This is a genomic window from Providencia sp. UF-183 (assembly GCF_058246155.1).
Window position 1 is genome coordinate 1 of sequence record NZ_JBSICD010000028.1, and the last position, 57,671, is coordinate 57,671.

The window sequence follows — 57,671 nt, forward strand, 5'->3', positions numbered from 1 at the left end:
AATGCATTCACCAAACGGCCCTCAGTAATGAAATAGTTAATTTAGCATACCGGCTACTTAAACTTTGCAACAGTCCCATTTCGAGTGCAGGTTATGAATCGATTATTCAATGTAGAGACCGTTTTAGCTTGAAATACCCGATTAAAACCGAGCAAAAAAACGCACAAATTTATTATTTGCAACAGTCCCATATGGAAAAGCTCTCAGCAGAAGAAGCGATTGTGATCCGACAAAATAAATACCTCAATATCCTCATCGAGCAAGACCATCGCAATATCAAACGGCGAATACGCGGGCTTGTTGCAAATAATAAAGTAGTGCATTTTTTGCAACAAGCCCGTATTAATTAAGGGAGATTGTCAGTTTTTTAACATGTATTTTATTCATGCTATGACCTCATTGGTTCAATAGCCACCTCCTTATGGGGTGGCATAAGACTGATAACCAAATGTATTTTATTAAATCAAGGATGTAACTATAACTACCACACCAGTATACAATCCCCCTGTAACTTTCTGATTGGTTCCTGTTATTTCCGCTGAAAATTTAACATTAGTAGTTCCATTTGAATTTATAGGCAAGGATGGATTTATTTTATCATCAAATGTTGTTTGAACTTTAAATGGCCCAACGTTAACAATACCGTTATCGGCAACTTGAAATTGAATATTAGTAGTACTTGAACATGTCGCTGGAATATTTATTGATGCTACTTTATTTAAATAATCAGTCGCTGATACATTATCAATTGTAATTTCTGTCGGAAAATTAAATAGGCAAGTTACATTTGGTTTTGGTGGTGTAATTGCATTGCTACCAGTTGCAGATTTCGAAGTAGTGCAAGTCGAAGTACTAGTTGCCACTGTACCACACGCCAAAATCATAACTGAAGATATGATAGTAGCTTTGTTACTTCCAATATTCGCAGCATATGTATACGGTTGATATACAGTCAAGCCTCTCAACACTCTAAGCTCTGGAATATCACTAAAAGAAGATCCTTCTAACATATTCCCTGTAAATGGAGGAGCCGAAATTTGCAGCCCAGCTACTTCAGGTGACTTCGGTGTTAATAATGAGCAAGATTTATTAATTTTTATGTAACTATCGCTAATCTCCCCCCCAGTTCTCACCTCTGTTCCTTTAAATAATCCGTCCTCAGCTATAAAGCCCCCAGTTTTCGACGCTAGGTAAAAACTAGAATATCCTCTAATATAGCAAGAACCTGTATTACTTGTTCCAATCGGATTATCAGGTGAAGATTTAAATTTCATTACTGCTCCTGAAAAACTTACCGGCTGAAAAAATGCGGTCCCCTTAGTTTCTCCCCAAGTGGGGTCATGAAATATTACTTCACCAGGAAACCTACCTCCACTTCCACTTTTGTATAATGAGCCACTCACAAGAATTTCGATATTATTATTTGAGTGTGGAGCTCCCGTTTTAAAAGCACCAGCAACAAATTGAGCATAACTGCTAAAAGCTGGCAATAGTAAAACAGAAATTAAAAATAGTTTATGCATCATAAATTCACTCCATAGTTGAGTGTCCGTGCTTTATAGGTATTCCACTTTCAAAACACCGGTTGCTGTAAATAACCCCAATTCTATTTCTTCTTCCGTGTTCAACACAGGATAAACAGTGAGGGAAGGTTTATTAGAAAGTACAAAGTTTTCATATTGATTTGGAGGTAGTAAAGTGCCATTTGAAGTAATTTTTAATCCTACATTTGAATTAGTCGTTTTAATTAAATTACTATCAAAACCAGCGACAGTACTTTCAAATTTTAATTTTAAATTAGAATTAGCTGCACTGCCATCCCCACAGTCAATAGTATAGTTAATTTCACGAGCGTACCGTTCACTATCAAATTTATTCACGTTGATTTCATAAAAATTTATTTCTATCGGGCTATTTTTGCCGCCAGGCCCATAAACGTCGCACGCATTTTCAACTACTTCAATTTTAATAGACACCGAAAAAACTTCAGAAACACTCGCTTTACTATAACAAAAAAGCATTAACAGAATAAAATAATGCAATAAACACCTTTTCCGATTGTAAACATTCATAATATTTTACATTCCCAGTTAATCATAAAGCATTTCAAATGCTATCAATGCAGAAAAAGCCCCTGACGTCATAGGTCCACTGGTTCGTATTGGCATAATATTATATTTTAGTATATTTTGGCCTGGATTAATGAGTATAGGAGGAGAGTCATTTCCCATAGACACAACCAGTCCATCATCACTGATTAATTTTAAACCAATTCCTTCTACACCATTAACTTTGATTACATCAGTAAAAAAAGGCTCTGTCACAGCATAAAATCTTGCCTTAATAGCGGGTTGTGAGCTGCTCCATACCATATTCCCGGTTTGAAAGTTTTCCAATTCACTTTGTGTCTCAAGGCAGTCAAGTAATTCTATATTAAATGAAACATACTTAACGTCATTTTTATTATTAAAAAATGAAAACGGTATATTCCCAATTGATATGGATTGATTATTTGAATCCATTGACAATCGGCAAGGACTTTCAGTCAAACTACCAGAAACGTGAATAACGCCGTGCTGCCCATCAATATCGCTACCATCAACAAGACTCATTTGATTCAATAAATTTTGATTTGCTATACTTGCACCAGCAAAGCACAGCAAAAAACAACTAATCAAGTAGTTTTTTTTAAATGCCATTACAACCTCCAGTTTAATCAGCAAGATTATTTATTACTTTGTTGGTTTATCTACAGTATTGCATGTTGAATTTTGGCAATTAAAAAATAAGTTTGGTCGACCGCCGTAATCATTAACGTATGTAAGGATAGGCTTTGAACCCAGCTGCGCACTCGTTATACCTAAATCTTCTTGACTAAATGGAGCAACCATAATCGGCTTAAAACTTTGAATATTTGTCTTATCGTCAGAATTCACATTGGTGATAACGATAAAGTATGCGGTTGGATTTTTAGCAAAAACCTGCCCATTTCTCAGCTCTAATACCATTTTTTCTTGCCAAGGTTCGCTTTGACCCGATGGCGTAATAGATTCAGGCCTATAAAATAATTTTATTTTCGTTTGCAGCGCTATTTGTAGCGTATTAGGTTTGTCGCTTTTAGGCGGTATTTCACGCAAATTAAAATAGAATAGCGATTCTCTATCTTGAGGTAAATTTTTAATAGCAGGAAGTGCTTCCACTTTTATTTGGCTCGACTTACCAGGCTCCAATCTTTGTACTGGCGGTAAAACAATTAGTGGGGATGTGATTTTTTTACCGCTCGAATCTTCAATCCAGCCCTGAGCTAGATACGGTAAAGTATCGTTATTGTTTTTGACTGTCATTGATATGGACTTATTGGCTCCATCAAAAACAGCCCTTGTTCTGTCTAAAGCCACAGCTGCATTAGCAATAGAATATATGTTACTCAAAACCAAGCAGCAACTCAAAAGTGTCAATTTAATTTTCATTTTGACTTTACCTAAATATGTTATTTATCTAATTTTAAAGTGAAAAATTCGGTCATGTATTTAATACATACATTCCGGCGTAGACCCAAAACAATCCAAAACTAGTGCCCCATAAATGAAGTAAAAAATTAAGTTTTTATAACATTCAATATATTGTATACACGACCCGAAATTCTCATTAATTGATTTTTTTACATGGCAATAATAAAACACTCAGCTCCGCGTTACTTAAGTTTTCAGGGAAGAAAATTTGACATTCTTCATCTTTTCCCCAAGTTACTTTCATATTTACAGAGGGTGATATACCACTAATATAAGTGCTGCCAGACTCTCCAACAACACCAACATTTTGGTTTCTGTTGTTGGTTATTTGCGCGCCTAGCGGAGGGTGAGCACCATCTTGTAATTTTATCACAGTCATTAATTTCAAACCGGAAACAACAGAAAATTCACGGTAACCAACCGCACCTTCTGTTAACGTGGCTTGGATAACAGATTGTTGCACATCAACATTATCTGGCAATTTATTTAAATCAATACTCAACTGATTGCGATAATAGTTGCTTAAATCAGATTGAACAGCTTTACCAAATTTATTTGATTCAATGGGAAATCCAGCTCCTGAAATTGGAACATTAGGAACACCATCGGTGTCAATCAGCAGCCGAGATGCACCAGGCGTATCCGCTCTATGAAGTGCAGCCCCCTTCGAAGTAATAGTTAGGCCTCCGCTTGAAGATACCCCCAACCCACGGTATTTACTACCCACATAACTTGCATTAGCAGATACTCTTGATATATCACCGCTATAATCTATAAAACCGCTTACACCAGTACCATATCTTTCATGCATTCCACTTATTTGATAGTTTGTACGGTCATTTAACTTGTCATAATAAGACACTCGATTCGATATATTCTCACGGTCTACCGCTAGAGAATACCCAAAGCTCGCTCCGCTATTTAAAGGTATAGAAGCGGATAAAAATATAGAGTCATCTTTAATTTCATTATAAAAACTTCTATTTGCGCTCAAGTTCAAACTAATATTTTTTAGTGAACCTATATTAAAATATTTTGAAATCATCAAACTATATTGTTCGTTGGTTTCCTTACTCCAAAAGCTTTGGTGGCTATAATTTAAATATAGTGACATATCTAGATTACTAAAATTTTTATTTAATGATAAAGTGTAAAGCTCTTTGCTACCGCCGCGATACCCATTATTGTAATTTTTAGCATAAATAAAATCATTCATACTCATATAGTCACGCTCAGAAAAACGATAACCTGCAAACTGAATCTGGCTATCAATTTCTTCAAATCGTTTAGAGTAATTTATTCGGTACGAACCACCACGCAAAGTATCACTTCTACCTGGCACCTTCGCAATAGATTGTGTAACATCAAATGACAAAGCCCCAAACGCAAATAAATCTCGCCCAACACCAAATGTAAAAGCATTATAATTTTTACTATTTAATGTTCCTGCAATTAAAGACCAACCATTATTTATCCCCAAAGATAATTCACCACTTAAAAAGGTGCTTCCCTCGGTTTTATGAGACAAAGAGTTGGGTCTACCCAGTGATAATTTGTATTGAAGCTGACCAGGTCTCGTTAGATATGGTAAATTAGAAGTTTCAACATTAAATTCTTGTTGAGAACCATCTTGCTCTTTGACCACGACATTTAAAGTACCGCTCACTGAATCATTTAAATTTTGAATCCTAAAAGGCCCTGGCGCAACTAGTTCTTCATATAATATTCGCCCTTGCTGAGAAACCGTTACGGTGGCATTTGTACGAGCAACACCCGTTATTTCTGGGGCATAGCCTCTCAGATTTGGTGGAACCATGCTAAGATCAGACAACAAGCTAACCCCGATAAATCTGAAACTATCAAAAAGAGAAGACTGGAAATAGCTCTCCCCTAACACCAATTTAGATTTTAAGCTTGGGAGCGCCCGGTAAGCATATAAACGAGTCCATGAAAAATTCTTTTCGTTGGATTTGCTACTTATGTTTGATGATGTTTCTTGGTAATCACCTTGCCAGTCAGCTCTTAATCGCCATGGACCTAAGTTTGCGCCAGCAACACCAGTACCTGATAGCGTAGTAAAATCGTTATCTGAAGAACGAAAAGTATTTGCATTTAAATTATAATCAAACAGCAATGCAGGAATACCATCATCCCAACGCGAAGGAGGATCCCAGTTAGGTGAATTATATTCCATATATGCCTGAGGTATATTGACATATAGCGTTGACGTCGCTAAATCACCATTTATTGTTAATCCTGGCAGGCTATCGTTAATAAGACATTCGCCGTCTCGCCACCACTTTAATTTTTTAAATGAACTTTCTAGCAAGCCTAGCGACTTGACTATATCTGGAGAAAGACAGGCTTCCGTTTGATTTTTATCTTTTTCAGAGGAATAATACGGCACACTAATTTCAGATAATTGATCGTTATTTACTTTTAGCGTAAAATGGTATACTCCAGGCATAACATAATTTGAATTTGAAAAATAATTCAAATCAATATTGTCTTTATCATCCAAATCCAAAACTTGAGTATTAAACTCAATATTTTTCGCAGCATAGCTATTAGAGAACGCCCCTAACAAAAACAAACTACTAGTAATGCCAAATATTTTTATTCGTCTAGAGAAAAACACAGCAACCGACATAATATCATTCCTAATTAATCAAAGCATATTGGCAAATCAATTATTAATAGTAGTTAATTTGAAATTTAATTGATGATTGATATGTTCCTGCTCGTAAAGGCTTACCATCAGAAACTAAACGTAATTTATAATGAAGCGATTGATTTCCAGATAAAAATTTTTGGTTTATTAATTTTTCCCCAGGATAAATTAATAAACCATCAGAATCCAATAAGGAAATTGCAACTCCTTCAGCTGAACCAAAAACCGAGAACCAATTATTTTGCACTGCACCATCAAAAGATATTTCAAATGCTTTCCATGGTTTGCCATCAAAAGAAAGAAGCCTACATCCAATTAAATTGATATTAAAGGGTTTATCGTTTCCATACCCTTGATTTTTTAATGATGAAAGAGGTAGAACCCCCATGTCGATCGATTGCTCATAAGAGCCAACATCTATTGCACAAGCCGTATCAACTATACTGCCAAGCATAGATAGACGATAAACTTGCTGTGCTTGACTGCAAGAAGCACCTAAAAGCAGCATTGAAATAAAGATAACAGATAAGCCCATCCATCTTTTGGGATTTTTTTTCATACAATAGACCATGTAAAATTGTGCATGCAACCAACTTCCATTTGATAGCATGCACGGTAACTAATTAATTAATAGTATGCTAATGAGAAATTAGTCACTGCTTGGAATTGACCTGGAGTGACTGGGATGAGGTCACCACTAGTATCTTTTAATTGAAGACCAATTAGCGAAGCTTGGAATTTTAATGTATTATTCCCTTCAACGTAATTTTGTTTTACAGCCTCATTAATATTAACTTTAGTACCAGATGCGTTCATCAGCTTGATTGCCGCACCAGATGCAGTGCCGGTGATTTGCAGAAAACCTGTGTTAGCACCCGCTTCTGTACCTTTAAAGGTAATTTCAACTTCATTGTTATTTGCTAAATTACAGCCTTCTAATTTAATTAGAACTGGTTGAGCTGATGATTCATTTCCATTATCAAGAGTTACATTAGAAACTTGTCCCATAGGAATTTCACGATTTTCTTCACCCGGCGCTATTGAGCAAGGCGCATCAATGATAGAGCCAGTAAATGTTACTGTACCAGAACCGGAATTAGCCAATGCAGAAGCACTCATAACTCCAGAGATTAAAGTTGCTAAAATAATTTTTTTCATATTTTCCTCAAACGATTAATATAATTAAATATACAAAATTGCATATTTATAGTTAACAAAACATTAGTAATTTGGAACGAATTAATAAAAAAGCATAATATCAGAATTTGATCTCTCATTTTTAATAAAATTAAACTTATTAGGCCATGACTCTTTCGCTTCAGATATAATACTTTTAATTACATTTTCAAATGGAATATTTAAAATCATAGCTATTTTAAATAGCATATCAATACTAATTTTATTTATCCCACGCTCATAGCGTGACATTTGCTGCTGTGAAATATTCATTTTTCTTGCTAATTCAGAGCCAGTCATACCATTTTCTTTTCTTGTTTTCTTTATTACTTTCCCGCAAGAAATAGAAAGAAAATTATCTTGAATATCACAGTTATTAATTTTCTCTTTGCTTAATTTCATAATTATTTCCAATGATGGAATATTTAAATATATTTTTAACAGGCCTTATTTAAAAGTAAATATTGCACACGTTTAATGTGTACAAGTATATGGTGTATTTATTTAATATTACACCTCCTCAATTGTAACAATTAGTTAATAATTTCAAATTTACATTTTTTATCATTTTTGTATTTTTTTATTTGTCATATTAAACAATGAATTATAGTTTTTTAGTTGAAAATCTTTTAAGAAAATGAAATTGCAATGTAATTACGCAGTGATTTCAACCAAAAAAAACTGCATAAACGCATTTTAAATCCAAAAATAATTTATTTTAATATTTAGTCTTACTTCGTAACAAAAAAACAATTGATACCTGAAATGGTAAGCCAATCACCGTAAGTAATTAAATTAATTAATTAATTAATTAATTAAAATCAATTAAGTGAAGAACTCTAATTTTAAAACCAATATAAATGTTACAGAATGACTTTAAATTAATACATTTTGATACAATTAGATTCTGCCGCATTAAGCTATTAAGGCACTGTTGCAAATACAGTAGTAAGGTGTGCTTGTTGCAAATAATAAATTTGTGCGTTTTTTGCTCAATATTAATAGAGTATTTCAGGCTAAAACGGTCTCTACATTGAATAATCGATTCATAAAGGCAGATCGCTCCCGTATCCGAAATGAACATAAGCACGCCTGTGGCGTGAGCATCGCGGCAGTGCCGCTCTATTCCTAGGTAACTCCCTTCTCGTCTTTTATACTCTGCTCTATGTATATTCCCAGACCCGCTAAATTATTATTTCAATACGATGACGGATGGAACCGTTTCATTGATAATAACCCTGTCGATGAATGGCAGCTCCTCTGTGTTGAAAAGATGCTCGCCTGTAGCACTTGCGCGATGGGCGTTCGTCGTTATTGCTGTTCTTCTCCCGAATGCACGCATTCCCGTTTCTTTTGTCAAACCTGTAAATCCAAAGCCTGCAGTGCATGCGGCCTCAAAGGCACCGAGCAATGGATTGCCCAACAGCGTCATATTTTACCGGACTGCGAATGGCAACACATCACCCTCACTATGCCCCACCTCCTTTGGCCTTTCTTCAACAATAACTGGCACTTACTTAACCAACTCTTTCGCTGCGCCACCCGTGCCATGCTTAAACACGCCACGCGTCTTGGGCTAGAAATTGGCATTTTTTGTGCGCTACATACTTATGGCCGCCAACTCAATCAACATCCGCACATTCATTTATCGGTCACACGAGGCGGTCTCACCCAATATGACACCTGGAAACCGATTTTTTTCAAAAAGAAAGACGTCGAAAAGGTCTGGCGCAGTGCCGTTATTCGTCTCCTTCGAGACGGCTATTTTCAGTTACAACCGAATAAATTGCCTGGGTTCGGGCACATTCGCGATTACCCAACGTGGTGTCGTTATCTCAATGCCCAGTTTCAACGTTATTGGAAAGTGCATTTTGCCAAAAAGACCCGAGGCGCTTGGCACAACGTGAAATATCTAGGTCGATACCTTAAACGTCCCCCTATCTCGGCGTCTCAGTTGAAACACTACAGCGGAGGCACCGTGGTCCATCATTACTATGATCACCACAGCCAGCAATATCGGCGACAGACCTTATCCCAAGAAGAGATGATACGACGTTATGTCAGCCATATCCCAGCCCGGCATTTTAAAATGATCCGCTATTACGGTTTTTTAGCCAATCGCAAACGTGGGCGCTTATTACCTAAAGTCTATGACGCGTTAGATATGATACATCCTAACGTGCCTGAAAAACCGGGGTTTGCGGCATTGATTAAAGGATTTTTAAACACGGATCCGTACCAATGCATTTTATGTGGAAATCGACTGCGGTTTATGAGTGCGGAAAAAGGCATACATGCCGTCACTTTGCTGTCAGAAAGGCGAGATAAAATGGCTAAAAAACGATGGTTACAAACCGCGGACTAGGATCAGTGTGCCTATTATTTCAGTTTTTGGCTAAAAATAGTGCGATTACACGTTACCATACTTAGGTTTAAATGCGACATAGACCCTTTAGCAGACTCTGATACCGAAACATATCGTTATAGATCCGTTAAACCATTCATCCATTTTCCTAACCATGAACCATCCATATATGCACATATCGAGTTATTTAGATCTGAGATAAAAAAGATCGGAAAAAATATAGAAAGCAAAGATAACTTAACCTATGAAGCAACATGGTCTTACTATCAAATTTTAACTAAGTTTCATGAAGCTATAAAAAACGAACATGATATGAGCACGCGTAAGGTATAAAGGGGATAATAATGAATAATGATTTTGACGAAGTAACATTCATAAACCAGCTTTTCAGAGAGACTATAGAAAATAAAATAATCTGGTCCCTATCCTATGAGATACCAAGCATTCTTCACTCAAGAAGTGAATTTACTATTACCTCGTGCTATCAATCATCTACATTGCCAAATGGAGCTAATTTCTACTTATTCTCATATAGAGTTCCTCAATACTATGGAGATCACGATACATTTTATAATGTTGAGAGAATTAGATTGTCTCTACTTAGGTACAACCAAATTGCATGGCAAAGTCAAAGCGATTCATCTCCTATGAATAACTTATATGATTACGTCAGTACTCAATATTCAGGGATAAGCAATATTTTTGGTTGATTACTGTAATTAATCTAGGAGTTAGTTTGGATATCGGAACTTGTTGTACTATGAGAGATTCCCCAGTATGCCAACCCCCCGTCTTGTCTGCTCTTCAATAAAAATAAAGGGTGGGTGACTACGGTGCTATAAACTGCCATTAAGAATCGCCATCGATTAGGGCTCTCATAAAAGACGCGCGTGAGGTTCATGGTTAAGAAGCTGAATAAACTGGGCGTGAGTGCGCGAAGTTAAAAATGTTATGAAAAAGCGCTAAAATGACAAAAAAACAGGGGCGGGCTACTGTAGAGAAATGAGCGCTTCGCAACTTAAATTGGTACTCTCAACTATAAGGTCATAGCTAACTTTGGCTATTTAAAATGACCACCTAACGGCGTTTACTGTTCTATTACTCCCCAACCCCCCGAACTTCAATTAAACTTAAAAAACTTGATTTGTGGCCACGTTGGGTTCACAATAAAGGAAGATAACATATGAGGATAATAATATGATTTCTGATACGACTGTTAAAGCTAGAATTTCTCAAGATGTCAAAGAACGAGCTGTATCTGCACTTGCAAAGATGGGCTTAAATACATCTGATCTTATCCGTATGGTTATGATCCGTGTTGCCGATGAAGGAAAACTACCATTTGATGTTAAAACGCCAAATATTGTGACTAAAAAAGCAATTGAAGAATTAGAAAAAGGGAACGGAAAAACATTTTCTTCAACCAAGGCACTTTTCGATGATTTGGGGATCTGATGCTAACACCTATTCGTTCAAGTGCTTTTAAGTCTGATGTAAAGCGCCAAAAAAAAAGAGGGAAGGATTTAAACAAACTAAAAGTATTAATTGAGTTGCTAATAAAGGAAGAAAAGATCCCTGTGGACTATGTTGACCACCCTTTAACAGGTAACTGGCGGGGATATAGAGACGCTCATATTGAAGGCGATTGGCTACTAATTTATAAAATTACTGGTCAAGAATTAAAGTTAGCAAGAACGGGTTCTCACCAAGATATTTTCAGCCAATATTAATGTGTTTAACTAAAACTTATCTTTTAATATAATTAAGAGCTACTAAACATGAAGTTCACTCCATCTGATGTCAAATTATTCAATCTTGTTTTTGAGTCAAGTCCTGGTTACATCTTAGACTTTAGTGATAGAACTATGAGAGAATTTTTCGAAGATGAGTTAGCTATTGATATCGATGATGTTATTTATCAGGATGATGGGACATCAAAAGCAAAAAGATTACGTTGCTTTATTCGAAAGTCAGATAAACAATCAGTATTAAATGTCTTAGATAAATTATGGTTATATAAAAAGTCAATAAATCCTTTAGATATTTCCCCTGAAGTGGAATTATCCTATTTAACTTTAATAGAAAAATTGAGCAACACTGATCAAGTATCATCACTAGGAATAAAACCACAACAATTAGAGTTAATTAATTTTAATTATTCTTATTTTTTATCCGAGTTAACATCTATGCAAACACTATCACCTCAGCAAAGAGGCTACAGTTTTGAAAAGTGGTTAAATCAGTTATTCTTTGCATTTCATTTAGCCCCAAAAGAAGCTTTTAGTTTAAAAGGAGAACAGATCGATGGAAGTTTTCTACTCAATAATGACATATATTTAGTCGAAGCCAAATGGTATAATAAAAAAACAAGTAATGCTGACCTTCATGTTTTTCAGGGAAAGTTAGATCAAAAAGCAGCCTGGACAAGAGGTGTTTTTATTAGCTGGGCAGGTTTTACCAAAAATGGTTTAGAGGCATGGGGTAAAGGCAAGAGTTTGATTTGTGTCAGTGGTTATGACCTTTACTATATGCTAAAAAATAATATCAGTTTTAAAGTATTGATAGAAGAAAAAATACGAATAGCAGCAGAAACGGGGATTTTTTATGTAAAAATTGATGAAATATTTCCTTATATTCGAAAATAATAATCGGCTTTAAGTAGTTATTTTTTGTTTACGTTATTTCCTGCAATACATAAAATCACATTGTTTTCAATAGGTTGCTCTGTACTGTTTTTTTCATTAGATACTTTTTCTGTATATAAATCAATTTTTAATTTTGTACCATTAATTACTCCAACAACCATAGTAAGCCCAATTATTCCCATAAAAAAAATAAACGTTATGAAATAAAATAATTTCACTGTAAAAATTTTTGGTCTCGGTTTTGAATGAAATCCATCTCGGTATAAAATGTAAACTACAAAACAAAAAAATAAAGCCATTATAAATGAACTTATTCTTTTTATATCGATAAATGAGTTAATATTTTCATCATTTAATTGTCCAATGAACGTTATAATAAGAAAAATAACCATTGATGGAGATATTATAGATAGTGAGCGTCTAAAATAATCAATAAAAAATGAAAAATTTTTTTCATATCTAATAGCTGAAATTTTTTTAGCTCTATTTTTTATATTATTCATTCTATAGAAATTAACATGTGAGTCCATAAAAAAACAATTTGATTTAATTTTAGTGGCTTGCTTTCTCTTTCTTTTTAGAATTTTATTAAGGATAAATTTACATCTCATATCAATCTTTCTCCATTGATTCAGTTATTATTTCCCCCAATTGAATGAATAATTAAAATATATATTAATTAACCATTCCCCAATTTAAAAAGTTTAAGCATGAATTTAATAACTGTATTGTGTGTTTTTATTCTTGTTTCTCCATTAAATACCTGATCCCATTGCGTTATAAATGGTTCTTTAAGAAAAGCTCCCCAATGTTTTTTATAACCTAGTTCTTTTGATTTTTCTGCAAAGTCATCTATATCAATAAATGGTACTAAAGCAACATTGGAAATATCATCACTAATTTTAATACCGTGCGCCTTTAGCGAATATTGCTGATAATAAAATAAAAAATATTTGCTAATTTCATCCATCGCATAAATCAATAAAAATGCATACATAATACTTGGTGACAATTTAGTGTCATAACCTTTATCCCACATATTCAATACAATAAGAGAGGATATTTCTCTATAATCAGGAATATCTTCATGTAGCAATCCCAGTTTTATACCTTCATCTTTAGAGTCAACACATGCAGCTACACATTCAAAGAACAATTGGTAAGCTTGTGTTGCTGTTAATATATTATCTTCCATAGCTTTATTATCCCTTCTTAGATTGTTGTACTGCTAATCTTTGAATGCGTTTTAACGTATCAGCGACATCCGATTCTGTGACAGTCCCGTTAGGCTGGCCGTCTTTATCATAGCGCACCGCACCAGGCATAATCGTGGTGCGATATTTCACACTGTGGCTAATGGCCGCCAAACTGCGTTTCAATTTTTTATAAGAAATAGGCAATTCACGCACCTTTTTATCCGCCAATAAGGCTTCACGCGTGCCAACCGCCATCGGTCGAAGTTGTCCATTGGGAAAGAGTTGTGGCCAATATTCATAGATATTCGCGATAGCTTCCTCTAAGGGGAGATGTTTTTTGGGTGGCGTTGGCGGAATAACTTTTTTTTCTAACGGGATAACAACCGCTTTCTGTTTTTTCGCCGGCGGAGAAGTCACTTTTTTAGGCGGTTGGATTGGCGCTGTTTTGGCGGGTTTATGGGGTTTACGCGATGTATTGACCACCACCTGTTTACGGCGACGTTGAATAACCGGTTCGGTACTTTCCGACTCTTTTTCTATCACCGGACGTTTTAACGTCAGCGTTTTGCGTTCCATTCCAACCTCACACCAAAATCGTGTTTATCATCAATGCATTAATCGCAGATTATCATGAAATTTAACCGAAATCACCCGCCCGTAGGGCGGTAGACGGCAAAAATAGTCACAAAGAACGAATAGTGGTTAGGGCCGTCGAGACCCGCGTGAGCGGTTACGTGCGGTTTAATACCCCAATCTACCCCCTGTCCTGGTTGAGCCGATTGAATCTAACACCGTCATTTTGCTTATTTGACCCTTTGAAAAACGCAGTGAGACGGGCAAGAGGCGACGCCTCGATGAACGGCTGTAGCTGCGCGTTAAGGTGGCCAGAGGCCAGCTTTACGGGGGCAACGGCACGATATTGACACCGTAATCTGAGCGACAGCCATTTATGGCTTGTAAGCGAAGGCTTTATTGGGTTTATCTCTTTAGAGTGTGCGGCTTGAAAAAGAAGAGCCGCAACTCCTTTTATTAAAAAGGACGTTTAGTTCAGAACCTAAAAACGAATTTAATCATAAAACACGAATATTATTCGAAGTTAATTGCAGAGAATAAAGCCATTCGAAGTTAATGGGGTAAATATTCAGCTAAAATGTTTCCACAATCATCATCGAGATGAATGGAGAGATTGAGATAACGATTTTACTGTTCAAAAAACACGCTATACAGATTTAGGGCGAACGAAACCACCGCCAGTCAAGGCGGTAAATTTAGGGTGGATGAATCAGGAGTCGGGTAAGTGTTCCAGGTAATGCAGGTAAATAGCCTGCCCTTGAACACTCGGATACAAGGCTTTCATTTTGCGCTCAAAAGCCATGACCGCCGCAATGGGCTGTGTCACCTTCCACGATTCAAAACGACGCCAGGCGGCATGTTCTGCGCTTTCTGGTGATTCCAAACTTTTGGCTAACGCTTTCTTTTCCTTCAAGGCCTTCGCTAAATGTTTCTTCTCTTGTTTGAGCGCTTCATCTTTCCCAACCACGAGGGTTTTGAGCTTGTTGAGCAGGTTGCGAAGTTTGTGCTTAGTATCCAGTGACGCCACATTCGCGCGCGCAAGTCGCAAGACATGTTGGGCGTAGCGTTTTTGGTAGCTCTCTTTTAATCCTTGTTTTTCCATCCAACGGCTAAAGCTGGACACCACCTCCCGCAGCTCTAACGCGGAAAACCCGAGTCCATGGAAAAATTCAGGCCGTATCCAAATCCGCATGGCTTTGTATTGTTTGGCCTCGATGTCAAAATCGCGATCAATGATAATCAGGTTGGCTTGTTCCCAATCGCGCAAGGCATGCAGTATCGGGTCGTAACTTTTACGACCACTGTCATAGCGATACAGCTGACCACACAACTCCGCCAACTTCTCCACGGAGCACATTACTTCGAACAACGCATCACTTTCGGGGTTGTAATCCGCATAGGCGATCATGGCCATCGCTAACGCATCAAACGTTTCTCGACGCTCTGAACGCACGGATATCCGCTGCTTTCGGCTGTAGCGCAGTTGATATATATGGGGGTTTCGGTTCCAATCATGACGCTTTAACGCGGCCGCAAAGCGACGCACTGGCACTAATTTCGGTAATTGCCCTAAAAATTTTGGCGCATAATGCCGATGAATTTTGCCGACGGAACAAGGGATTGCAGGATTTGATATCGCATTATTCATGCTTCTCCGCACTTATGTTGTACGGAAGGAGTTGAATTTTTTTGCGCATAATTCTATACTCCCCGCTAGGAAGTCAACAATGTCCTAACGGATTTGCTGGTTGAGCCCCCGATAATCTTTCCAAGCCGCCAAGTTTGAAGAAGATTTCGGGGGTTTTCCATTTCTGGGTTCGAGTGAAAAGCCTCTACTCCCAGTTCTTTTACCACCTTTCGGCGTGGCGACCACAAAATTCACATCAATTGTCGGCTAATTTAGCACTCTATGCGCATTCAAGCAACGTCTTCACGATAAAGACGCGATTTATTCACAAAATTTGTGATAAAACTTGAGGTTCGACGCGAGAGAAAACTAAATAGAACTGGCGGAAATCGCCAACAATCAATGCGGCTAAGCGCGGTTATTTACGGTGTTTAGCAAGCCCAGCAAGATACCAAGCCAGTGCTTCACCATTATAAGAAATCACCTTCAGTGTCACCAAGTTAGCAATATGCGCCTCGACAGAGTGAGCTCGGGCAGCGCCTACGATATTGATTAAACAACGACGCAACCCAGTAAGTTGCTTCGGAAAACCGTTATTACGTTGAAAAAAAGGTGTTTTGAGTACTTTTTTAGTCTCATCAAGCGAAAGTGTGCGTTTTTGCTTGGTTTGGATGACCCCTTGCAGCGTACAAGATCGCCCGCGTTGTTTTATCGTATTCATTAAGGGCATCAGCCCTTTATCGTTGGTAAATACAGTAAATTGACACGTTTTATCCGCTTGCTCATGTGCCTGCCCTAAGTACCAGGCAAGGTGAAAGTCCACATTATTCTGACTGACTTGACTCACCTTAATGATGTTGAGGATATAGCGCGTGGATGTTTGTACGGGTAATTTGAGGCTAACTTGCTTGGGTCCGACAAAAACAAAAACCTGTTGGTACTGCTCAAACGCTATCGGATCTAAATGCGGGACATTTTCTAAATCAACAAACGCCCATTGGGTTTTGGCTGATGTAACTGGCTTTTCCATCGATAATTCACATCCTTAATCACCAAATTCACGGTCACGGGATTTTTCCATCACCATTTCACGCTCTTGTTGACGCAAAACGTCTCGTTGTTGTTGCTGATGTTCACGCTCAAGCTGAACGGCCTTTTCAATGACTCGCTCTTTCGCCTCCAATAAGTCATGTTCCCCTTTCAGCAAGCTATCACGCTCTTGCGCCATCACCTGCCGCAGTTCGTCCTCGCTCAGTTCAGGCACTTTAGGCTCGCTGTTCGCTTGCTGACGTAGAGCAGCTTCAGCCTCTTTTAAGGCTTTATCAATCGCCTGCTCCTCGGGGGTTTGCAGCGATTTCGGGTCACTGTCTGCTTTATCGGTTTGCGCGGTATTTGGGTTCGCATAGGCGTTATCCACTTCCCCTTGCGTGATTTTCTCAATCATGGCCGTATGTAAACGTTCATCAGGATTGAGTTGCACCACCACACCCTGTTCGGGTTGCTGTGCCATTACCTCAAAGGCTGACTCTAGAGTGTTCACAATCACGGTTTGCCCGTTTTGACTGGGTTTGACGACAATAAATTGCGCCTGCTCGCTCCCCAGTAAACGCCCTTCAGCACGAAGCCCCTGCAATTTATCCCCGTCGAGTTCAATGGCTTGTAATACCGTACCTTGGGCTTTGCCGTGTTCATTAAAAGCAGGCCACGCGACATGCGGTTCGGGGTGCTTGGTGGACGGGTAAACAAATTTTCCTTCGTGTGACTCGCCCAACCCCATTTGGCGGCTTAATGCGCGACCAATCGCCGTATCATTAAGGGGTTTCGCATGGTCAAACAGTTGATTACCCACTTTAGCGGCGCGGTCTTGTTCAGCCAACAACACATCGTGCGCCGTCTGCCTGTTCCCTGGGTTCTCAATGGCTTTTGTCCATTTATCCAAGTCATCACTGTAGGTTTGCACATGCGCCTTAGTACGCGAAAGACTGACATACGCATCACGCAAGGTGGCGAGCATACGCCGCCCTGATTCGACACCGCCGAGGACAATCACATACAAACTACTTGCCCCTTGAGCTTTGTATGCCGTGCCTGCATAGCCGTAATCCAGATGTTGGTCAGTCAATGCCCCTTTCGGGTCAAGCACACGAGATTCGTCGCCCTTAGTAAGGGTGATTTGCCCGTTGCCACTGACCTCACTGACCGTCCAATCGCTGTTCATCACGCGCCCCCGCTCTTTGTCTGTTCGGGTAAAGTTAATTTTTTCCCCTGCGGCGATATGACGGGTTTCTTGGCGGTAAATACCAATATCCAGCAAGCTACTTTCAAAGGCCGAGAGTAAATGCCCTTTGCCTTGTTCATCAACCAGAGTCACAATCCCGTCACTGACGCCCTCTTGAGTCACCTCAATCCGATAGTACTGCTCTTGGATGAGGGCAATTTTACCGGCATGTTTTGCCAGTCCTGCTGTTGATAACAAGGCCTCAGTGCGCGTACTCTCACGCACCAATATCGGGACGTCTTTTCCCCCTTGTAATTGCCCTTGCTCGACTAAGATTTGATGAATACCGCGATTAAGTTCATCTTTATCGCGGTTGGTTTGTGCCACAATCAGCGTCTCTTTTTGGGCTTCAGGTGTTCGCCCACGATAATCATCGAGAATATGCGTGATAACCTTATCGCCCGCGTCGACCACCGACTGTTCTGGGAGTTCCGCCCCCGCTCGACGGGGAACCACATTAGGTGTCACACGATTCATCGTATCCATCGCAGTTTGAATATTGCCGGCTATGATGGCTTCAATGGCAGGACGAAGCTCGGGTCTTTGCCGTACAATTTCGTTCACAACCGCAGTCGTCAGTGTTGAACGGTCTTGCGCGAGGGAAAATGGGTCACCACTGTCCACCGACAATAACTGCGCCCTATCCCCTGAAATGGGCGCTCGCCCGCCACCGCGCTCAATCACGTCTAACACCTCAGTCATAATTTTGTTACCGACCATCGACCCTTCATCCACTAAAAAAAGGGTATTTTTAAAATCCAGCACTTCCCCTTGCTGTTGGCGTTGGTTGGCATCCATCAAGAAAGCATGCAAGGTTTGTGATTTCACCCCCACTGCCGCCATTTCCCCGACGGCTCGGTGCGTGGGGGCAAGACCAATCACTTCCGGTCGCTGCGCAGCAGGGAGTGCATCCAGTGCCTTGATAACGGCCTTCAGCTGGGTCGTTTTCCCCACTCCTGCATAGCCTTGTATGCCGACAAACTGGTCGCGAGTGGTTAAAATCAATGTGGTGGCGGCCTTTTGCCCCTCCGTTAACCCTTCCAGTACGGCATCAGGGACAGACTCCATCAGCGGGGTTTGTGTTCCTTTGCCGGCTAAAATGGTGGTCAAAATTTGTTTTTCCATCTCCCACGTACTGGCTGTCACGTAGTGTTGCTGGGCGGCACTTTTACCACTGGTTACAGGGATAATGGCTTTTTGGGCGACTAAGCGGTCAAACGCTTTACCCAGCGATTGACTATCCAGCGCGGTGTGTAACGGCAACGCTTTGGCAATCGCATCGATACGCGAGAAAAAAACCTGACTCTCTTGCGCTAATTCCATGCCTTGTTGCAGGGCTTTTTCGGGCTTAGACAATAACGCTTCCGTGGCTTTATCGGCCGCTTGTTCAATGGCTTTGCTGTCTACCCCTTCAACCCCCGCTAACTGCCGCGCTTGCTGATAGACTGGCGAACGCGATAAGCGACGCTCGGTTTCCATCTTATCCAGTGGCGTATACACCGTAATATGTTCACCACTGCGTGCCGCCGTATTGAGTAAGGTGGGCTGTGTATCACGCGCAGACGCGGCCAATAACACTGTGCCTGTATCGTTAGCCTGTTGCCCTGGCGCGGTAACATAACCATAATCGGCTTTGACGCCGTCCCGTACATCAATGCGATGCGTTTTCCCGTTAAAGTTAACCATTATCGCATTAGACATAAAGCCCGATACCGTGACCCTGTCACGTGCAGAGAGCTTATTTTGCTTCGCCAATATCGTTAACTGCTCGCCTTGCTTGATGTCCATCGTTTGGCGCTGATACGCACTCCACTGGCCATCAAATTGATGCGGTTTCATCACCTGCTTTTGCCCTTGACTGTCAAGCAACGTGACCGAACGGGTTTCAGGGGTGACGCGGTCAATAGTAAAACGCTCAACCTCCTTTTTATCTGCATTCCAGCGCTCCATCACCATGCCTTCACGGTAGCTGTCGATTTGCTTGCGCGAATGGCTGTCGAGCCACACGGGTTTGAGCTGTGTCACCGTCACCGTTTTTTCACTGAGCATGCCCCGCTCAGTGAGCGTTTGGCGAATGGTGTCAGTGACAATTTTTTGTTCCCGAACGCCACTGACCTGCGCAACCACGGGTTTCATGTCACTGTGCAGCTGTGCATAATCCGCCGCCAATGCCGCATAACGATGATTTTTATCGGGAATGTGTGCCGTTTTCACCGTCAAGACAGCGGAAGACTCACCTTTAAAACGTGGCACCCCCGCATCTTGCAGCGTCGCCAACACGTTTCCCGTACCTTTACGGCCGCCACTGTCCATCATGAGCACCTGCACATTGGCAGATTGAGCATTTTCCAGTAGAGATAAGGCCGATTTCAATGACAGTTTTTCCGCATTAGCCACCACTAAGGTACTGTTGGGCTTGAGTGGTTGACCATCACCCAGCGTCATTTTTGGCACAGTGGCAAAGCGATTATCATTGGCAAACGCTTTACCGCTGGTCGCATCAAGGGTCATTACCGCCACGTCACGCCCTTGTGATTGGGCCATCGTGACACCGTCTAATACCCCGTCTCGCTGCGCTTTACCAAGCCCTTGACTGGCCACAATCGCAATATTGGGTAAGGTGTCCGCCACTTTTTCCATCACGGGGCTGAGGGTTTCTGTCCGCGCCTGAAAACTGACGGTACGGTTATGTTGCTTCATATCGGTGGCGATTTGCTGTAGCTTCAGCTCGTCCATCAAATGAATGGACGAGGTAAACAACCCTTTTTTCTCATCCAGTGGAATAAGTTGACGCTGTTCAATCGCCACATCGATGGCTTCACGCACCTGCGCTATCATGCCCGCACGGGCTTCCAATCCCCCAAGCGTTTTAGCCAACACTTGGCTGTAAGTCATGCTGAGTTGCTTGTCGCTGAGTAACGCAATCGCATCAGTGACAGCGCGGGTAATATCGGGCTGTATATCCCGAGAGGTATCACCCATCTGGCCTTTGGCAAGACGCTGCTCGGCTTCAGCGTAAAACGCTTTGCGTTCTTCAGGGCCAAAGCCATTTTTATCCAAGCGGTCAAACCAGTCAGTTAGCAATTCACTTTTTTCAGGGGTTGTTTTCGCCTGACGGGTATCGAGGGCGGCCACATCACGAGATTTGAGTGAGGCTTCATGCCCCACCGCATCCATGATTTGGTAATGCCGCTGAGAAAACGGCACAACGGGCACGCCCACAATTTCCCATAATCCATTCTTGCCTGTTTCATGGGTTTGCATGCCAAAGCTTTCCACACGCTCACGTAAAGCATGGCGGTAGATTTGCCCTAATGACACTTGTAAGGCATAAACCGCCTCACTAAAGCCGCTTTTTTGCTGTGTATCACTGGATAACGTGCGCCACTCGCCATTGTGTTCGGTCATGTTCATCACAAGAGCATGCGTATGGACTAAAGGGTCGTGCTCGCGGGACGTATCATGGTTAAATGCCGCGATAACTAAGTTTTTGGTCATTTCCAGCAAGGTTTTGCCTTCAACCATCACCCGCGTTGACGCGAGACTCTCCACCTCTTTCAGGGCAACCTCGACCGCATGATTATGTGCGTCAATCATGCGTTTATCGCCCAGAACAAGCCCTAATACAGAGACACTTTTAGGTGCCGAAAAGGTTAAATCTTGCCCTTCGCGGTGGACGTTTTTACCATTTTCCATGCGCTCAAGACTTTGGGCATTGGGTAAACGCCCCTCCAGGATTTCACCCAGTTGGTCTTTCGTGACTTCGCCTTCCAACCCAAGTGATTTAGCGCCTTCACCCATCCAACGGGCTTCTAGGTTGCCGAGAAAATAATAATTATCTTCATGGGTATAATAATTTGCCGCATTATTGGCAATCGGTGCAACAGTCAGCATTACCATTTCCCCCAACCATTATCATGTTCGCGGTCTAATTCTGGTGTAGAATTGGAATGATTTGCATGGGGATCGCCCAAAATTTCCTTTTCTTCCTGCCGCATGCGCGTATAGCTGTCATACAAGTCTTGGGGGTTTTCTTCGTGCTCCGTGGTTGCCCCCAACACTTCCCCCGTATCGGTGTTGACGCGCAAATTATCAACAACCACTTCTCGCCCCCCTTGGCTTTCCGTTAGGTTTTCGGATGATGCGCTTCCCGTTGCTATCTGACTGTTTTTGGGCGTCGTTGAATTCGGTGTTGGTTGAACGATAGGTTGAGGTTGAGCAACGTCTGTAACGGTATTATTAGGTGTGGTCTCAACAGGCAATTCAATCGGCTGACCGCTTATCAAGCTATCAATGACCTGGTTGACACCGTCAGGGATAGCGCCCATTTTTAATCGCTCGTTAATTTCAGCTTCAATCTCTTGGTCTAAGCTGTCATTAATCGCACGAGCCGTGAATTCGGCCGCAACGGGTTTGATTTTTTCATAGCGCATTGCATGTTTAACAACAGGATATTGGCCGGGTAATGTGATATAACACGTCAAATCCGGTAACGATTGCACATCGGAGTAGTTAACTAAGTCACTGTCTTCTTGCTGCTTATTAAACGAAACCCCATCGCGTACCGTCTCTTTACCGTAACTGTATTGCTCACTGAAGCGTTTGATCCGTTCTTGCCCGAGCTGGTCACGTACCCACTTAGCGACACTTTCATCGGGTGACCGAAAGAATAAGCGCGTATTAAGCAAATCCATCAAGCCGTCAGCTTTATCACGACCATAAATGACATCTAATTGAGGTTTATTTTGAAAACCAAGCGCAAAGCAACCACCAAATTTTCGGCCTTCTGATACCACTAACGGTAACTCGGGCAGTTGATGTAACTGAGCCATTTCATCGTAAACAAACCAAATACGCCGCTCAGGATTTTCCCCCATCTCTAATAAACAGTTAGCGGCTTGGGCTAACCACATGGAAATTAACGGTTTTAAGGATTCATGCTGGCGAGCATTACTTGTTACCCAGAGCCAACCATGTCGCTGTTTAGGCTCATTAACGGTTTTCATCCACTCACGTATGGAAAAAGGTTCCTTACCATTACGTTCTATACCTTGAAGATATCGCAAAGATTTAACATAGTTAGTCAGAACCCCTCGGATTGAAATGGCCGTTTTTTCCACTTTCTCTTCCATCAAGTTACTGGCTTCAGTACCTGCGACATAAGTTCGCAATGTTTTTAAATCAATCGCTAAAAGCGTCCGCAACAACTTGTTATAACTGCGTTTCGGGTCAGAACTGAGTTTATTGGCTACAGCCGTAAAGATGGTGCGCGCCGATCCTGTCCAAAAGGGATCTTCCGACGTACTTTGTGGAATAAGCGTATTCGCCATGCTGTCAAAATCGGGTGTCGTGAGACATTCCCGCCACAAATCCCAATTTTCACAACGTTCGTCTAATGGATTGAGCAATTTATCGATGTTTTCGTTGTAGTGCTTTTTGACCAGAGAACACCCCTTATCGAACACAATCACCATATCGCCCCGCTGACGTAATTGAATAAGCAGCTTATTGATTGCATTCGATTTCCCTGACCCTGGCGTACCATGAAACAACATATTTTGAACTTCACTGTTGAGTTTCAACGGAAGTCCATCAAAGGTAATCGGAGAGGCCTCACGGCGAGCATGGAGCATATTACGGACGAGCTTAATATCTTCAGTTAACGTCCGCCCTCCAATCACATCGTCTTTGGCTTGACGTTGACCTAAACGGTGCAAAAAACGGTAAATAGCAAAGGCGAGAATGCCGACAAACACGGAGGCCCACACAAAAGAGAGCCAGAGTTCTTGTAGAAAGATGTCGCCTGCATACATCATGTAGGGATCTTTTAAAATATTGGCCGACGTAAATCGAAAGAGTTGTCCATCAAAATGCACATCATAAAGCGGCGGAACTCGATATAAGGCTTTCTCGCCCGCAGACGTGAAATAAAGCCACCAATACAGACCGCCATTTTTAATTTCTTGTAGAGGGACTTTTAAATAAAAAATTAAGGGTAAAAGAATTAAATAAAAATTAACGAGCCAAAATGAAATCCGCTTATTTACCTGCATGAACATGCCGAGCATATAGCTAAAGACTTGTCCACCCTGCGTAATATGCTTGGTTGAACTCATAATAAGATCACTCTGTCAAATAAAGAGAATAGAGAGAGACGTGCTCCCTACATATGAGATAAAAAACGAAAGGGGTTATTTTTTAATGCTGAGTGATTTTTCTAACGCTTTGATTTTATCATGCGTCACAACAGCACAAAATGTAATCACATATTCACGATCTCGACCATTCAGAAAAGCGGGTAAATTCAATTTCGGTAAAAACCGTTTTAATTTCATCAGTTCTTCAGCTATTTGGCGACTAGCTGATTCCGAGACTTGGTGGTAACTTAAATAAATGGGTAGGTTTTGTTCGGTTGTATTATTGGGGTATTTATCACCGACAATATAATCACTGCATTCTAAAATAAAATCGGTGTATTTGGGGATATATGTATCATCATCTTTTAATGTTGATGAGAAAGAAGTATGGGAAAATAAAAATAATAACAATGCTATCCCCACTTTATTCAGTGTTGATTTATTCATGATAACCTCAAATTAGAATTCGATATAAAACGTAGGTAGGATTAATTTAAAAACGTAATTATCTTAGGCGAGAACACTCTTGGCGCTCTATACAACTAACACAATGTTGCACACCGATTAAGGCTATTCTGCGCGCAAGCGGAATACTCTCACCGCACTCGATACAAAATTTTGCACTTTGACCATGATACTGTGCACGTTGACTCAACCTTAAAGACAGCAAAAACTCGCTCTCAGCTTGAGAGACATCAATTTCATCCGCCATTGGAAACCTCTAGAAACGAGAGGGTCTATTCCCCTGAAAAATTTATTATTTAGGGGAGTAGACCGTTAACAAACGAAGTGCGTTAGGGTTTAATTAGATTTTTGATTACTAAAGATTTCATTCAAAAGTTCTTTTACTTTTGGAGATTCTAATTTTTTCTTTGCATTCAATATAATGGCCCATAAAAAGTAAAACCCATCAGATAAGGCAAGCACAAATAATATAGTACTTACTTTCGTGAAAACTCTATCGAAAGAATAATCTATTATCGGAGCAATAAATATAATGAAAGATAATGTTACTTGCATATATGCCTTTGGTGATAGCCCCGTATCTGGAACTACCTTAAATGCAGTAAAAATCCAAAAAAATGCAGCTCCAAACATTATCACATTGAATATATACGCATCTTTATATAAATTAAAACCTTTTGATTCTGTAATGACAAAAAAGAATAAACTCACAATAATTAGTATTATATTTTTACCTATAACTATTCTTTTATATTTATTCATTCACCCTCCATCTAATCACTATTCTTTTTATAATAATCATCTTGAGTCATAAATCCATTAGAATCAGGAGTTTTTTCTACCCGACGAGTATCCGTAATCAACCCTGCATCCATGTGCTTTTCTCTTTCTTTTTCCATTTTAACTTCATGCTCTTGTATTTTTTCTTGATGATTTAGTTTGAGTTCATCGTGACGTTGTTGAATTCCCACCGAACCTTGGTTTATTTTTCCTTTTACTGTACCAATTTTATCTTGATATTCCTTTTCTTTTTCGGTGACTTTATGAGCAGTGTCATGTTTTATTCCAGCATTCTGACTGAGCGTATTAACATCCTGTACATGACCATCATATTCCGCCATTAAACTCCCTCCTGAAGGAATATTTCCATCTGATGCCGTTTTATCCATCGCAACGATACTCGCCCGATTTTGAGCATAATCATTTTTAACATTTGGAAGCAATCGGTCATTAATAAAATCTTTTGCCAATGCTTCACGTTCTCTTGCAATCGACAAATCACTCGTATTACTTAAAATTGTATCAGCGCGGCTTGGTGAAGCTTGACGTACATAGTTTGCAAACTCTTGGTCTAAATTACTGTCAATTTGTGCACTGTTATTCGTCACATAGCTGGCCATATCACTGTACTCTTGGCTCTCGGTTGTACTGCGAGAATACTGCTCATATTGGTTTTTGGCCGTATTGAGTGTTGCACTGAGCTGACTGATTTCCGAGCTGGCTTCATTATCGTGACGATTTGTACCGTCTGATATTTTACTGCTATTGAGTAACTCAAGCCCTTCATTAAATTCCCGTGTCCGTTGAGCGCTCTCCTCACTGCCTGCATCTTGGTTCCGTGCTCCTCGCTCTTGGCTACTATCTTGCCGACCTTCTGTGTTTTTGGTGTTCTTATCGAAATATGCTTGTGTCCCTCCCAATCCGAATATAGATATACCAGCTTCGCCTTTTGCTCCAAATGTGTTCGTTCGATCAATACTATTACTGAATAATTTTGACAGTGCTTCTTCCGTTGTACTGTTATCCGCTTTTCGCTGAGAGTCCACTGCATTCTTGATTTTCCTGTAACCTTCACTCTGATTGCTACTTACCCCAGAATCTGTCATTGAGGACACAGTCGCACTGTTACCAAAGTTTTTACTAAATTGTGCCATTTGATTGGTTGCCACATTGACCGAACTTTGGAAAGCACTCATTGATTGTGCTGCTGTTGCCTGTGCATTTTTCGCACTTTGTTGTAGTGAACTCACCATCGCCTCACTGCCTTTAATCGAAACAGGTAAGCGTGACATTGCACCGCTAGTATCCATGATTTCTTGACCACTACTGGTCATCGTATTCATGGCACCGCTGGCGAGTTGTCGTGTCATTTGGCCATCACGGAAACTCGAGTTAGTATCCCACTTATTACCTGCCACATTGTCGGTCTGCATATTATTAAACGCCCACGTTCCATCTGCGGCTTGTGATGAACTTGCCGAGGCAGAGCTGTTAATGGCCGTACCAAGATAGTTCCCTGCCTGTGCAACAGCTGGCCCTAGCCCTTTCACAATCGCCATGGCAATAAACGGAATGGACAAGGTTAACCACCCCGCAATTAACCCGATATCACTGTGAATTTGCTGAATATGCGCCTGATTTGCTAGGTTGAAATCCAATCCATTGGTTTGCCCTCGCAAATAAAAACTCGTTGCATGATTGAGTATGGCGAACATCGGTGCCCAGGATTGCAGATAAATAATCGACATGATGTAGTTAAATACCATGCGCGTCGTCAGCGCATGGACGGTCATCAGCAAGATGAAAATGGGAAATAACGCCACAATTAACGAAAACAAAATGGTATACAACAACGGGGTAAAAGAGGTTCCCACCGTTGTTGATGTGGCCCAAGAGAGCCGCATTTTATTATACGACGATGTAGAGGCTAAATTCACTAAACTGGCGGTATCGCCACTTTGTGCACTGTACCCGCCTATACCTTGTTTAAGTGCATTCATGACCACTGAGTTTCGCATTAACTGACTGGCAGTTTCACTGCCAGAGTAGTAATAATTATAACTGTCCCCAAGCATGGCGCTAAACAACACATTTGCATCAGGACGACCTCCAAAGATACGCCTGACGGTATAAGCCCAGGTTTCTCCACCCGTTTGAGTGTCGGCACCAATCGCAGGCATTAGTACGCGTTTGGCCAAATCTTCACATGTCCAAAATCCGGCGGGTTGTGCTTTTTTATTTCCTTCAGGCACCATCACTCCCCGTAAAGGGCTCGGTTTTTGAAAAATCAGCGTATAGGGGTCACGACTGTTCATTAATTCTTGAAAGGAATATTTGTGATTAATTAAGATGTCACCAATGACACAATTTTTGGTGTACAAACTCATTAATTCAGCAATATCCCCATCTGTCGACATAACATCACTGACATTTCCGACTAAATTTGCCCCAAATAACATGCCCGTTTTACTGTAATTCAATGAGTCTGGCATATGAAAAATCGACTCATACAGCTCCGTTAAGCTGGTTCCAATCGAACTAATCATATGCGCAGGAGCAGCTAACCCGAGGGGGACATTATCGACAAGATAAACCCCCGTGGGGTCGGTTCGGTCAATGATTTGCACGGAACGCTTAGGCCCAAGGAGCACACTGGAAACTAAAATAATATAAGCGGCAAACTTGATAACCTCCTTCGGGTCATGCCCTCGCAGATACACCACAAAGAAGGAGGCAGCGGAAATCAGTAACGCAATGCGGAACATGGATTCCCACGATGAAGAGCCCACAATCGCGGCCACGCCATTGAAGACCTGCATCATGTATTCACCACCGCCTAAGACATACACCGTATCGATAGACGCCATCTTCATCACCCTCCCTGATTTGATTTTTGTTCTGGAGTAAACATATTGAAATGATAATTACGCTGGTAACGCTCTTGGAGTTGACTGGACGTCTGCTGACGCAAATAACTCATCTGCCGCTCCATTTCCATCAACACATTGGCTTTCACTTCAACTTGACGTTGTAAGTCTTCCAATTGACGGCTGGCCTCGGCAACGTTTTTACGCAAAACATCTAAGGGTTGTTCAGGAAAGTTACGGTTTCCCAAGGCAATTTTAGCTTGGTCAATCAACTCAAGCAGGTACTGAAGTAAAATGTCATACGCAATGTAATCGGACAGTGCGGGCAAGATGGACACATTGATATTGAGCTGCATTGGGTCAACCAAATACTTCAAAATAGGCACCGACGTACTTTGAATAAATCCTTTCTCACCCAGGGTTAAGGCGATGTCATCTTTCAATTTGCTTTGAATTTGCTGAATGATTTTTTTGACTAAAGAATTCAAGCCATTGTCTTTACTGATGGTGATGGTTTTCTTCTTCAGCTGGAGACAGCCATTAACGGAGACACACCCTTCGATACTGATAGTGCCGCCGTACATCAACGCTTTAATTAATTCTTGCCGGTTTACTTTAGGAACGGTCGTGGTCACATCGCCATTGTCTTTGCCAAAAATCAATGTGCCAGTGAGGTTCATAATCAGCTCTTTGAGCTCGTTATCACCATCCAACATTTTGTTGCTGTTAAGCACTTCCCACATGAGATTTTTATTTTGGATGATTTGGTCTTTCATGTTTTCAGGGGCGCGGTTAAACGCATCATTCATTTTTCCCCCGACAGTACAACCCTGGCGTGATGCCGCCCAGTCTGCAAACATATTGGTTTGCCCTGCAATATCTTGGCAGATTTTTTGCGACTGTACGGTGTTGGTTGGCCATAAGCCGCCCACAATACCTTGCGCAGCTTGGCAGGAAGAGATATTCATACTGTTAATACCAGAAATCATGTCTTGTAAGAAATCTTTGGCGGATTTCAATTCAGGCACCGTGGTTTGCAACGCCAAGTCAAAGAAATAACCTGTGGAGTTTTGCATTAACTGTTTCACAAACTGCTGAAGCTGCTCACCATTGATATAAGAGAACGACCCCAAATATGCATCAATCCCCCCACACCCTGCATTGATATTGGGCGGGGTAAATGAAGCGATTTGCAGCTGTTTGACTTGATTACGAATAAACAAGTTGCCGCCCGTGGCATAGCCTGCGGCTTGCCCTTCCCATGCGCGGGCTTCTGTCGCATTCCCTTCAAAACCCAATTTATTGAAGAAGTTATTCATGTCGCCATTCACATTGGCAACTGCCACCGTGTGACTGAATAACGCCGAGCACATCACGGCAATGAGTCCTTTACGCATTGTGACCTCCGCATTGAATATCAACATGCCAACACATCATACAGGCAGGGTTTATCGCCTTATTCCAATATAGAATAGGGGTAATTAAATCATTCATTGTGGGTAAACCTTATTGAGTGCCATTCCCCGCAACGTTGCTGCGTGTCGGCATTGAATTTTAAAGTGGGATAAAACGGGGTAGAACAGAATAAAAAAGGATTATTGCGTCGCTAACATTAAGTTACTGTTAACCCGATTCATCACATCTTGCATATCGGTCAGCCCTTGCAAAAGGGGATAAGTGCGTAGCGTATTCACGTCCACCAAAAAAACCGTGGGCGTGATGACTTGTAACCCTGATCCAAAAAAAGACTGCACGACCTCAGGTGGCGCGGGAATGGCATTCGGAAAAGCCATATCCCCTTTCCCATCGAGCGTATACGGGAATACACTTAATCCCGTTTGCGCAGATAACAACGCAAGTTGTGGGTCAAATTGATGACAATACGGACAACTCGACTGCATAAAAAGGACCAATGTATAATCATTCAAATTCACCACTTTGCCATTGGGTAACGAATACGGTTTCACTGGCGGTTTGGCAGGAACAATCGTTTCTGGCTTGAAAGTTTCAGGGCTCATGTTGGGCTGGGCGTTCACTGCCGTTTTGTGGGACTCTAATTCGGCGATTTCATCCATCACACTTGCCTGAGCGACACTGAAACTGAGCAGTAAAAAGGAAAAGAGTAACGCTCTCATGGGTGTTTCTCCTTATTTCCTCCGCCCTGAAAGGCTTGCCAGGCACGAACAGCCGCATACAAAAATCCAGCAACACCCACTGCGACACCGACGGCAAAGATAAAGACCGTCCCCATATCTTGTACCCATTGAAGGGTTAACAGTAAATCGTCAGTGATACTGGCTTTACGCACCTTCAGTAACACTTCAATCAAGCCCCAAAACACCACGGCCGCTATCATGAGCGCAATGCCGACATACAATAACGCATTCTCAATTAATCGAGCTTTTAAGGTTCTTTCCATCATTTTATTCTCAATAGTTCGGGGTAAAATCGGTCGCAATATCTAAAAAGCGACGTTCTAGCGCATCTTGCGTCATAAAACCGTAGGCCAACGGCTGGTAAGATTCGTTTTTCGGGTCAACCAAGAACAGGGCAGGAAAATGGGTGATTTGCATTTTTGCCACTTGCCCGTTGTCTGGCTTGGTGTTCGGCAATTGCTGACTACGCTGACCATCCACCGATATCGGGATAAGCACAACCCCGTGTTGTTCAGCAAACTGCGCCACCACACTGGCTAACTGGTTATCCAACGGCTCACCGCCCCGATAGAAGAAAAACAATCCGTACTGAGATGCTAACTGCGAAATAGCCTGTTTTTCTTTATTGCGTACTGTGGAAAGCTGTTGAGGCACCGTGCTGTTATAAAAGGAATGCTCCAAGTTGTAATCAAGTGCAGGATGTAGCAGCAGGGCTTTTTGCACAGAGCGTTCAAACTTTCCAGATTGATTGAGCCAATACCGCTGAAGTGCCACGAATTTCGCGGCATTCTCAGGGGTTGGTTGCATAATCGCCGTGTCTAACGCTTCTGCCGTTAGCTTTTGCATGACCTTTTTTTGTAAGGTCGGTGATAATGTCGAAAGCGGGATTTGCTCTGGCTCTGGCGGCTCTTCCTCGTCTTCCGGTTGCGGCTCGTTATACCAGTGCCAACCGACGATAGGTTCATCCACATAGGTTCGCGTTTCTGCTTGTTCGCTATGGTTGGCTAACACGCCTCCTGAAATCATCAAACTGCCGAGCATTATCAATAAAAGGCGTTTCATCCTTGTCCTCCTTGGCCTTGCAAGCCATTGGCGATTTGATTTTTTACGCGGTCAATCAGTTCTTGGTCAGCCGGAATATCGGTGCCCGATTCCAAATCGGAATAGAAATCCGCAAAATTCAATCGGTCAAAGTTAATGGCCTGCAATTCATCAACGGTGATACCGCGACAATCACTGTTTTTGGCGCTACCAAAACCAATGCGTAACTGCCCGCCACGCCCTTGCTCTTGCACGATTTTGGCGAGCTTACTGTCAAACACGCAGTAGGCTTCTTTCTTCTGAAGACACACCCCGAGGACTTTATTTGAGCAATAGGAACCGACATAAATGGTGAGATTGCGGCTTTTGGCTTTACCGAGGGCTTTTTCTTCACTGTCACAGTGCGCCAGCCCCACATCACTCCCCCAACCACCGCTTTTGCAACAATTACTGAACCCCGCGGCGGCTTTACGGCAGGTAGTGCGCTGACCTGTAAAGGCCCTGACATTCACATCATTGAGCTCTGCCACATCTTCCCCTGCCGCAGCCACTGCCGCTAACGCGGATACGGCTTTTTGGAAACTGTTCGCCTTGTCATTCTTGATTTGGTCACACTCGCCGCTGGCACAAATCAGCTCAACACCGCACATTTTCCCGCCTCCCGTCAGCCCTTTTTCACAGGAAAACACCGCTTGCTCACGCAAACAGGTACTGCCAACGGATTCAATACAGGTGGTTTTCACAATGGTGCAGGCGGGATTTTTCATGTAGTCACCACAACTGCCATTGTCTGCTGACTGCTTGGCGTAATAATCGGTGTACTGCCAACATTCACTGTAAATATCGTACTTTTTACCGCCCACAGTCACCGTTTTGGTGCCTCCTTTTTCAGTACACTGAGTTTCCACCTTCACTTCTTCGGACTTATCAAACGGACAGTGCTCAACCCATTCAATTTTTGGCTTCACTGTTTTTTCAAGTACCCACATCTTAATTTTTAAATTGACCCTTAATTGATTTTTATTCAGTAAATCAACGGTTCCTTCTGTAATATTGCCGTATTGCCAAAGACCCGTTAATGAAATCGTAAACTGGTGTTTCCCCTCTTTAACATTAATGGCCTTAGATGCGACAACCGTTTTTGCATTTCCCATGTCATTCCAATTACAGGTGCGTTGCGGTTTTAAATCCGTTAGCGTTAATCCCCATAGACTGATAACTTGATCTGTATGCCATGGAAACAGCGGCTCATTGTAGGGGGCGCACTTTCTTGCCCACCCATACATCGTAAACGCTTCAATTCGACCATCCTGATCCAGATTAAATGTCCCAACAATCGGTTTTCTGCCCACATTGTGGTACTTGACCTGTTCATTGGGGACATAGATTTCTTTTAAAACCGATTGTGTGTCTTCCTCCCAGGTGATTTTAGCCGTGCGAGTACACGCTAAACTGGCGGCTGGGGTTCGCTCACATTGGTGTGACGTGATTTCGGTTTTATCGAGCGTCACATCCTGGCAGGGCACCGTAATTTGCCCGCTTTCCGACTCCGCCTTTTCCCGCATATCAATGCCCGCTTTTAAGAACGGGGCGTCCAAATCCAACTTATCTGGCGGGCGATTTTTCATGACCTCCATCGTGGCTTGCCCCGCATCGGTGTCATTCATCGCTTTCATACCGGCATTTTCCAATCCCGAAGCAGCGCCTGACGTCACCCCACCGTAATACCCACTTTCTGACGGGTTTGCGGTGTAGTTCGGGATGATATTGGCGGGATTAGTGTTTTTTATCGTGTCTGTACCCGTGTTTTTCAGGCTATTAGCAAATTCCGACCCCGCGTTATAATCATTGGCCGCAACCCCCAGTGACAGAGCCCCCACGCCACATAATGCAATCAATAACCGTTTCATTGCCGCGCCCTCGATGCAAACCAATCACGGGCAACATCATGGCAGTCGCCGCTATTAGCAATCCGCTCAATGGCGGAGACCAAACGGATATTGCCGTACATCACATCAAAGCCTTGTTCACAGCGCACGACCAGTGCAGGCACTTGTGTAATGCCATATTGAGCAAAGGTTTTCGGGTCGATTTGTACGCCCCCCTCCCCGCTATCTTTGGTCAGTTCAAACACGGCACTGGCCGTTTTGCGAAAGTCATTGTCAATCAAGCCATTAATCAAGGTGGGGATACCAAGCTGCGTGGCTTCCAGCACCATCTGTTTGAGCCCTGCTTCGGGAATAGAAAACGACACAAAGTAGACAAAGGGGCTTTCCTGCTCAGTTTGTGCTTTAGCCGCATCAGCGGCGTGTTGCTGCGCTTGCTGCTGTTTGGCCAATAAATTATCAATCCAGGCTTTATCCTTGGCGGAGATTTCAGGGGGCTTAACCCCCTCCGGCGGCATGGACTGTTCAAGCAAGGCCGCGCTTTGGTCGCGCAGCTGTTCTAAAAACTGTTGGTCATCCGTTAAGGCATAACCAACTGGCGCAAGCACCAAGCTTACGAATAAAAAGAAAACGGATTTCATGAAAATACCTCGTGTTAGAGGAAAACGCAGTTACGTTTACGCCAGATGAGATAACCAAAGTTTTTACGACTGTTGGGTGAGGCGTGCCCCGTTTGCCAGCGCATCACCGAGCGACCAAAGGGATGACATTGCCCTGTATCTGGGTACATATTGACCATCTGATAGCGATAGCGGTCTTTCGGAATAATGGGCGACGGATAGGTGTAGCACACTTCCTGATTTTTCCCGACGCTGTTCATCACCAATCCTTGCCGATGCAACTTAAAAGCCATCCGCTCGGAAAGCAGAACCGAAGACGCTTGGGGGCTGAATTCATTGCTGGTATACCCCGTAAACGGATACATACTGCCTTGAGAACCCGCACACCAAAAGAGCGCATTTAAAGGCTTGCTGCCAATACTGGCAATCGCATCCGCAGCGCACGCCCCTTGCGCGATGGGATTGGCAAATACAAACGCTTCAGGGGCAATAATCGACGACAAAGAGCTGTCATTCCACAGGGGGTCTAGCTCAGATAAATAGGCGATATCCATATCCCCCCGCTCTAAACAGCCTGCCGACGTGATGATATTGAGCCAATAGGTCAGCGGGTATTTATACCAATGCACATGGTAGAACGAACCTTGAGTTGCAGGGTCATTTTGCGTGCCTTTACCCGCGCCCATTTTACCCACATTGATGTTAAAGCCACCCAAATTCACCATGCAATACGGTGAACGGGTCACATCCGTTAGAGCAAATGGCTCCCAATAGCCAATCGCTAAACCAATGCGGTATAAAATCCCCATCGGGCAAATTTGTATCGGCATCGAGGGGTTTTCTGTATCCGGTGCCACACCAGGGAAAACAGGCACATTGCCAATGGTCATTGGAAACAGGCAATCCCAACAAATATCGGTGATCGGATTAACAAAATTTCCCTCACATAACGCATCGGCTTTAGCTGGCGTTGTCACTGTTACATAACCCAGTACACACACACTCAATAGCCAACGGGTAAATTTATTCATCGCCCCTCCTGCATCGCGGCTGAGACGATTTTGAGTTTGTCGCCCTCTTGTGTGACCACCGCCGGAATGTACTGAAGCCCGAGTTGGCGACTTAAACTGCCCCCTTGGTCAAAGAACACGCGCGTATTCAGTGCCTCTGTAGCCTCTTTGATATTGCCGTTGGTTAAAATAACTTTATAACGCAAGGTCGCAGGCTGCTGTGCGTTCATCCACGCGACTTGGCGCGGATCATCCGCATCTAAAAAGTAAAGGGTTTGCCCCAGTGCCACGTGACTCAGCGGGTTTATTTTGTCACCCTGACGGGCAAACATCACACCATTGTGGTCAGCATAATCCCCTTGAACCGTAAACGTCGGGTCGTACCACACCGTATGTGCTTCAGTATCGGTACTGAGCCAATCCACAGGCGGTGGACGCAAGGTATTTTCAATCACACGGTCTTTAAAATCCTGCTGCATCTGCGCGATTTCCCCCGTGCCCTCCATCTGCTTTAACCGCCCCTGGATAAAGTCCAACATACTTTGCTCTTGAACGGGGTACACATCCCCCCAGACACCGAGATCTTTGGCAGTAACAAGACAAGGTAAACAAAACAATATTGCCAATGTAGACTGTCGCATTCGCTTCATCTGCCCTCCTTTATTGCGCCATTTTGTCGGCGATTGCGGCTTGAATATCGACCGTGATATCTTCCGCCCCTATCACCACCGCAGGCGTGACTAAAATCAGGGCCTGATGTTCATGTTGGTACTCCGACAAACTGTCACTGAGCGCCACTTGAAAACGGTGAGTGGCATCGGCGATTTGTTGCTCACTGAGCGGATTTTCGGCGTTAAACTGCATGGCCATTTGTTGTTGATATTGGTTAACCGTGCCCGCCATGTCGAAAGTGACGGTAACGGGGGCAAGCCAGCGCACCACAAACACCGATATACTGAAACTCAGTACCACCGCAATCACCATAAAAAAAATCATCGCCTTCAAGCAGGCTTTGCGCCGACGGCTCGCGCCCCGTGCGGGCGTTTTTTGCACTTTGTCGACTAATGTCGTGTTTGGGTCTGCCATTGGGATAAGGCCTCCATTTCTCTTGGGAATTTTTGTTGGGCTAACGCCAATAACGTGGCTTGCTGGGAAAGTCCCTGTTCTGCGGCATTTTCACGGAACTGGTAGTCTTTCCCGTCCGTGGAAAACAAAGTGCGACTGATGGGATCAATCAACAAGCGGTGATAAGACACTTGTCCTGCCACCCGTAACATAAAGGCACTGAAGTGCGCCTCTTTTGCCGAAGGGAACCCTTCCACAACGGTACGTTCAAGCACGTTGAACTGATCGGGGTTTTTCTGGTTGTATTTACGGAACGACTCCAAGTTTTGACGCAAGATAATTTTGTACGACGAGTTACTCCATGCGGCTTTCGCGGCCACACTCGCATCCTCACCATCGAAATCTTCAATTCCTTGAGAAATGGTAATGTAGGCTCCGCGGTACTTACGGGCAGTTCGATAACCCCCTTCAATAAAGTTACCGACAAAGCTATTTTCACTGTCGAGCAGTTTCCAACCTTCATCGATGATGGCCGCCTTTTTTATGTCCCGTGGCGATAGATACATGCGCTGTTCAATAAAGATCATCATGGAAAACATGACGGCAGCTAATAAGTCAGGTTTATTTTGTAGGCCGCCCATTTCCAGTACGGTAAACCGCACATTGTCATTAAGGGCAGGATTAGGGCTATTGAAATACTCCCCGTACAATCCTTTGGTGGTGTATTTCTGTAAGGAAACAACGATCTCGTGCATCTTATTGCGCACAGAGTCAGCGTCTTCAAAAACGCCATGCTCGAGTTGCCACGTTAAGTATTCTGAAATATCATCGATCAGAACCTCATTACCCTGACGTTTGCTCGGTGCTGCCCCCTCCCACACGTCTTGAACCGCATTCAACAAGATAGATTTAGAGGTGTCATCCATGTCCCCTGACGGATTGGCCAGCACCAATAGCAAGTCGCGAATGCTCTCTGCCGCTTCTTTAATATTGACGACACCCGCAAACGGATTGAATTTAAGGTCGCGCGCATCAACGTAGACGCCCCCGACACTTTCACACAACCCTTTGTAGGATTCGCCCATATCCAAGACATAGGCCCAACCGCCACTATCGAGAATTTGTCGGATAATGGCTTGCACTAAGAAGGACTTACCGCCCCCCGAGGTGCCACACACCCCCATGTTGTAGTTATCGTTTCCCAGCCCCGAATCATCATCAAAGATATCGAGATAAGACAACTGGTTACGATATGAGGGGATAGGTAACCCACTGCGACAAATGCGGTTATCAGCAACCACGGGCAACAAGTTGGCTACGTTGAAAGCATTAGCCCGCAGTGTGCCATTCGAGCGTTTCATGTCGCCCCACAAGCCCTCTTGCATCACAAACGGAAACAACGCCATGTAATTACGCAATTGCATAAAACTCGGGGGTGATAGGGTTAACCCATTGCTATTAAAGGTATTCATGAGCGCCATTTCAGCATTCAGGGCTTTATCGTCATCATCTTCACAAAATAACGTAATACCATAACTGTATCGTGCGAGCGCCGATTGCCCTTTACTCAGCTGTTCTCGGATCTCGGTCCACTCTTTCGCCTGTTGCTTCACTCCTGGCACCCAACTGGAGAACTTGGATTCTGCACGTTTGTTAAAGGTGGCTGATTTGGTCATCGATTCGTTTTGGGTTCGGACTAAATCCTCGACTTCCAACGTCAACGTAATGGCAAACGGGCATGACACGGAAGCCGCAGGGTCAAGTAAATTGCTGAGATTATCGCCCCCTTGCCAGAGTGCAAACCGCTGCGGGTTTTTGGCTAGGCTGTAGTTAAGTATCCGCGTATGTGATTTTTTCCCCTTTTCATCCATTAAGCTCTGATGCATGGCTTCGGGTTTCAGCTCCATCACGAACGAACGGTCAACACACTGCGCATTGAGTTCTTCATACGGTTCGATTTCGTCGGACGGCTCGGCAATATTGTGATGACGAAAATTCACCATTTCACGCACCAACTTGATTAAGCCTTTATCATCCAATCGCTCCGAACCGATACTGGCACCGAGGAGAGATTGCTGCACCACACTCAAGGTTTGATTCAAATTTTGCAGCGTCAACGCATCCGCCCGTTTAACGGGTTCGGCATAGATGACAAACAGGCGATAGTTCCGCAGTGTTAATGGCAAGCCTTGTTTATTGGCTAAACCATTCATCGCCCCGTTTTCATAGTAAGCACGGGTAATGGCATTGAATTTTGACGCCAACTCCCCATCCCAGCTAAAGTCCCTCAGACCGTAATCCAACATGCCGCTGATGCATTTACTGCCGAGCAACAAAAAAGTGAGTGGGGTTTTGCGCGGCAATTTGTTGCGCAGGAAATAATCCAGTGCATCGACAATTTTATCGTTAGCACCAATCAAAGGGGCACATTCCAACACGAAGCCCGCTGTCTCTTTGTTAATAAAAAGCCCTGAGTCGGCGTCATAATAGCGGTAGGGTAAGACGCTGCTAAAGGAGGGATAGTCCATCTCCTCCAGTGCTTCATGGGCTTTGCGTGCCCCGTCAGGTTGTTTCCAGTTAGAGAGGAGTCCTTTGAATAGGCTCTCCATAAACGGGGATTCACCCGCATCTTTTGCATGGGGATTGCCAAGTTGCTTCAATTTTTGCAAGAAGCCACGTTTTTGGGTCATTGTAACTGCTCCTTCCACTGGCCCTCTTTCACAACAAAGGAGACGACGGCTGGTTGATAAAAGTTTTGCTCTTCATCAATCCACGGGGCTATCCATAACCGCGCGGTACTCGCGGGAAGTCGAACTGGGGGCGCCATACCAATATCGCCCCAACCCGACCACGTTTGGGTTGGCTGTGAAATCGGAGGTAATGAATTAGCCGGAACCGATTTTTTTATGGGCGCGGATGTCGTTTCAAATGCTCCCAACGCGCTCACTGTCTGTGAGGAAGCGCGATTATCCTGCACCGCAGTACGAACAGATTGAGCTGGAGACGCGGTTGTCACAACCGGCACAGTCGGGGTTGCCAACGGCGCTAACCGCGGCAACTCAACTCGCTTTTGGGATGTGCCCTCCCCACTAGCAGGATGGTTCCAAGTGATATTTTGCTGTGCCGCTTTTTGATTGGCTTCTTCCATGGTCATGCAGCTGTCTTGCGCGGTGGCATTGCAATCAAAGGAATCTTTCATGCCCGCAGTACAACCGGCGAGCAGAGTTAATGCGCCTAGAATGAGGAGTTTTTTCATAATTGAGCCTTATTGAATACAGAGTTGGTAAAAAGAGGGGATACGACGAAGAATGTCGAATAAAACCACGTTATTTAACTATGTTTAATGGCCAATCCTATAGAAAAGAAAACCACATAAACAAAAATACATTTGATGATAAATAGGACCATTTTCTTGCGGGAAGAAAATTCCACTTTCCCAGCAAGATAGTCTGGTTTTGAGTATTGCCCTAAACCTAAACAAACGAAAACAACCATCGTGCTTGCCGCACATAGCAAGGGAATATAATTAAGATATTGAGGTGACGGGATAAAGAAGCCCCTCCCCCAAACGCTCATGCTCAGTATTGCGATGAGAAAATTAATAATCTCAAAGGTGCGCATCACTTTAAATTGAAACAGTCGTTCTTCAGGACTGGTCATAGCACCCTCCAATGAAATAAAGTTAAGTAATGGGTAATAATGTAATTTGTGAGATAAGTAAGTTTCTAACGATTGTGCAGAATTAAATTTAAGCTGGGGAGCATGTTATATTCCTGTCATATACCACACGCGAATACCTTGAAATGAGCGTCCCGTCCTCATGATAGAGCTGGATGACTTATCTTCTTTTGTTTCTATATTGATAATTTTAATATTCAAAGCCTTATTCTCTGCAAACCATAAATTCAGGGCTTCACACGCTAATTGCTCACTAAAATAACCATCGGGCTCCATCGAGAGTGTGAATGGATTAAAGTCTTTAAATTTAATGAATTGTTCCACTGTATTGTCCTCTAATGATCGATATATCATGTTATTACTATCAAAGGTAAAACCCAGCCTTGAATAAAAATTAACAATGGATTTATTTTCAAGCTTCCCTTTAAAACAGATAACCTCACTGCCTAGAAATTGGTTAATAAGCCGTTCTATTAGTATGCTGCCAATCCCTTTTCGCCTAAATAAGGGGTGAACAACGATATCGCGAAGGTATAATTCATCCCCTTGTATTGAGACAACCGCTTTCCCTAACTCAACGTCTTTATAAATAGCTAGGCATTGTCCGGTATCACCAACTTGAACATAGGATGTGCGATAACCTCGAAGTATTCGCCTTTTATTCAACAACAACTTAAGTTTAATAACTAACTTATCGAATAAATTAAGTTTATTTATTAACCACATGAATAATCCCTATTTAAAGTCATTAAATTGTTCAAGATGACGCGGAGGATGCTTATCAATATTTTCATCAATCGTCTTCAAGAAAAGGGCAAAGGTATGTTCCCAATCATTCGCACGGACTGGCGAGATAGTTTGTAATAAAGTTAAATACGCCGTTAAATAACGATAGAGGTAATTTTGAACCAGACTGTATATTTCAATCGCATAGTTTTCGTCATACTCAACAGCGGGTGAAAAATAACGAAATTCATTAACTAACTTAATTGCGGGATAGTTTCCAGCGTAGTAATACGTTTGTTCAACAAATTGCTGATAAGCCTTATTTTCATGCTTTAATTGCTCAATCTCTCGGTTAAGTCGTTCAATTTCTAATTCATGCTGCTTTTTCTTATTAATATCAAATAATTTCATTATTCCCTCTTATTTTTTGTATTAAAATTTTGTATCGCGCGTAGATGTCAGGATTAGTGTGTTGCATTGATTTGATATGTGCCAAGTAACAAATGATGCGATGAGGTAGTAATGGTGTTGAAATGATTAAGTCATCGTTCTCAATAACCAGCTTTAAATTATAAATTTCAGATAAAACCGTTTTATGCTCACCATATAATGACAATAGACCATTAATTGTTTGTAATGCATTCCCCATCATTAACTTAATATCGTCATCAGAAAGGGTATGAGTATTATTTGCGATATGCTCAATCAAATTAAATTGATTGCGAGTTGAATAAAGCAGCGTCTTTAATACGTTAACCGTTAACATGATATTATTCTCTAATCGCCAAGATGATAGGTACTAATTAAATGGATGAAATAGAATGACTGAATACGAACCCGAAGGTTTAAATGAATTTAATCCTTCTTTTCGCATTGTTCGGGTATTCCCCTGATTTCAGGGGTATTCCAAATTGCATAGGCAACGTCATTTTCAACGACCACAAGGCCTTGATGAGCACAGCCTGAGCAGGTGATTTTATCTTTTTCAAATAGGAAATCTTCTGAGCCAAACTCGGTTTCGACAATACTGTTCTCACTGCCACATACCACGCAGCGCCCTAGCCAGTTAATCTTTAATTTGCGTTTCATATTAACTTTTAATTTAGCTTATTCATCTGAACATTGCTGTTCTGGTAGGCTTCAATGGCTTCTTTGTAATCACTCACAGTGACATTTTCAATCACATCACCGCACTTGAGCTTATTGGTGTTTGACTGAAATAATCCATTATCGTTATTAGTTTCAATGAGTTGACATTTCGTTGAGTAATATTCACCTTTACTCACAACCTCTGACTTATCTTCTTCATTTAATATTGCAGCCCCGAAAATCACTGCAGCGATAAGTAAAATCATCAACGCAAATACAGATGTCGCTTCACTCGCTTTACTTGTCGCAACAATGATTAACCCTAAACATAAAATGACAACCACGAAGACAATGAATATTGTACTTAACATCACTAGCTTCCTTATCCCGTTATTTTATGGCTTCAAAGTTACGGTTTTCGACAACACGAGGCACTTCTTTGTTAAGGATCTTGAGAAGTAACACCGAACGAGCCTCCCCGTCAGGTTCACTGTAAATCGCACGCACACCTTGGAAGATACCGTCATAAATGACCACTTCATCCCCTTTTTGCGGTAACTGCTCACTCACCTCTTTCATAAAATTCGGCACCATCAGAGTCGCAATGATTTCATCGGGCACCACCACAGGCAATTTGCCAAAGCGCACAAAGTAGCTCACACCCCGCGTTGAGTTAATGGTCGAAAAATGGATCACTTCATAATCGAATTTCACAAACAAGTAGTTTGGAAACAGGGGTTCCATCACTTTGCGTCTCCGGTTTCGCACCATTTTCTCCGCCTCATAACGCGGGGAAAAACTATTCACCCCTTGGCGTTCAAGATGTTCAATCGCTCGTAAATCTTGCCCTGTTTTGCAATACAATAAATACCATTTATCCATCTGTTCATTCACTTTTGTTGAGAGTCGTTATTTAAGATTTGAGTCACCCAGGCACTCAAACCGGTATAGATTGCGAGAAAAAGCAATCCATCCCAACTGATGTCGGCACACACCAATATCACCGCAGGTGAATTGATGAGCCCCATAAGAAGGACCGCTTTTAATCGCGTTTTAGTGTTGTTTTTTGTGGGTAGAGTTAACATAACTGCACCTTAAGATTGCCCTGGTGTTGGCGATAAGGAGGCGTGAAAGACGTTATTGTTGTGTTGGGTATTGCGGGTAATTTGTGGATGGCACCGCATCCCCGAGTGAAATTTCTTGTAACGCTTGTTTCGTCACCGTAATGCCTTGATTAAGCGTTTGCTGAACAGGTTCGGCCACGGCATCCTTACTTTTCTTTTTGCGCATCTGTTCAATAAATTCCAATTGGAAGCCTTCTTGGAAAACGACAGTGATTTCAATTCCAGCACCAATCGGGATCACCGGATGATATTGCTCAGCACGTTTAATGAAGTATTCCGACAACATTTTTCCGGATTGTTGAACACCGCCACCGACTCCGCCTCGCATCACATCTGCCATCGTGGTCGTGCTACTAGCACCGATACCAACGGTTTCACTCCCCACTTTGGAAAAACCTGAGCCGACCGCTTCGATAAACCCGCCGCCAAAGGCATAACCGACTAACTCACCATTTCGAATGACCGGTTCTCCCTTAATCCCATTTTTCCCCATAAAGGAAACATGACCTTTAAAGGGCATATCAATCGTATGGCCAAACAGTTTACAAGACAGACGATCTGTACGAACGAGTCCGCGTTCACTGGAAATATCGCCATACACCCCCGCCGTCACCGCACACCCACTTAAGTCATACTCTTCATTGTTCGGCATAATCAGTTTACCCGTTAAGCGAAACTGCATAGGTGATGGATTACTGTTCCCCGTGACAGAAGCATTGGCATCCGCGCCCTCAATCACCATCGCTTTAGCAAAACTCCCTGACGGGATATAAGGTAAAGCGGGTAAGCTGTTATCCACCTTATCCTCTTCATACTCGATGGTCATCGAATGTAAGCCTTGCTTTAGTACTGGGTTCACATTGATTTGAGGTTGCCCAACGGGATATTGCCCGCCTTGATAAAATGCCGTTGGCGGCGGGATAATCGGCTGACTGGCTTGACCATTCGGTGTTGGGATGGTGCCAACAGGCAGCGTTTGAGGTTGAAGTTGAGGTAAGGTATTGTCGCCATGGATCAACCCATTACTCACCTCATTCAGCTGGTCTTGCAACGTCGTTAAGTCTTTATCTTGTTGCTCAATTTTGTCGCGATACGCTTTATTTTCCTGCTCTAAACGTTCGATTCGGGCGTTCACGCTTTTCATTTGCTTGTCCACTTGTGATGCGGTGGATTGCAAATCCGCCATGGCGGCTTGCCCGACTTTACGGTCAAAGGTGGAAGAGACAACCCCCGTCATGTTCGGAACAGGCTTTTGTACCGTTTGTTTGGTTTTGGGTTTTGAGGGTTTGCTGAACCACCATGCAACCCCACCAATGGCACTGGCCCCTAACGCCACCATTAAAAAAACCACGAGTTGTTTACGACGCGTTTTCACATTTAAATTAGCCATGCGTCACCTCATTACTCACCGTTAACCACACGGTTGCGGTCGCACCCGGTAACACCTGTTCGCTATACGGCGAAATCAATACTGCCCTTACCCCCTGCGCATTAAACAATCGCTCAGTGATCGGTTTAGCGTTGGCCGTGGTATTACGCACCGCCAGTTTGTATACCCGAACTTCACCGCCATTCCACATTTCATCCGCAGACACCACATACCCCGACGGTAATGACAAGGTTGGCGTAACGGTGACAGGTGCTTTAGCAAAACCTTGCGGGATTTCGCCGTTGAGTAATGCTTTATGCAGTCCAATCAGCATTTGGGGATAAGGCAGAGAACGCTCCCATTGTTTGGCTGCTGGACGTTTCGCAGGGACTGACGACACCAACTGCAACACGCGACCATCCCGTTTTTGCGGAACCGCCACTACTGACACGGTCAAACCGCCTGCGGTACGGACATAAAAGGTAAACGGTTTGGTTTGCGTGGTCATCAACACTACGCCACCACTGAGCTGACCCGTTGCCCCTTTTTGGTTGCCATTGATAAACATGCCTTGTGCACTATCAATCGCGACAATCCGGTCGCCTGGCACCACCAACATATTTGGCTCACTGTTACTAAAGGCCACACGCACTTGCGAATCAGGCGAGACAGGAATTTGTACAGGTAAAGTTGCAGCGGGCTCCGCTAAACTGAAGGCAGAAAAGAGGCCCAAACTCAGGGCCAATAACGCCAGTTGACTTAACTTACTTTTTCTTCTTTTCATCGACTTGTACCTCAAAGCCCCCTATTGTCGTGAGCCCATTTGCGTACTTCAGAGTTAATCGTAATGTCACCCGTTCAGGTAACGATTTCCGGTTGCCAATCCACGTTTGAATATCACCGTGAATATCGACAATGCCAGAATTGGGATACACATCCATTCCGGACAAATAAAAGGCACTGGTGACATTGTTTTCAATGATTTGTTTCGCTTCTTCAGCCAAAATCTCTTGCATCTGGGGTCGCTGACCATTATCAAAAAATCGTAATAACGCTTTGTGATTAGCTTTAACCGATTCTGGTGATACGTTGTAACGTAAGAAAATCAACGACTGTGCGGTTTGTTCGAGGTAGTTGGCATCCGCATGCGAACGACTTAGGGTAAACGGGGTTTCAAAGAACTGCGGGATATAGGTCATTTCACGGCTATCAATTAAAGTGGCAATATTCGACCACGCCAGAATATTCCCTGTAATGCTTCCTCCTAATAAGCAAACTAATATAATGAAAATGAGTGATGTGAATTTGTGGGCAGATTTGGCTGCGCTCAGTTTCACCGTGACCTCCTGTTATTTTAACCAGAGCCTGAACGCGGAGTCGGGAAGTCGTTTGTACATTCCCTGAAAACAGAAGGAAGGCAAATACCAGTAACACGCATTAATCAGCCAATCTGTTCCCCTCCCTTTTTTGAAATACCTCAGTGCAAACCAGAGCAAAGCGCCAACGACAACCCCTGCAATATATTGCTTGTCCATGACTCCCCAGCATAATGGGAGAGCAATGGCACAGGTTTCATCGAGCGGTAAGCCGATTGGACGGCTTTGCTCCGTCAGCGTCTGAGGAAAGATGAATCGCTTAGCGCGCTCTTCTTCCATTACGCTGTTCCTTCAATACCAAATTAAGTATCTTATGGTGTCACGCCTGGTGCACGGGCACGGATAATGGCAAAGATAATACCGGTGATCACAAAGAACACAGGGATTAACACGAATGTCGCTGGGTTGTGATTACGTAAATACATTAAGAAGACCAGCACCACTTCCGCTAACATGAAGTAATAAATCAGGGTTGAATCTTCCCCGAAGCTCGCTTCCGCATCTTCACGACCTGCGGCCATTAAGTCATCCGCCGCCATTGCCCCTTTAGAGACTAAAAAGGCCATCATCGGTAAACCGATTAAACGGAATAAAGTTTTTCCCAGTTTAAAGTTCACCGCGTCAATAACACGTTTAAATAATCCTTTCTTACGGGCTGGCGTATTTTCGATAGTCAGTTGTGACATAGCTATTTCCTTGTTAATAGATGTTTCATTATTTTCAAAATAAACCCTTAAAGAGTATTAGATAGTAACTGAGCTTTTAGCTCGCTTTATTCCTTCATTAAACACAAAGAAATAAAGCGTGATAAAAACGAGGTAAATTGAATGCGCTACCGCCCCAGCCCGACAAATCCATTTTTTAATGGCAAAGTCTTCCCGCTGTCTTTTTATTTAACAGTTTATAAATTCAAAATAATTATTGAGAAACTAAATCCCAGTAACTTTCATTAATAAGTTCAATATTTTTTAGACTATGAATCACTCTTATTTTTAATTCTTCTTTTTTACTTCTTCCTGACTTTTTTGCTGCTGCGACAAGTAACTCTATTGACTTGTCGCTTATAACAATTGTTATACGTTTATGATTAAGATTTTCATTTAGCATAATAGTCTTCCAATTAACTAGAGTTAGACAATACAACAAAAATCAATACATCAGGGAGACAAGTGTCTCCAAATTAAGGGGGCAATTGTGACTATCATCACAAAAAAACACCCCAATCAGAATCAAACACTATTAATTTGGAAAAAATAAACCATAAAACCACAACATATCTAAAATAAAATTTTTTTATCTTGATTTTGATGTGCGTTGATTATATCAATGGTTTTTTTGTTAATAGAAGACAACCAGTTATATTTATACGATATAGCCATAAGATTTTTTTTATTAGATATACCAGTCCTGTCATAAAAACTGTATATATGCATCTCTATGATTTTTTTAGTCATATTTAAATAATTGCCTATCCACCGAATCGATTTTCCAAGAATAAAAAACCAAATAACCATCCATTCCTCTTCGCTGCATGCTAAATTAATTGGACTAACATTACTAAATTCATTAATAGGAAAATTTAAATCTTCATTTTCTATCTCACCAAGATTTAAAGTTCTCAGCAAATCTTCTCTAGAATTCAGATTGCTAAATAGTGACCATTTAGAAACCAAATATTGGTTTTTATTAAAATCTTTAATTACTGTATCAATGATAAATAATTTTTTTTCATGCTCAGAGATGGAATAAGCAAATGAAAAATTTTTTGGTGCTCTATTTTTAATAATTGATTCATCCAAGTTATGAATTAATTCTAATTTTTTATAGTTATCATATGACTTAAATTTTTTTACGATAGGAAGATTAAGGAGTGAAAAAAATGATTGATCACAATATTCATAAGAGTTTTCTGTATTTTTAATATACAAAAGGCTGGAATCTAGACGATTCGGCAGGTTCATAGAAAAAAGATCTTGAGATCTTAAGCCATAAGAAATAGCATTAGTATTAGGCATGTAACCACCCTCTAAAGTGTCGGTTATGTGTTTAGCTCAATAAGGGAGGTGCAAACTCCTTTATTGAGCGATTCTAAATTTTCATTTATAATATCTAAAGCAAATATACCTATATTTACATATTAAATCAATAATTATATTAACCTATTTATATGAAATAATTAAATTTTTAAACATTCAATTTAAACGCACTTAATTCTCATTTAAAACTATTTACTGTAACCCATCCTTTCGATTAAATCAGCTTAACTAGTTCACTTTCAATACTCCTCATCATTTAAAAAACCTCTCAACTTTCAAATATTACAATTTTCACCATATCTTGATTTTATCATATTCTCACCTTTAGAATATACAGTGATTAGTAATCAAAAGTCATAAAAGACGAAGATTGTAAAAAATATTTTAGTGAAAAAAATCACTTATCATTAATATCAAAAAATTGTTCAATCAGCTTTTCAGTTTCCTTTTTCATTTCTGCAATTCCTTCTCTAAAATCATAACGGCTATCTTCTTTTATTTCGTTAATATTAAATAGCATCTGAAAAATCATTTGAATACATTGACGCGTTTTTGCTGAATCTTCTAACATTTGTTTTTTATAGAGATCTTCCCATGTCATTCCGTCATCATCTTTTTCATCTGCCTTCTTTTTTAAATTCATCGTGACACGAACCCCAATATCCAGCATTTCTGAACAGACGCTTGACATATTTGCATCAGCATGGCTTGCACCATCCGCTCGCCGCTCATCAACGATTATTCTAATTGCATCATAAACTTTTTGTGACATATATACGTTTTGTCTTGCCATTTATTCAACCTATTTATTTTAGTGCTAATTAAGTGCCTATTGAATTAGATAGTATCATATTCATAGTGCTTTAGAAGTGCTAATCTTAAATTTTTTAAGCACTATATTAGTGCTAACATCTAGGCACTAATGAAGCACTGTAATTCGCAAATTATTGTTTTAACTTGATTAGCCACAAGATAGCCACAATACAGCACTAACTTAGCCACATTTCAGCACTCATTTAGCACTTAACACAAAGATTTTTAATATTTTCACTCATTAATTTTTAATTAACACCATGATTTAATGATAAATTCTTGCAAAATGAAATTTTGCGTGGGGTGTGATGTCTTTCTTTCAGAGGAGCGTATTTATTGCTCCTCGTTTCTTTTGGCTCGCATTAAAATAGTGCTTTATTTTTTAATTAAAATGGGCGATTCTGAGTTAAGCGTATTTATTATTTTATGGGGTTTACTATGCGAATGATCTGTATTCTCATTACGTTAATTTTCTCACCTTTTTCATTTTCGTTTAATTGCTATGATAAAGCAGGAAAAGATTATCAAATTGACCCTGATTTATTACGCGCGGTTGCCTTTCGTGAAAATTCATTCCAACCGAATGCAATTAATCAAGCATCGCCCACACGATACGCGATTGGATTAATGCAAATTCATTCGCAAAACTTTAATGAATTAGCGCAGTATGGCATTACCGAAAATCATTTAAGGTTAGATCCGTGCATGAATATTTATACAGGCGCGTTTTATCTCGCAAAGTTTATTCGCATACAAGGAGATATCTGGAAAGGCGTAGGGGCTTATAATGCAGGATTGAAAAAATCCGAGGCTCAAGAACAAAAAAGAAATCAATATGCGCTTGAGGTCTATCACATTTATCTTAACATTAAAAAAAATAACTAAACTTACTCCTTTTACTTTCTATTTTAAACGCTATAATCACGTTTAATATTAAGTAATGCATGTGGCTTAGTATTAAAACGAGAAACGCGCCTTTAGGCGCGCTTTCTTTAATAACTGGTTTTTCTTAATACTCGACCAATTTCTCCACCTATCCCATCATTCCCAATAATTTGTTCTCGTCCTATTTTGTATAATATTCCTTGATGATAATTTTCAACCGTCATTAGCGCGGTATCAAACTCATATGACTCGCCATATTTTTCAATCAATGATTTGATAGCCAATGCGATTATTTCATCACTGTAATCCCGATGTGTAAAAACATAATCAGCACCACCATAAACTACATTAAAAGGTGATGTCTCACTATAATGATAATCGGTATAACTATCAAAACGCGATGTTTCATATTTATTGATTATAGATTCGACTTCCTCCACTGTTGGACCATCTGACCATGAAACATGGTAAGTACTGTAGTATTGTTTACGAACTGAAAATTTTGTTTTTGGAAAATGTTTTTTTAACTCAGCACGGATATTTTTACCGACTATTTTGACTTTCTTATCTGAATTAGAGGTTATCTGTGTTAAGTGCGAATATTCTTTGTTGCTTTTTTGGAATTCGACACCTTGTTTAAATTCATTTATCTTTCGTTCTTCTTCGGCTTTCTCGGCTTGTTCATGTGCCTCAGCTTTTTCAATTAATAATTTAATGGTTTCTTTATCAACCGTTTCATTTTCAATTTTCCATTGTACGCCGTGTAAAATACTTTCCGGTAAACGATTTGATTTATTTCCATTAAAGAATACGATATCAAATTCCGCATTGCCCCCTGTGACCATAACATTATACATATTCTTGATACTTTGTGGTTTTTGCTCACCATAAATATTAACAATAACCCCCTTGCCGAGATGATATGAATTAGTGTAAACCACTTGACCAACTGATAATAATGTTTGCTGTTCCATATTCATTTACCTTTTTCTGATTTATTGATTGATGATGTTCAATGAAGCGCAAGCCTGAGACTTGCGCGGGATAGTGTTAATCAATGGCGTTTAATATTTTGGTTTGTGATTCAGGGGATAATGTGAAAATAAAATCCCGTAATTGATGAAAATAAGCAGAAATACGCTCACAATCTTCGTGATGCTCTTTTTCATAGGTCACAAATGAAAAATGACTTAACATCATTAAGGTGACAATAATCCCCGCTTCTTGAGCACTTACATCGTCCATAAATCCATTCGGTGAAGTGAGCATATAGCCTTTTGTCGGTTGCAGATAAAAACCGCCATTCGACAATGTATAAAAATCCCAATAGCCGCCGTTATAGGCTACGGCGTTCCGAGTCATCCAGTTATAGATTGCATTTTCAAAGGCAATACAGTACCGCCCTAATTTTGAAGGTAAAAATTTTAAACGAGCTTGAGCATTCTTCACCTCAATAGCGGTGATGACGGTTTCGTCTTTTACATTTCTTTCGTTAGATTCTCTCGCTGCAAGGTTTTGTTGTTGAGTCATTTTAGTGCCTCCTTTGGGTTAATGATTTCTTTCGTCGAGTTCCTGCGCTGCAAAGGGCGTGCATAGACGAAATGAGGAAGGAAGCAAGGGCGGAGGCAAAATTGTTGGAAAGCGCAGCGGCAAGAATTTTGGTGGAGTGCACTTTACCCTTGCTGGATGAGGAGTTGAGTCTATGTTTAAGCCCAAGCGGAGGGGCTTGGCGAAAGATTAACAACACAGTGGCTGAAAATGACACAACCCGACTTGCGGCGAGAGAATCGAACCGCAAGGCGTCCTTTGAGCTTAACAACGTTAAGCGGTTTATCAGGGGCAGCTCCCACAGGGAGCTTGCATCCCTGCCCTTTGCGCCACGCGTCAGCGTAAAAAGGCGCAGGGTTGGCGTTGTCGGATTGAGCCTGGCTCGATGCCAGGATTAAGCCGATGCGCAAAAAAAGGGGAACAAATCCCCTTGAAATAACGTGAATTAGGCTGTTAAAAAGGATTTAAAGCGAAATGAATTTAACATTAACATCGGGGTATACAGCGTTTGACGAACGTCCAGCGTTAAACTGTTGCCAATATTCACAATGGCAGGTATCCCCAATAATGCCAGTTGGACGTAGCACATTCGGGCGGCAACCTCATCAATATCGGTACACACTGCGATCATGTGCATTTGCGGATTAAAACCTTGTTGTAACACAGAATTGGCACAAGCAATGACCATTCCGCCCGCCCCGCACGTTGGCTCGGACACACTGATATAGCCATTTTGTTCAATTATCGCCCCACAATCCCCGATTATGAGATCACTCATGAGCTGGCTAACGTGAAATGGCGTGAAAAATTGTCCCCACGCCCCTTCGCCTAACTCAAGGGACATAAACACCGCCCCTAAAAAATCGGTGGCTTGCTGGTCTAAGGCGTTAACACAAAGGGCTAATAGTTTCGCGAACGCATCCAAATCAGCGCTTTCATAACGCGCAATCACGTTAAAATAGGTTTGTTCCAATTCAGGGCACTGTTTTACACTGTTTTCTAATGAAATCGCGGCAACATGAATAAAATCCCGAAATACATCTAAGCGACTGTGATAACGTGCGGTTTGATTAAATAATTGAATAAACTCGGTGTGAAAATCACGCTTTGACTTGGTGCGAGCCATTGTTAGGGTTGCTTTTTCGACTGTTTTGTCTGTCTTTGTGTCTATCTTACTGGGTGAGCCTGAGATGATAGGACTGGGTGTTTTCACAGGGTGGCTTAAATCTACATCAAAAAAACTCAATTGTGACATATCGACGCTCCAAAACTGCCCCTAAAAGGGGCAGTGAGTTAACTTAAATCCACGATTTACGCAGTTCCAAACAGCGCAAGAGTTGCCCCAAACAATGGTTATTCATTGCAGGGATGCGAACGGGCTGTTTGCGTTTAAGTTGTTTGTCGATATGTCGCGCCATTGCCCGATAGGTAGGCTCAATATCACTAATCGCGATATCGTGACGCATGACCCGACGTTTTGACGCGACGGGCATTTGGGGCTTTACAGGGTTGGCAGCGTATGCCATGATTGTTGAGTTCATAGGAGCTACTCCTTTGAGTGAGTTGATGCCGAGAGTTCCTGTGCGAAAGTCTCTCTCGGCTCGGATTAAGCAGGCGAAAGCCTGCTTTTTTCATTGTTGCGCCAGTAATCCAGCACAACGCACACGCGAAATAATTTGCGCGTGAGATAACGTTGATACATCCCTAAACGTGAAATAGCGCCCGTCCACTTTGACGAAAATGTCAGTCACGTTGCCTAAAAACATCTCTTGCAATTTAAAGGACTCCGTATTGTTATTGCCTTGCCAATCCAACGGGGGCATAACGGATAATGCATCCATAAATTGCATTAAGGTGATTTCTGTCGGGGCAGTTTTAGCCGCTTGTTCACGCCCTATCCAATACATCAATTCCGCGCTTTGGGTTTCTTGGTAACTGTCTGTTTCGTACTGCTCTAATGCGTGATACATATAAAAACTCCTTATTGATGGTTAATGGATAGAATCTCGTAGCGATAATTCCTACTCACTCTGATTAGTCAGTAGGAATTGTTCTTATTAGAATAATTAGATTTCTCCACAGCCAGCGGGACAACAATCTATGGCAATGCCGTGTGAGCAAATTCCCAAGTCAAAATCATTTTCAATTTCTTCTGTTGTATCAAACGGCTGATAACCCAGTTTTTTTGCAATTAGGATGGCTTTTTTATGGTGTCTGTTTGGTAAAGCGTTTATTGCTCTATCTACCAATTGGTTAAATCGTTCCTGAAATAAAACATCACTTAATCCGCATCCTTTAGACGCTTCTTTGTGGGCTTGTTCGCATTTTGCTACCCAACTGTCTTTATTGAAATTTTTGAGCTTCATATTTTTTCCTTTAAAATTATCTTTCTGAAGATTCAGGAGCGGCGGTTTTGACGTTCTCCGAAGGCATCCTGGTTTACCTGCGAGTTTTAAATCATCTCTCTGTGAGTTCTTTCGCGGCAAGGGCGTGCATAGCTGAGACGAGGAAGGAAGCAAGGGCGGAAGCAAAATTGTTGGAAAGCGCAGCGACAAGAATTTTGCTGGAGTGCACTTTACGCTTGCTGTATGACGAGTTGAGGCTATGTTTAAGCCCGAGCGGAAGTACTTACAGAGAGATAAAAACCTGTAGATAAGGATGAATTCGGCCGACACGCAACGCGTGGCGTCCTTAACGGCCGTGCGAAGCACGAAATGCCGTGCAGTTAGGTTTCGCTTGCTATCCGAAGGACAGAGACGCTTGCGGCTCTGCGGAAACCCATTAGTAAAACGAATGGCGTTGGAGTGTAGGCGACAGCTCGATAACGTCGAGCTGCCGTAGGAACCCATTAGGGGTTATTGTATTTTTTTGATAAATGAAGTTTGATTTAAACTTTTGCTAAAAATCTTCATCTCATTGTTTTTACAACTAAAAACAACGATATGTAATCGCGACCTCAGTAAAATCTCATTTTTTTTTAATAAAACCCACGGCTCTCAAACGCAAAGACTAGCGGATTATCCCCGTTTTTAGAAAGATAAAGGGCTGTTCGGGTTTACCCGAACAGCCCTTTATTGCTTTCGTTCTTCAACGGTTCATAACGGTCGATGACACTCCCCACAATAGACGGTTTTTAGGGAGGTTAATCGCACACCACCCAACGGTGTACTGTTATCCGTCATCTCCCCATTAAAGGCATCATTGCCCCGACTCGAAGTGATATGCAGCAGATAAAAAGGAGCCATTGTAATAACAATGAACACATTGTGTGTGTTTGCTTTTTAATTGCATCATCAACTCACTAATTGGCTCTCAACCTTAAAATAGCACAAGACTGGTTGCCAAAAACGCGCCTTTAACGTCCTGACTCGAGGGGGAATAATAGGTGGCATAGCCTTCTCTAGGCACCGCCTTGTAATAACCCACGTTGATATCTTCACAGGCTAACCACGTTTCACGGTCACTCTGTGAAATTTCATTAGCCGCAATCGCTGAGTTAATGACCGTTTCTTTTGTGTGCTCGCCTCGCATCATTAGCACCAAACTGTCTTCAGTTTCGAGTAAAACCACATTCCATTCATTCATCGTCAACGCCCTTTTAACCGATTAATTTATTGGGAATGGCATAATTATCCAGTAATTGCTCACCGTATGATCGGGTATCGATATCGTCATTGAAATCCAAGAGAGCCGACCACAACGGGGCAAAATCAAGGTATTTTCGTAAGTTTAAATTGTTAAATCGCGTCGTCCAGTTTACAAGCAATTCAATCAAATCATACTCTTCAATCCCATCATGATTAAACCGGTTGTACCACGATTTAAATTCACTGGGGGTAATAAAGGCTAACTCAATTTCAGCTTGAGCTAATCGATTTTGATACTGTTGCTGCGCTTTAATTTGGGCTTTTTGTCGGGCACGGCTCACAACTTGGACTTGAGACTGAATTTTTCGCCCCTGCCGTTCACGGTCGCGGTAATCCAGCTCAGGAAAAAAATCGCGCACATGATGATCACACAACGGCAACGGACAAATATAACCACGGGACTGAATAAACGTATCAAGGGCGGCAAGATAGCGATTTTTTGACGGCATTTCACGTTTATCATCAAAAGATAACACCAACGTAAAGTGCAAATCTTTAGCGGTTATTGCCCCTTTATTGCCCGTAAAAAAGCGAATTAACGCACACGCATACGGATAGCGTTTTTGGTATTGCCCTTTTTGCATTTTATCTTCGACAAAAAGGATGGCTTTAGCAGCGGCATATTGACGGTCATTAAAAGGCACAAGGGATAAATGGTTAGGAATGGTTGTCATGATGTTCCACACTGCCCTTTTCAGGGCAGTGTCTCCATGTTGATTATTCAGCGTTATCGATATCGGTGTTATGGGTGACATTACGTAGACATTCAGGCAACCACCTCCCAGGCTTCAACATATCTTCGGCTAATTGAGCGGCATCCCCCTTTTTCATCCCTGAGACATCAAAACCTTTCCCTGTAAATCCATCACTGTTTAAACACGCCCTGATTTGCTCTTTACTGATACGCCCAAAGAAATTCGCTTTGGTTGGCTGCCACCACTGGCGGAAATCGAAGGCAATCGCCTGTTCAATTGGACGCAAGGCTTTAGCTAACGTGTTATCATGCGGAGCCTGATGGTTCACTTCATTTAGGGTTTGTGCGGAACAAAACGCCAGTAATGCGACTAAATCCGCTTGCTCCCATGACAACAACCATGAGAAATCCGCTTGCCATGCGTCGGGGAGACGGGCAGACCATGACTCAAATTGCGTATTTAATAATTGCAATGCTTCACTGTCTTGGGCGGTCGGGGCATTTTTGAGTAACTCCTCTTGAGAGCGTGAAAAATTAATGTTAAACGCGGTTTTGGCATACGGAGAGCCAAACACCTGAATACACGCATCGTGAACTAAAATCGCCAGTGCCACATTCGGGTGCTGAGTTAATGCGGCTTGTACTGCTAATGTGCGCTCGGAAGAGAGACTTTTATACAATGCTGCACTGTAGGTAGAAACCGTCTCAACTTGAGTCGTTGATTGCCCACTCAGATTTTCAGTGGTACTTTCCTCTTCGCTGTTCTGCGTTTCCTGCTGCTCTAGGTCAATCACACCACGAACCACACACGGCTCACCGTCACGGTCGAGGTAGACCACTATCCCTTTTGTTGCCTTTTCATCCTCCAACCAAGCTAAAATCGCACAACGGTCATCACTGTCTTCCACCAAACTTTCGTACTGAGATGTACAGTCTTCCAATTGCTCTTCTAACTGACGTTGTTTCTCACTATCCGTTTCTTGGTCAGCAAGTTGTTCTAATGACTCAACTTGTGCATTAAGTTCATCAATTTGCGTTTGCCATGTCGGTTTGAAATCCTTGTTACGACTGCTGCTTAATGTGAATTTATGGCTTTCATCCCCGTAGAAATTAGGGCGTTCTAGGCGTGCTAAGCTCCATTGCCAACCCTCAAAATCGGCTAACAGCTCCGCACAGACAGTGAGTTTATCGAGTGCCAATTTTTCTAATAGTGGGGCGTTTTCAATAAATCCGGCTTCGGTAAAGAGATCAATTTCAAGAGTTCCTCCTGCTTGCTCGTAGGTATCCAACCCCACAAACTTCACCAGTCGATTATTTTCGACGGGGGTTTTGGTTTCTTCAATCGCTTCACGTAAGTAACGTGGCTCTTTTTTCCAACCCATTGCATTGTTCCATACCATGACTTGGCGGTCATGGTCAGGCGTTCCGGCTAACGCTTGCAGCTGGTCTAAGGTGATATTATCCGCATCTAATTCGGCTAACAGCTCGGGCGCCATATTGGCCAAACGCAGACATTTTTTCACGTGGTGAGTGCTAAACCCTAATAAGTCACCGATTTCAGACGCATTTTTCCCTGTTTTTTGTAGCTCGATAAACGCATGAAGTTGGTCGGCTGGATGCATGGCTTCACGTTGGCTGTTTTCCGTCAGGGAAATAATCAGCGCATCGGACTCTGAAACCACTTTGACAGGCACAGGGAAACTCGACGCTAAATGTCCTTTTGCAACCAATTGCTGTAACGCCAGTAAACGACGTTGACCCGCAGCAACCCCGTAGACGTCATTGTCCATCGGGTAAACCACCAAGTTTTGTAACACCCCGACCGCTTGAATACTGTCTGCCAGTTCTGACAAGGCTTTTTCATCGATTGGGCGTTTACGCACATTGAGTTCACTTTGTACCAATACCGATAACGGCAATACATGTGCTTCCATGCTGTCTAACGCCTGATAAATCGCGTCGGCCTGTGCGGATTTTGTGCCTTTTTTCGCTTTACGTTGTTTTGGGTTAATGATAGTTTCTAATGTAGACATAATTGATACCTCTATTGTTTTAATGTGTCTTTGCTAAGGGAGGCTCATGAACTCCCTTAACACCTAAGATGCCTGAATGAGTTCAGGACGCAGATAGAACATGTTGTTTAAATTGTCACTAAAGCCAATCGGATAGCCGTCTTTCATAAAAATACTGTTGGAATCGAATGCATCACTGTGCAGCGTGATTTCTTCGTCGTATAACTCCGGTGAAACACCCCCCTCGAATAACGCCAATAACCGTGTTAACGGCGCAATGTAATGCAATAAATCCGCTTTTTGGTCATGCGTCAGTGGGGTTTTAACCCTTCTTTCGTTAGATTCTGGAGCTGCAAGGTTTTGATGTGATGACATTTTTGAATCCTCCTCGGTGTTAATGATTTCTTTCGTTGAGTTCCTCCGCTGCAAAAGCCGTACATAGCCGAGACGAGGAAGGAAGCAAGGGCGGAAACAAAATTGTTGGAAAGCGCAGCGACAAGAATTTTGGTGGAGTGCACTTTACGCTTGCTGTATGACGAGATGAGGCTATGTTTTAGGCCAAGCGGAGGGACTCGATGAAAGATTAATCACACAGGTGATGAAG

General features: G+C 42.1%; 60 protein-coding genes and 1 pseudogene. 6 read left to right on the forward strand and 55 right to left on the reverse strand.

Going from position 1 to position 57,671, the window contains the following annotated elements:
- Positions 1 to 209 precede the first annotated feature (209 nt).
- Positions 210 to 293: pseudogene (locus AC4IFT_RS19885) on the forward strand (IS6 family transposase); the annotation flags it as partial.
- 165 nt (positions 294 to 458) lie between these two features.
- On the opposite strand, the gene AC4IFT_RS19890 reads toward AC4IFT_RS19885, so the two are convergent.
- The 8 genes from AC4IFT_RS19890 to AC4IFT_RS19925 all read right to left on the reverse strand — a co-directional run bounded on the left by AC4IFT_RS19890 (position 459) and on the right by AC4IFT_RS19925 (position 7,761).
- On the reverse strand, positions 459 to 1,526 hold the full coding sequence (locus AC4IFT_RS19890; RefSeq protein WP_490752446.1) for a hypothetical protein: 1,068 nt from the start codon (positions 1,524 to 1,526) through the stop codon (positions 459 to 461).
- A 30-nt stretch (positions 1,527 to 1,556) separates the two neighbouring features.
- Positions 1,557 to 1,976 (reverse strand): fimbrial protein, encoded by a 420-nt coding sequence (locus AC4IFT_RS19895; RefSeq protein ID WP_490752447.1) that lies wholly within the window; start codon positions 1,974 to 1,976, stop codon positions 1,557 to 1,559.
- Between the two features lie 114 nt (positions 1,977 to 2,090).
- Positions 2,091 to 2,699 carry a fimbrial protein gene (locus tag AC4IFT_RS19900; RefSeq protein ID WP_490752449.1) on the reverse strand — a complete coding sequence of 203 codons (609 nt, stop codon included), beginning with the start codon at positions 2,697 to 2,699 and terminating at the stop codon, positions 2,091 to 2,093.
- Positions 2,700 to 2,732: 33 nt separating this feature from the next.
- Positions 2,733 to 3,470 carry a fimbria/pilus periplasmic chaperone gene (locus AC4IFT_RS19905; protein ID WP_490752451.1) on the reverse strand — a complete coding sequence of 246 codons (738 nt, stop codon included), beginning with the start codon at positions 3,468 to 3,470 and terminating at the stop codon, positions 2,733 to 2,735.
- Positions 3,471 to 3,648: 178 nt separating this feature from the next.
- Entirely contained in the window at positions 3,649 to 6,162 is a 2,514-nt protein-coding gene (locus AC4IFT_RS19910; protein WP_490752452.1) for an outer membrane usher protein, read from the reverse strand.
- Positions 6,163 to 6,205: 43 nt separating this feature from the next.
- Entirely contained in the window at positions 6,206 to 6,742 is a 537-nt protein-coding gene (locus AC4IFT_RS19915; protein ID WP_490752454.1) for a fimbrial protein, read from the reverse strand.
- Positions 6,743 to 6,810: 68 nt separating this feature from the next.
- Entirely contained in the window at positions 6,811 to 7,341 is a 531-nt protein-coding gene (locus AC4IFT_RS19920) for a fimbrial protein (RefSeq protein ID WP_490752456.1), read from the reverse strand.
- 81 nt (positions 7,342 to 7,422) lie between these two features.
- Positions 7,423 to 7,761 carry a helix-turn-helix domain-containing protein gene (locus tag AC4IFT_RS19925; protein WP_490752457.1) on the reverse strand — a complete coding sequence of 113 codons (339 nt, stop codon included), beginning with the start codon at positions 7,759 to 7,761 and terminating at the stop codon, positions 7,423 to 7,425.
- 763 nt (positions 7,762 to 8,524) lie between these two features.
- Here AC4IFT_RS19925 and AC4IFT_RS19930 point away from each other — a divergent pair.
- The 4 genes from AC4IFT_RS19930 (at position 8,525) to AC4IFT_RS19945 (ending at position 12,369) form a co-directional block, all read left to right on the forward strand.
- Positions 8,525 to 9,724: an IS91 family transposase gene (locus tag AC4IFT_RS19930; RefSeq protein ID WP_490752459.1), complete on the forward strand. Its 1,200-nt coding sequence runs from the start codon at positions 8,525 to 8,527 to the stop codon at positions 9,722 to 9,724.
- A gap of 1,197 nt (positions 9,725 to 10,921) precedes the next feature.
- Positions 10,922 to 11,179 (forward strand): type II toxin-antitoxin system RelB/DinJ family antitoxin, encoded by a 258-nt coding sequence (locus tag AC4IFT_RS19935; protein ID WP_123382846.1) that lies wholly within the window; start codon positions 10,922 to 10,924, stop codon positions 11,177 to 11,179.
- Complete coding sequence (locus AC4IFT_RS19940; protein WP_123382845.1) at positions 11,179 to 11,454, forward strand: type II toxin-antitoxin system YafQ family toxin; 276 nt, start codon at positions 11,179 to 11,181, stop codon at positions 11,452 to 11,454. Before AC4IFT_RS19935 ends, AC4IFT_RS19940 begins: the two co-directional genes overlap by 1 nt.
- 48 nt (positions 11,455 to 11,502) lie before the next feature.
- Positions 11,503 to 12,369, forward strand: coding sequence for a restriction endonuclease (locus AC4IFT_RS19945; RefSeq protein WP_490752461.1), 867 nt, complete (start codon positions 11,503 to 11,505; stop codon positions 12,367 to 12,369).
- 17 nt (positions 12,370 to 12,386) lie between these two features.
- Here AC4IFT_RS19945 and AC4IFT_RS19950 read toward each other — a convergent pair whose 3' ends face one another.
- The 37 genes from AC4IFT_RS19950 to AC4IFT_RS20130 form a co-directional block, all read right to left on the reverse strand.
- Entirely contained in the window at positions 12,387 to 12,980 is a 594-nt protein-coding gene (locus AC4IFT_RS19950) for a hypothetical protein (RefSeq protein ID WP_490752463.1), read from the reverse strand.
- A gap of 68 nt (positions 12,981 to 13,048) precedes the next feature.
- Positions 13,049 to 13,564, reverse strand: coding sequence for a hypothetical protein (locus AC4IFT_RS19955; RefSeq protein WP_322958015.1), 516 nt, complete (start codon positions 13,562 to 13,564; stop codon positions 13,049 to 13,051).
- 7 nt (positions 13,565 to 13,571) lie between these two features.
- Positions 13,572 to 14,141 carry a ProQ/FINO family protein gene (locus tag AC4IFT_RS19960; RefSeq protein WP_490752465.1) on the reverse strand — a complete coding sequence of 190 codons (570 nt, stop codon included), beginning with the start codon at positions 14,139 to 14,141 and terminating at the stop codon, positions 13,572 to 13,574.
- 706 nt (positions 14,142 to 14,847) lie between these two features.
- The gene (locus AC4IFT_RS19965; RefSeq protein WP_094962752.1) at positions 14,848 to 15,786 is read right to left on the reverse strand and encodes a RepA family replication protein; all 939 of its coding nucleotides are present in this window, start codon (positions 15,784 to 15,786) and stop codon (positions 14,848 to 14,850) included.
- A gap of 397 nt (positions 15,787 to 16,183) precedes the next feature.
- Positions 16,184 to 16,795, reverse strand: coding sequence for a PIN domain-containing protein (locus tag AC4IFT_RS19970; protein ID WP_123382840.1), 612 nt, complete (start codon positions 16,793 to 16,795; stop codon positions 16,184 to 16,186).
- 15 nt (positions 16,796 to 16,810) lie between these two features.
- The gene (traI, locus tag AC4IFT_RS19975) at positions 16,811 to 21,937 is read right to left on the reverse strand and encodes a conjugative transfer relaxase/helicase TraI (protein WP_490752468.1); all 5,127 of its coding nucleotides are present in this window, start codon (positions 21,935 to 21,937) and stop codon (positions 16,811 to 16,813) included.
- The gene (gene traD, locus AC4IFT_RS19980) at positions 21,937 to 24,159 is read right to left on the reverse strand and encodes a type IV conjugative transfer system coupling protein TraD (protein ID WP_490752469.1); all 2,223 of its coding nucleotides are present in this window, start codon (positions 24,157 to 24,159) and stop codon (positions 21,937 to 21,939) included. The genes traI and traD overlap by 1 nt, the downstream gene beginning before the upstream one ends.
- A 75-nt stretch (positions 24,160 to 24,234) precedes the next feature.
- Entirely contained in the window at positions 24,235 to 24,627 is a 393-nt protein-coding gene (locus AC4IFT_RS19985; protein WP_490752471.1) for a hypothetical protein, read from the reverse strand.
- A 58-nt stretch (positions 24,628 to 24,685) separates the two neighbouring features.
- Complete coding sequence (locus tag AC4IFT_RS19990; protein WP_392509045.1) at positions 24,686 to 24,892, reverse strand: TraR/DksA C4-type zinc finger protein; 207 nt, start codon at positions 24,890 to 24,892, stop codon at positions 24,686 to 24,688.
- Positions 24,893 to 24,981: 89 nt separating this feature from the next.
- Positions 24,982 to 25,407 (reverse strand): hypothetical protein, encoded by a 426-nt coding sequence (locus tag AC4IFT_RS19995; protein WP_392509044.1) that lies wholly within the window; start codon positions 25,405 to 25,407, stop codon positions 24,982 to 24,984.
- An 11-nt stretch (positions 25,408 to 25,418) separates the two neighbouring features.
- Positions 25,419 to 28,298, reverse strand: a complete 2,880-nt coding sequence (gene traG / locus AC4IFT_RS20000) for a conjugal transfer mating-pair stabilization protein TraG (protein WP_490752473.1) — start codon at positions 28,296 to 28,298, stop codon at positions 25,419 to 25,421.
- Positions 28,298 to 29,689, reverse strand: a complete 1,392-nt coding sequence (gene traH, locus AC4IFT_RS20005) for a conjugal transfer pilus assembly protein TraH (RefSeq protein WP_349489564.1) — start codon at positions 29,687 to 29,689, stop codon at positions 28,298 to 28,300. Before traH ends, traG begins: the two co-directional genes overlap by 1 nt.
- A 198-nt stretch (positions 29,690 to 29,887) precedes the next feature.
- Entirely contained in the window at positions 29,888 to 30,427 is a 540-nt protein-coding gene (gene trbB, locus AC4IFT_RS20010; protein WP_490752475.1) for a type-F conjugative transfer system pilin assembly thiol-disulfide isomerase TrbB, read from the reverse strand.
- Positions 30,424 to 30,714 carry a hypothetical protein gene (locus tag AC4IFT_RS20015; protein ID WP_110592959.1) on the reverse strand — a complete coding sequence of 97 codons (291 nt, stop codon included), beginning with the start codon at positions 30,712 to 30,714 and terminating at the stop codon, positions 30,424 to 30,426. Before AC4IFT_RS20015 ends, trbB begins: the two co-directional genes overlap by 4 nt.
- 7 nt (positions 30,715 to 30,721) lie before the next feature.
- Positions 30,722 to 31,510, reverse strand: a complete 789-nt coding sequence (gene traF, locus AC4IFT_RS20020) for a type-F conjugative transfer system pilin assembly protein TraF (RefSeq protein WP_490752478.1) — start codon at positions 31,508 to 31,510, stop codon at positions 30,722 to 30,724.
- Positions 31,507 to 33,399, reverse strand: coding sequence for a conjugal transfer protein TraN (locus AC4IFT_RS20025; protein ID WP_490752479.1), 1,893 nt, complete (start codon positions 33,397 to 33,399; stop codon positions 31,507 to 31,509). The genes traF and AC4IFT_RS20025 overlap by 4 nt, the downstream gene beginning before the upstream one ends.
- Positions 33,396 to 34,016 (reverse strand): type-F conjugative transfer system pilin assembly protein TrbC, encoded by a 621-nt coding sequence (gene trbC, locus AC4IFT_RS20030; protein ID WP_490752481.1) that lies wholly within the window; start codon positions 34,014 to 34,016, stop codon positions 33,396 to 33,398. Before trbC ends, AC4IFT_RS20025 begins: the two co-directional genes overlap by 4 nt.
- Before the next feature lie 14 nt (positions 34,017 to 34,030).
- A complete protein-coding gene (gene traU, locus AC4IFT_RS20035) occupies positions 34,031 to 35,026 on the reverse strand; it encodes a conjugal transfer pilus assembly protein TraU (RefSeq protein WP_490752483.1) in 996 nt (331 codons plus the stop codon).
- On the reverse strand, positions 35,023 to 35,646 hold the full coding sequence (traW, locus tag AC4IFT_RS20040; protein ID WP_490752529.1) for a type-F conjugative transfer system protein TraW: 624 nt from the start codon (positions 35,644 to 35,646) through the stop codon (positions 35,023 to 35,025). The genes traU and traW overlap by 4 nt, the downstream gene beginning before the upstream one ends.
- A gap of 19 nt (positions 35,647 to 35,665) precedes the next feature.
- Positions 35,666 to 36,091: a type-F conjugative transfer system protein TrbI gene (trbI, locus tag AC4IFT_RS20045; protein ID WP_490752485.1), complete on the reverse strand. Its 426-nt coding sequence runs from the start codon at positions 36,089 to 36,091 to the stop codon at positions 35,666 to 35,668.
- Positions 36,067 to 38,679 carry a type IV secretion system protein TraC gene (gene traC / locus AC4IFT_RS20050; RefSeq protein ID WP_490752531.1) on the reverse strand — a complete coding sequence of 871 codons (2,613 nt, stop codon included), beginning with the start codon at positions 38,677 to 38,679 and terminating at the stop codon, positions 36,067 to 36,069. Before traC ends, trbI begins: the two co-directional genes overlap by 25 nt.
- Before the next feature lie 77 nt (positions 38,680 to 38,756).
- Entirely contained in the window at positions 38,757 to 39,326 is a 570-nt protein-coding gene (gene traV / locus AC4IFT_RS20055) for a type IV conjugative transfer system lipoprotein TraV (protein ID WP_490752487.1), read from the reverse strand.
- Between the two features lie 74 nt (positions 39,327 to 39,400).
- The gene (locus AC4IFT_RS20060; RefSeq protein WP_110592951.1) at positions 39,401 to 39,730 is read right to left on the reverse strand and encodes a hypothetical protein; all 330 of its coding nucleotides are present in this window, start codon (positions 39,728 to 39,730) and stop codon (positions 39,401 to 39,403) included.
- A gap of 105 nt (positions 39,731 to 39,835) precedes the next feature.
- Positions 39,836 to 40,474 (reverse strand): GNAT family N-acetyltransferase, encoded by a 639-nt coding sequence (locus AC4IFT_RS20065; RefSeq protein ID WP_110592950.1) that lies wholly within the window; start codon positions 40,472 to 40,474, stop codon positions 39,836 to 39,838.
- Positions 40,475 to 40,483: 9 nt separating this feature from the next.
- Entirely contained in the window at positions 40,484 to 40,885 is a 402-nt protein-coding gene (locus AC4IFT_RS20070) for a hypothetical protein (protein ID WP_210850808.1), read from the reverse strand.
- Positions 40,872 to 41,240: a hypothetical protein gene (locus tag AC4IFT_RS20075; RefSeq protein ID WP_490752490.1), complete on the reverse strand. Its 369-nt coding sequence runs from the start codon at positions 41,238 to 41,240 to the stop codon at positions 40,872 to 40,874. The genes AC4IFT_RS20070 and AC4IFT_RS20075 overlap by 14 nt, the downstream gene beginning before the upstream one ends.
- A gap of 89 nt (positions 41,241 to 41,329) precedes the next feature.
- Entirely contained in the window at positions 41,330 to 41,563 is a 234-nt protein-coding gene (locus tag AC4IFT_RS20080) for a hypothetical protein (RefSeq protein WP_490752492.1), read from the reverse strand.
- Between the two features lie 8 nt (positions 41,564 to 41,571).
- A complete protein-coding gene (locus AC4IFT_RS20085) occupies positions 41,572 to 41,934 on the reverse strand; it encodes a hypothetical protein (RefSeq protein ID WP_222961253.1) in 363 nt (120 codons plus the stop codon).
- 19 nt (positions 41,935 to 41,953) lie between these two features.
- Positions 41,954 to 42,445: a transcription/translation regulatory transformer protein RfaH gene (rfaH, locus tag AC4IFT_RS20090; RefSeq protein ID WP_272537127.1), complete on the reverse strand. Its 492-nt coding sequence runs from the start codon at positions 42,443 to 42,445 to the stop codon at positions 41,954 to 41,956.
- 255 nt (positions 42,446 to 42,700) lie between these two features.
- Entirely contained in the window at positions 42,701 to 44,077 is a 1,377-nt protein-coding gene (gene traB / locus AC4IFT_RS20095; protein ID WP_094962778.1) for an F-type conjugal transfer pilus assembly protein TraB, read from the reverse strand.
- Complete coding sequence (gene traK, locus AC4IFT_RS20100) at positions 44,070 to 44,840, reverse strand: type-F conjugative transfer system secretin TraK (RefSeq protein WP_490752495.1); 771 nt, start codon at positions 44,838 to 44,840, stop codon at positions 44,070 to 44,072. The genes traB and traK overlap by 8 nt, the downstream gene beginning before the upstream one ends.
- On the reverse strand, positions 44,821 to 45,393 hold the full coding sequence (traE, locus tag AC4IFT_RS20105) for a type IV conjugative transfer system protein TraE (protein WP_222961259.1): 573 nt from the start codon (positions 45,391 to 45,393) through the stop codon (positions 44,821 to 44,823). Before traE ends, traK begins: the two co-directional genes overlap by 20 nt.
- A gap of 12 nt (positions 45,394 to 45,405) precedes the next feature.
- Positions 45,406 to 45,711: a type IV conjugative transfer system protein TraL gene (gene traL, locus AC4IFT_RS20110; protein ID WP_094962781.1), complete on the reverse strand. Its 306-nt coding sequence runs from the start codon at positions 45,709 to 45,711 to the stop codon at positions 45,406 to 45,408.
- Between the two features lie 32 nt (positions 45,712 to 45,743).
- A complete protein-coding gene (locus tag AC4IFT_RS20115) occupies positions 45,744 to 46,118 on the reverse strand; it encodes a type IV conjugative transfer system pilin TraA (RefSeq protein ID WP_490752497.1) in 375 nt (124 codons plus the stop codon).
- Between the two features lie 232 nt (positions 46,119 to 46,350).
- Complete coding sequence (locus tag AC4IFT_RS20120; RefSeq protein WP_490752499.1) at positions 46,351 to 46,539, reverse strand: TraY domain-containing protein; 189 nt, start codon at positions 46,537 to 46,539, stop codon at positions 46,351 to 46,353.
- Positions 46,540 to 46,709: 170 nt separating this feature from the next.
- Positions 46,710 to 47,447 carry a helix-turn-helix transcriptional regulator gene (locus AC4IFT_RS20125; RefSeq protein ID WP_490752501.1) on the reverse strand — a complete coding sequence of 246 codons (738 nt, stop codon included), beginning with the start codon at positions 47,445 to 47,447 and terminating at the stop codon, positions 46,710 to 46,712.
- A gap of 418 nt (positions 47,448 to 47,865) precedes the next feature.
- Positions 47,866 to 48,261, reverse strand: a complete 396-nt coding sequence (locus AC4IFT_RS20130) for a relaxosome protein TraM (RefSeq protein WP_490752503.1) — start codon at positions 48,259 to 48,261, stop codon at positions 47,866 to 47,868.
- A 458-nt stretch (positions 48,262 to 48,719) separates the two neighbouring features.
- Here AC4IFT_RS20130 and AC4IFT_RS20135 point away from each other — a divergent pair, with 458 nt between their 5' ends.
- Positions 48,720 to 49,166, forward strand: coding sequence for a transglycosylase SLT domain-containing protein (locus AC4IFT_RS20135; protein ID WP_490752505.1), 447 nt, complete (start codon positions 48,720 to 48,722; stop codon positions 49,164 to 49,166).
- 107 nt (positions 49,167 to 49,273) lie between these two features.
- On the opposite strand, the gene AC4IFT_RS20140 is transcribed toward AC4IFT_RS20135, so the two are convergent.
- The 10 genes from AC4IFT_RS20140 to AC4IFT_RS20185 all read right to left on the reverse strand — a co-directional run bounded on the left by AC4IFT_RS20140 (position 49,274) and on the right by AC4IFT_RS20185 (position 57,442).
- Complete coding sequence (locus tag AC4IFT_RS20140; RefSeq protein ID WP_490752507.1) at positions 49,274 to 50,140, reverse strand: LPD29 domain-containing protein; 867 nt, start codon at positions 50,138 to 50,140, stop codon at positions 49,274 to 49,276.
- Positions 50,141 to 50,216: 76 nt separating this feature from the next.
- The gene (locus AC4IFT_RS20145) at positions 50,217 to 50,696 is read right to left on the reverse strand and encodes an antirestriction protein (protein ID WP_490752509.1); all 480 of its coding nucleotides are present in this window, start codon (positions 50,694 to 50,696) and stop codon (positions 50,217 to 50,219) included.
- 463 nt (positions 50,697 to 51,159) lie between these two features.
- Positions 51,160 to 51,969 carry an N-6 DNA methylase gene (locus AC4IFT_RS20150; protein WP_490752510.1) on the reverse strand — a complete coding sequence of 270 codons (810 nt, stop codon included), beginning with the start codon at positions 51,967 to 51,969 and terminating at the stop codon, positions 51,160 to 51,162.
- A 43-nt stretch (positions 51,970 to 52,012) separates the two neighbouring features.
- Positions 52,013 to 52,255 carry a hypothetical protein gene (locus tag AC4IFT_RS20155; RefSeq protein ID WP_094962789.1) on the reverse strand — a complete coding sequence of 81 codons (243 nt, stop codon included), beginning with the start codon at positions 52,253 to 52,255 and terminating at the stop codon, positions 52,013 to 52,015.
- A 90-nt stretch (positions 52,256 to 52,345) separates the two neighbouring features.
- Positions 52,346 to 52,684: a hypothetical protein gene (locus tag AC4IFT_RS20160; RefSeq protein ID WP_110592849.1), complete on the reverse strand. Its 339-nt coding sequence runs from the start codon at positions 52,682 to 52,684 to the stop codon at positions 52,346 to 52,348.
- Positions 52,685 to 52,780: 96 nt separating this feature from the next.
- A complete protein-coding gene (locus AC4IFT_RS20165; protein ID WP_490752512.1) occupies positions 52,781 to 53,080 on the reverse strand; it encodes a hypothetical protein in 300 nt (99 codons plus the stop codon).
- A 952-nt stretch (positions 53,081 to 54,032) separates the two neighbouring features.
- On the reverse strand, positions 54,033 to 54,299 hold the full coding sequence (locus AC4IFT_RS20170; RefSeq protein ID WP_490752514.1) for a hypothetical protein: 267 nt from the start codon (positions 54,297 to 54,299) through the stop codon (positions 54,033 to 54,035).
- A gap of 13 nt (positions 54,300 to 54,312) precedes the next feature.
- Positions 54,313 to 55,035: a plasmid SOS inhibition protein A gene (locus AC4IFT_RS20175; RefSeq protein WP_490752516.1), complete on the reverse strand. Its 723-nt coding sequence runs from the start codon at positions 55,033 to 55,035 to the stop codon at positions 54,313 to 54,315.
- A gap of 43 nt (positions 55,036 to 55,078) precedes the next feature.
- Positions 55,079 to 57,088, reverse strand: a complete 2,010-nt coding sequence (locus AC4IFT_RS20180; RefSeq protein ID WP_490752518.1) for a ParB/RepB/Spo0J family partition protein — start codon at positions 57,086 to 57,088, stop codon at positions 55,079 to 55,081.
- 63 nt (positions 57,089 to 57,151) lie between these two features.
- Positions 57,152 to 57,442 (reverse strand): hypothetical protein, encoded by a 291-nt coding sequence (locus tag AC4IFT_RS20185; protein WP_490752520.1) that lies wholly within the window; start codon positions 57,440 to 57,442, stop codon positions 57,152 to 57,154.
- Between the last annotated feature and the right edge of the window lie 229 nt (positions 57,443 to 57,671).

Coding starts and splice junctions, on each gene's coding strand:
- AC4IFT_RS19950 (WP_490752463.1), bottom strand. CDS start 12,980: ATGAGATGTAAATTTATCCTTAATAAAATTCTAAAAAGAAAGAGAAAG.
- AC4IFT_RS20060 (WP_110592951.1), bottom strand. CDS start 39,730: ATGACCAGTCCTGAAGAACGACTGTTTCAATTTAAAGTGATGCGCACC.
- traF (WP_490752478.1), bottom strand. CDS start 31,510: ATGAAACGCCTTTTATTGATAATGCTCGGCAGTTTGATGATTTCAGGA.
- AC4IFT_RS19915 (WP_490752454.1), bottom strand. CDS start 6,742: ATGAAAAAAAATCCCAAAAGATGGATGGGCTTATCTGTTATCTTTATT.
- AC4IFT_RS20180 (WP_490752518.1), bottom strand. CDS start 57,088: ATGTCTACATTAGAAACTATCATTAACCCAAAACAACGTAAAGCGAAA.
- trbI (WP_490752485.1), bottom strand. CDS start 36,091: ATGGCAGACCCAAACACGACATTAGTCGACAAAGTGCAAAAAACGCCC.
- AC4IFT_RS20135 (WP_490752505.1), top strand. CDS start 48,720: ATGCGAATGATCTGTATTCTCATTACGTTAATTTTCTCACCTTTTTCA.
- AC4IFT_RS20140 (WP_490752507.1), bottom strand. CDS start 50,140: ATGGAACAGCAAACATTATTATCAGTTGGTCAAGTGGTTTACACTAAT.
- AC4IFT_RS19995 (WP_392509044.1), bottom strand. CDS start 25,407: ATGAATAAATATAAAAGAATAGTTATAGGTAAAAATATAATACTAATT.
- traW (WP_490752529.1), bottom strand. CDS start 35,646: ATGCGACAGTCTACATTGGCAATATTGTTTTGTTTACCTTGTCTTGTT.
- AC4IFT_RS19985 (WP_490752471.1), bottom strand. CDS start 24,627: ATGAATAAATCAACACTGAATAAAGTGGGGATAGCATTGTTATTATTT.
- rfaH (WP_272537127.1), bottom strand. CDS start 42,445: ATGGATAAATGGTATTTATTGTATTGCAAAACAGGGCAAGATTTACGA.
- AC4IFT_RS19935 (WP_123382846.1), top strand. CDS start 10,922: ATGATTTCTGATACGACTGTTAAAGCTAGAATTTCTCAAGATGTCAAA.
- AC4IFT_RS20015 (WP_110592959.1), bottom strand. CDS start 30,714: ATGATGGAAAGAACCTTAAAAGCTCGATTAATTGAGAATGCGTTATTG.
- traH (WP_349489564.1), bottom strand. CDS start 29,689: ATGCGTAAAGGACTCATTGCCGTGATGTGCTCGGCGTTATTCAGTCAC.
- AC4IFT_RS19900 (WP_490752449.1), bottom strand. CDS start 2,699: ATGGCATTTAAAAAAAACTACTTGATTAGTTGTTTTTTGCTGTGCTTT.
- trbC (WP_490752481.1), bottom strand. CDS start 34,016: ATGAAATCCGTTTTCTTTTTATTCGTAAGCTTGGTGCTTGCGCCAGTT.
- AC4IFT_RS20150 (WP_490752510.1), bottom strand. CDS start 51,969: ATGTCACAATTGAGTTTTTTTGATGTAGATTTAAGCCACCCTGTGAAA.
- AC4IFT_RS19960 (WP_490752465.1), bottom strand. CDS start 14,141: ATGGAACGCAAAACGCTGACGTTAAAACGTCCGGTGATAGAAAAAGAG.
- AC4IFT_RS19970 (WP_123382840.1), bottom strand. CDS start 16,795: ATGGAAAAGCCAGTTACATCAGCCAAAACCCAATGGGCGTTTGTTGAT.
- AC4IFT_RS20160 (WP_110592849.1), bottom strand. CDS start 52,684: ATGTATCACGCATTAGAGCAGTACGAAACAGACAGTTACCAAGAAACC.
- AC4IFT_RS19965 (WP_094962752.1), bottom strand. CDS start 15,786: ATGAATAATGCGATATCAAATCCTGCAATCCCTTGTTCCGTCGGCAAA.
- AC4IFT_RS20155 (WP_094962789.1), bottom strand. CDS start 52,255: ATGAACTCAACAATCATGGCATACGCTGCCAACCCTGTAAAGCCCCAA.
- AC4IFT_RS20175 (WP_490752516.1), bottom strand. CDS start 55,035: ATGACAACCATTCCTAACCATTTATCCCTTGTGCCTTTTAATGACCGT.
- AC4IFT_RS20165 (WP_490752512.1), bottom strand. CDS start 53,080: ATGAAGCTCAAAAATTTCAATAAAGACAGTTGGGTAGCAAAATGCGAA.
- traK (WP_490752495.1), bottom strand. CDS start 44,840: ATGAAAAGAAGAAAAAGTAAGTTAAGTCAACTGGCGTTATTGGCCCTG.
- AC4IFT_RS20065 (WP_110592950.1), bottom strand. CDS start 40,474: ATGTGGTTAATAAATAAACTTAATTTATTCGATAAGTTAGTTATTAAA.
- AC4IFT_RS20085 (WP_222961253.1), bottom strand. CDS start 41,934: ATGTTAAGTACAATATTCATTGTCTTCGTGGTTGTCATTTTATGTTTA.
- AC4IFT_RS19945 (WP_490752461.1), top strand. CDS start 11,503: ATGAAGTTCACTCCATCTGATGTCAAATTATTCAATCTTGTTTTTGAG.
- AC4IFT_RS19990 (WP_392509045.1), bottom strand. CDS start 24,892: ATGGCGGATGAAATTGATGTCTCTCAAGCTGAGAGCGAGTTTTTGCTG.
- AC4IFT_RS20120 (WP_490752499.1), bottom strand. CDS start 46,539: ATGCTAAATGAAAATCTTAATCATAAACGTATAACAATTGTTATAAGC.
- AC4IFT_RS19925 (WP_490752457.1), bottom strand. CDS start 7,761: ATGAAATTAAGCAAAGAGAAAATTAATAACTGTGATATTCAAGATAAT.
- AC4IFT_RS20025 (WP_490752479.1), bottom strand. CDS start 33,399: ATGAAACGGTTATTGATTGCATTATGTGGCGTGGGGGCTCTGTCACTG.
- traB (WP_094962778.1), bottom strand. CDS start 44,077: ATGGCTAATTTAAATGTGAAAACGCGTCGTAAACAACTCGTGGTTTTT.
- AC4IFT_RS19940 (WP_123382845.1), top strand. CDS start 11,179: ATGCTAACACCTATTCGTTCAAGTGCTTTTAAGTCTGATGTAAAGCGC.
- traC (WP_490752531.1), bottom strand. CDS start 38,679: ATGGAGAGCCTATTCAAAGGACTCCTCTCTAACTGGAAACAACCTGAC.
- AC4IFT_RS20170 (WP_490752514.1), bottom strand. CDS start 54,299: ATGAATGAATGGAATGTGGTTTTACTCGAAACTGAAGACAGTTTGGTG.
- trbB (WP_490752475.1), bottom strand. CDS start 30,427: ATGAGAGCGTTACTCTTTTCCTTTTTACTGCTCAGTTTCAGTGTCGCT.
- AC4IFT_RS20125 (WP_490752501.1), bottom strand. CDS start 47,447: ATGCCTAATACTAATGCTATTTCTTATGGCTTAAGATCTCAAGATCTT.
- traL (WP_094962781.1), bottom strand. CDS start 45,711: ATGGAAGAAGAGCGCGCTAAGCGATTCATCTTTCCTCAGACGCTGACG.
- traG (WP_490752473.1), bottom strand. CDS start 28,298: ATGAAGATGGCGTCTATCGATACGGTGTATGTCTTAGGCGGTGGTGAA.
- traV (WP_490752487.1), bottom strand. CDS start 39,326: ATGAAAAAACTCCTCATTCTAGGCGCATTAACTCTGCTCGCCGGTTGT.
- AC4IFT_RS19930 (WP_490752459.1), top strand. CDS start 8,525: ATGTATATTCCCAGACCCGCTAAATTATTATTTCAATACGATGACGGA.
- AC4IFT_RS20115 (WP_490752497.1), bottom strand. CDS start 46,118: ATGTCACAACTGACTATCGAAAATACGCCAGCCCGTAAGAAAGGATTA.
- AC4IFT_RS19920 (WP_490752456.1), bottom strand. CDS start 7,341: ATGAAAAAAATTATTTTAGCAACTTTAATCTCTGGAGTTATGAGTGCT.
- AC4IFT_RS20070 (WP_210850808.1), bottom strand. CDS start 40,885: ATGAAATTATTTGATATTAATAAGAAAAAGCAGCATGAATTAGAAATT.
- AC4IFT_RS20080 (WP_490752492.1), bottom strand. CDS start 41,563: ATGAAACGCAAATTAAAGATTAACTGGCTAGGGCGCTGCGTGGTATGT.
- AC4IFT_RS20130 (WP_490752503.1), bottom strand. CDS start 48,261: ATGGCAAGACAAAACGTATATATGTCACAAAAAGTTTATGATGCAATT.
- AC4IFT_RS19910 (WP_490752452.1), bottom strand. CDS start 6,162: ATGTCGGTTGCTGTGTTTTTCTCTAGACGAATAAAAATATTTGGCATT.
- traI (WP_490752468.1), bottom strand. CDS start 21,937: ATGCTGACTGTTGCACCGATTGCCAATAATGCGGCAAATTATTATACC.
- AC4IFT_RS20075 (WP_490752490.1), bottom strand. CDS start 41,240: ATGTTAACGGTTAACGTATTAAAGACGCTGCTTTATTCAACTCGCAAT.
- AC4IFT_RS20185 (WP_490752520.1), bottom strand. CDS start 57,442: ATGTCATCACATCAAAACCTTGCAGCTCCAGAATCTAACGAAAGAAGG.
- AC4IFT_RS19905 (WP_490752451.1), bottom strand. CDS start 3,470: ATGAAAATTAAATTGACACTTTTGAGTTGCTGCTTGGTTTTGAGTAAC.
- AC4IFT_RS20145 (WP_490752509.1), bottom strand. CDS start 50,696: ATGACTCAACAACAAAACCTTGCAGCGAGAGAATCTAACGAAAGAAAT.
- traD (WP_490752469.1), bottom strand. CDS start 24,159: ATGAGTTCAACCAAGCATATTACGCAGGGTGGACAAGTCTTTAGCTAT.
- traU (WP_490752483.1), bottom strand. CDS start 35,026: ATGAATAAATTTACCCGTTGGCTATTGAGTGTGTGTGTACTGGGTTAT.
- AC4IFT_RS19955 (WP_322958015.1), bottom strand. CDS start 13,564: ATGGAAGATAATATATTAACAGCAACACAAGCTTACCAATTGTTCTTT.
- AC4IFT_RS19890 (WP_490752446.1), bottom strand. CDS start 1,526: ATGATGCATAAACTATTTTTAATTTCTGTTTTACTATTGCCAGCTTTT.